Genomic DNA, 41,052 nt, shown 5'->3' with positions numbered 1-41,052 from the left:
AGGATGATGAGGGTCAGGTAGGCAAGCGAGAAGCCGAGCGTCAATCCGAAACCCGGAATGACGCTCGGCTGTCGAAACCGCCAACCCGCCCGAGCGGGTGCTGTGATGGCCACTGCTGTCATGGAGTTCCGGATCGCCCCACTCTTCAAGCCAGATTGCCCTTCGCTATGACTTCAAGAGCCTTGGGCGTGCAAGTTCGTTGAAAGATACGGCGCCTACTTCCATTCGCCCAAAGGCGTGTGGATTTTCTTCCTTCGCCGTCATTCGGGCTTTCTCCAGCTCTTCTGACTACTCCTTACTGCGCAGGTCTCCAGGTCTGGTTGGATGAGCACCATCACCGAAATGATAGGGTACGCGCATTCTTCAATCGTCGAAAAATTAAGCCAGAAGTTTGCATGTCGCGACCAGCGTTGGGTCCCGAGCATCCACCGCGCGCATACCGCCCGGCAGACGGCGTTCGGCGGATCGGACGGCAGAATTTGCAGACGTCGTCGTGTGGACCAGGCGACGCCGACAATGACGAAAGCGAAGCTATGGCAGCAAGTAGTAGCGAACACAATCGCGCGCGGATCAGCCGACAGTCGGAAGTGGGACCCTTGCTCAAAAGAATAGGTTGGCCACGCCACTAAGATATCTCACGCGTTCCCGTGATGGCCTTCTACGCAATACAAAACCAACGCATCATGGAGCGCATAAATCAGATTAGAAATCCGCCTGGGGAGGAGGATATGAAAAACATCTCAAATGACCTGATGGAAATTGCCGGCCGAATTCGCCCTGCGCGGGAAGCCTTCGCGGAGGCGGACAGGAGGAGGGTCGAATCCGCTTTGGAGGCAGGACGACTTCTTTGCCAGGCCAAGGACGACTGCCTGCACCAGCAATGGATGGCTTTCCTGAGATGGGCCGATATGGATGAACAAGAGGCTCGAAAGCTGATGCAGCTTGCCCGCGCGGGACTGACATCGTGCGTCGTTTCGGAAATCGGCGGCATCGATGCGGCACTGGCCTATCTTGTGGAGGCAAGATTGCCCGAGCCGGAAGAGTGCCTAACCGTGGGCCGCGTAGGCTGGCCGGAAAAGAACACGCCCTTCGCGATTATCAAACCCAATGCCGCGCATCCCGGCTATTACGATATCGCCATTGCCGACATGTGGGCCAATCCAGCAACGGTTTTCTCATCGAGAAAGCCGCTTCGGGGGGAAAGCATGAGGCAAGCCGACGGATCGTTCTTCAACAGCCTCTGGCATATTGTCGATCGTGAATTGGATGTCCCGCATTCGCAGCGCGAGTTCCAGATGATGCCGGCGGATCTGTTCTCGCGAGATGGTGCCTTCCTCTTCGCCAAGCCTGTCTCCGCGGCTGACAGTGCGACGGAAAGCGAGGCGCACAGCTACATTCTTTGAATGTTCGCCGGCAAATGCGACCGCGCGCAACCCGCAACAATTCCATTGCATGGACCGGAAAAACGCCCTGCCGGCCTCGGCGTGCTCTGCCTAGCGTTGTTCGTCACGGCAGAACACTCCAGCGCGCAGTCTCACCCGGACGAAGATCTATCATGCTCAGGCGAGGCTGTTCGAAGGCAATTTCCTGACTCGGCTCCCGGACGGCAAGTTGAAGCGAGAACCGAACTACCTCTAAGAGCATGGCAAAAAGACCAAACGGCCGCCGACCGGAATTTTGACGGAAAATGAACTCAAGCAATCGACGCGCCAATGAAGCGCCGTCAGCCGGCTTGCAGCCGAGCGTGGCTGCGCGCCAGATCATCTCGTCTCGTCCATTTGCAATGGCCATCAGCACTTAGCGTTGTCAAACCGCGCCAGACGACCGTCCGGGCCCATACCAGGTCTCGGAAGTGGTAATGTCTTATCCGATTGCGCACTCCATTTTCTTGGCTGCTGCTGGCTTAATCGCGTCAGTTGTCATCATCAGAGTGGCGGTTACATGCGCATCGCGATTGTTGGTTCGGGTTACGTGGGTCTTGTATCGGGCGCTTGCCTGGCTGATTTCGGCCATCAAGTCGTCTGCGTCGATAAGGCGGAGGCCAAGATTGCCGATCTCCAGGCCGGAAGAATGCCGATCTATGAGCCAGGTCTCGACGACCTCGTCGACAAGAATTCCGCGAGCGGCCAGCTCACCTTCACCAGCATGCTTACAGCGGCAGTCGCCGATGCGGACGTGGTGTTCATTGCCGTCGGGACGCCTTCGAGGCGAGGCGACGGCCATGCCGATCTGTCCTATGTCTACGAAGCGGCCCGGGAAATCGCGGCCGCTGTTCACGGGTTCACCGTGGTGGCAATCAAATCCACGGTGCCGGTGGGCACGGGGGATGAGGTCGAACGGATCATTCGCCAATGCAATCCCCTGGCCGATGTGGCCGTCGTCTCCAACCCGGAATTCCTGCGCGAAGGAGCCGCGATCGACGACTTCAAACGACCAGACCGGATCGTTATCGGCCTCCCGTCGGACGAGCGTGGCCGGGAGGTGATGGCGGAGGTGTATCGGCCGCTCTATCTCAACCAGGCACCCATCCTGTTTACCGGCCGCCGCACGTCCGAGCTGATCAAATATGCGGCCAACGCCTTCCTGGCGCTCAAGATCACGTTCATCAACGAGATCGCGGATCTCTGCGAGAGCGTGGGCGCGAACGTGCGCGAGGTAGCGCGGGGCATCGGGCTCGACAATCGCATCGGCTCAAAGTTCCTGCACGCCGGCCCGGGCTATGGAGGATCCTGTTTTCCAAAAGACACGCTGGCTTTGGTCAAGACGGCGCAGGACAGCGGCGCGCCATTGCGCCTGATCGAAACGACAGTTGCCGTGAACGACCAGCGAAAACGCACCATGGCGCGCAAGATCGTATTTGCCTGCGGCGGAGATGTCCGCGCAAAGACAGTGGCCTTGCTGGGTCTTACCTTCAAACCCAACACCGATGACATCCGTGAAGCGCCTTCCCTCTCGATCATCCAGGCCTTGATCGATTTTGGAGCACATGTCCGAGTGTATGACCCCGAAGGCATGGAACAGGCGAAAATCGTGCTCGGCACAAGCGTAAGCTATGCCGAAGGCGCCTATGAATGCGCCGAGGGCGCCGACGCGCTGGTCATCGTGACCGAGTGGAATCAGTTCCGCGCCCTGGATTTTGAACGACTGTCCCGCACGATGTCGAAACGGGTGGTGGTCGACCTGCGCAACATTTACCGGCGGGAAGACATCTCCAAGCACGGCTTCGAGTACGTGAATATCGGTGAGGGAGCGGTCGGAGACAAGGCAGTTTTCGCCGCGGCCGCGGAATGAGGTATCTGGTCACCGGCACCGCAGGATTCATCGGTTTTCACCTGGCGCGCCGGCTGCTCGACGACGGTCATCGCGTCACCGGCTTCGACGGCATGACGCCATACTATGACATCGTCCTGAAGCAGTCCCGACACGCCCTGCTTGAAAGATACGACGCCTTTCGCGCCCATATCGGCCAACTGGAAGACCTGGATGCCCTTCGCCGCGCCGCGGACTCCGCCCGGCCCGATGTGATCGTGCATCTGGCCGCGCAGGCCGGTGTCCGCTACTCAATCGACAATCCGCGAAGTTACACGGACAGCAATCTCGTCGGCTCGTTCAACGTCCTTGAGCTTGCGCGTGATCTCAAGCCCCGGCATTTGCTCCTTGCGTCCACGAGCTCGGCCTATGGAGCGAACGACAAGATGCCATTCGTCGAAACCGACAAGGCTGATTGGCCGTTAACCTTCTATGCGGCCACGAAGAAGGCGATGGAGGCGATGGCGCACTCCTATTCACATATCTTCGGAACGCCGACCACATGTTTCCGCTTCTTCACCGTATATGGCCCCTGGGGCCGGCCCGACATGGCGCTCTTCAAATTTGTCGACGCGATCGAGAACGGCCGTCCGATCGAAGTGTATGGCGAAGGCCTGATGAAGCGCGATTTCACTTATATCGATGATCTCGTCGAAGCCATCGTCCGACTCGTCGAATGCACGCCTGCGACAGGTCGCGCGGCGTCCGCTCCCGGCGTCGTCGACACGCTGTCACCCGTCGCGCCGTGGCGTGTCGTCAACATAGGCGGCGGCGAGCCTGTCGGGCTGCTGCCTTTCATCAAGACGATCGAGAACTGCCTGGGCAAACGCGCCATCCGCAAGATGTTGCCGATGCAGGCTGGCGACATGCGGGCAACCTATGCCGACCCCCGCCTGCTGGAGACCCTTACGGGCTTTCGCCCTTGCACCAGCGTCGAGGACGGGGTGACCGCCTTCGTACGCTGGTATCTGGAAGAACGGCCGTCGCGGCCGACAATCGCCGCCTGAAGCGCGCAGACCTGTGCTCCGTGCACGCGCCTAGGTCCTTGGCGCGACACAGGTTGGTCATGCCGAGGCCAGCTTGGCATGTATCCTGGGCCTTTCGCCATGCCAGGATGTCACCTCAATGGCGGCTCCGTCTCCACAAAGCACTGTAAAGCCGCTGTCGGTATGAGTTTGGACCTGGCCGGTCAGCCCGATATGGCGCCCAGGCGGGGCAAACATGCGCGCCTTGTCGATCACGATCTTGGCACCGGCAGTGAAAGTGAAGGCGCCCGGATAGGGATCGCCGATGGCGCGGACGAAACGAAGGACATTCTCGGCAGCATCGCTCCAGTCGATTATTCCGTCATCGGCCGTGCGCTTTGCGCAATAGCTGGCAAGGGATTCGTCCTGCGCGACGCCCACGGCCTTGTCACGACTTATCGCCGAAACGACAAGCGGCGTCATCTCGAACAGTGCCTGCTTGTGCTTGTCGTAAAGCGAGCGCGCGGTCTCGTCCGGTGCCACGGCAAAAAGCTTCTGGAGGACGATAGGGCCACTGTCGACACCCTCGTCGAGCCGGAAGAAAGTCGAGCCCGTCTCCTTTTCATTCGCAATGATCGTCCAGGGGATCACCGCCCTGCCCCGAAAACGCGGTAACGGCGCCGGGTGAAAGCCGATCGAGCCATATCGGGCGACCGAGCGAAATTCGCCGCGGCAGATTTGCGACCAGCCGACCACCATCGTCAAATCGGGCCGCTCGGCTTCGAGCCTGTCGATCGTGTCGGGCGCATTGATGTCCTTGGTCAGGTGGACCGCGGCCCCGGCCAGACGTGCCGGCCCCGCCAGATCGACGAAATCGGAATGGCGTTTGGAAGCTTCGCCCGCAAGGGTGACAAGCAGCGAAGGCGTCATGCCAGCTTCGACAAGGGCATCGAATGCGACCCGAGATCCCTCCACCGCACCGACAAAGGCTATGCGCATGAATTCAAGGCTCCAACTCACCGGCGTGAGCGATAGATGGACACAGATCTCTTCTATTGTCTGCTTCGTTTCTGCGCCCAAGTCCTCCTTTAGAGGTAAACGGCAGCCGGCGATGCATCCCTATGTGCAACTCGTCCCTTCAAAGAAAGCTGGGTATTTAGGGGTTGCGACAGCGGGATTGGAATACGCGATGGACAGCTTCGCCGGCTTGGCATTTCTGGATCGCAGCGCCACTACAGTCGGGAAGGGCGGATCTGATCTGCTACGCATGGCGATCCTGCTTTCTGGACGCCGACGCATTTGTGCTTTCGTCCCGCTACGAAGATTGCGCGGTACCACTCAAGGCCATGGCCGGCAGCCCGCCCATCGCGTCCTTCGACTGCGACGTCATACATGCTGCGCTACGATCCCCAAGGACTGAAGACCTGTCACCATGCTGACGACCACCCGTCTGACATTGCATAAGATCGACGCCCGGATCAGGATGACCTGGGCTGCGTCGGGCGCAGACGCGTTTCTTGTCTCCTATCCCGAATCCGGAGCAACCCAGCTTAGACATATCCTTTCGGAATACTTTCGTCGCCACGCCAACGGCGAAAATGTCCATCTTTCGCCAATGTTCGAGGTTCTTCCGGATTTCGATCTCGATCCGACGAGGGGCATCCCGGCTTTTCGTTACACAGATGAGCGCCATCGTGTGCCGCTCGTCCTGGTTTCGCACCTCACCTATAGACGCTCGCTTTTTCTCAACCGACCCATCATCTTCATGACTCGAGATCCGCGCGACGTAATCGTGTCAGCTTATTTCGATGCCACACGTCACAAACGCTGCTTCGAAGGCACCATGGACGCGTTCATTGCCGATCGCGAACAAGGCCTGCCGGCTCTGATAGTATATCTGAATGATTGGGGTAGAGGTCTAAAGCATCACGTAAGTGCAGTATTGGGCTATGGGGAACTGACGGAAGACCCTATGGGTGCCTGCACGCGTATCCTGAGATTTCTCGGCCACACACCGTCCGTGCGCGCGCTTCAGGATTCTATCGACGCCTCGCGTTTCGATGTAATGCGTGAGCATGAGATGGCGGGCGGCCTAGCGGCCCACGATGGCGAAAGCCAGCATGCGCGTCCCGGCAAGGTCGGCGGCTTTTCCGATCATCTTAGTAATGCGCAAGCCGAACTCATTGAGCAGACCTGCATCGACTGGCTAACTCCAGCCGCGATCGAACTGCTTGCCCGTGGCGGAACGCGGCTCGCATGCGGCTGGTATGAACTTCGCCGCCAATTCATGGATGAACACGGCCAAGGCGAGACGATCAAGAGAGATCTTCCTGTCGTCGAATCCCTTTCCACCAATCCATGCAGCAACTTGGCGGAGATCGCCGAGAAGTATGGAAATAATCCATCGACGTCCTGACGTTAAGAGGGGAGTAAATGCGACTTGCGATTGTGCAGGCGGGCCTGGGTGCAGGAGGGACGGAGCGCGTCGTCAGTCTGCTTGCCGCAGATCGATGCAGGCGCGGAGATGAAGTCCATCTATTTGCTTTCGTGGGAGAGCAAGACAAGAGCTATTTTGCCCTGCACCCGAAGGTCACCGTCCACAGACTTGTAGAGGATGGAGCTTCGCGGCTTTCGAAACTCGGATTTGTCCGCAGCTTGCGGCGCGTGGTCGTGTTGCGCGCGGAATTCAAGCAGCTTCAGCCCACTCTGATCGTTTCATTTCTAACAAAGATTAATATTCTTTGCCTGCTGGCGGCGAAAAATCTTGGCATCCGGGTTATTATCTCGGAAAGAAACAATCCCAAAGCGCAGAAAAAACACGCCGCTTGGCGGCTCGTTTCTGGCATCATACTTCGGCAGGCGGATCGGCTCGTCATGCAGACTGATGCGATTGTCAAGACGCTTCCGGATACGCTCAGAAAAAAAGCCCACGTTATCGGAAATCCTTGCGAGGTCATCGGAAATCCGTGCGAGGCGACCGATGCCTACAAAGACCATGGCAATGAGATGTTTCGCCTGGTCGCCGTCGGACGCCTGGTGGAACAGAAAGGCTTCGACACGCTGATAAAGGCGTTTGCTAAAGTCGCCAGCGAATTTCCGGCATGGGCGTTGACAATCTTCGGCGAGGGACCTGATCGGGTTCTTCTTCAACGTCAGATCGATGCGTTGGATTTGGAGGACAGGGTAAAGCTTGCCGGCATTACCGAGCGTCCGGGCGAATGGGCGCGCGACGCCTCCCTCTTTGTCCTGCCGTCACGCTACGAAGGCTTTCCCAACGTGCTGATCGAGGCGATGGCGGCAGGCCTGCCCGTCGTCGCAACGGACTGCGATTTCGGTCCATCCGAAATCATCGAACCAGGCGTTTCGGGTCTGCTGGTACCAGTCGACGATGTTGCCGAGTTGGCATCCGCGATGGCATGCCTGATGCGAAACAATGCTCTTCGCCACAAAATGGGTAGATCGGCCCGGAAAACGATCGATCGGTTCTCAATGCAGCAGATTGCGGAAAAATGGGACTCCGCTTTGACGAAATTCTGAAAATGAAGGCAATCGATCACGAACTCAGTTATTCAGGTTCGCGATCTACGAATGAAAAATATCCAATGCCGGACAAGAACACCTCGAGCGTTTTCAAATCTGGCGCACATATCCTGATGTTCATCCGGAGAATGATCTTTGATAGGCGCACTTTACAGCCAATGTAACTAAAAGCGGCGACCTGTCGCGCGAAGGCAATGCCCGCACATCGTCCCTGATTGGGATCGGTCTCAAGACACAAGGCTACATGTAGACTTTCGAGATTGTGTCCCGTGGCGTGGCTTGGCTTTTGACCACTACGAAGCCTTGCGGTTGGCCAGAGGACGTATCAGCGAGCCGCGGCAGGCATGCTGATGAAAGGAGCATCGCTCATGAAACGCACGTTCGACCTGCTCGGTGCCGCCTGCCTTCTGCTGCTGATGTCGCCCTTCATCGCGGTGCTTTCAATAGCAGTCGCGCTGCTTCTTGGGCGGCCTGTTTTTTTCCGCCAGGAACGTCCCGGCCTGCACGGGAAACCATTCAAGATAATCAAGTTCAGAACGATGACCGATCGTCGGGATCGTCATGGCCGGCTGCTTCCCGATGCTGACAGGCTGACTGGCTTTGGCAGCTTTCTGCGCGCAAGCAGCCTTGATGAGCTGCCCGAATTGATCAATGTATTGCGGGGTGAGATGAGCCTCGTCGGGCCTCGTCCCCTCTTGATGGAGTATCTCCCCCGCTATAGCCCTGAGCAGGCGCGTCGTCACCAAGTCATTCCCGGCATCACAGGTTTGGCGCAGGTGAACGGCCGCAACGCACTTGATTGGGAGAACCGCTTCGTCCTGGACGTCTGGTATGTCGATCACCGGACCTTCGCACTTGACCTGAAAATTCTCTGCCTGACCTTTTACAAGATCTTCACCCGAGAGGGGATCAGCGCCGCGGGACACGCCACCATGCCCGAGTTCATGGGCTCGCAGGTTTTGCAGTCGGGCGGGCCGTTGAGGACGTCTGGATCGCGCCTGCCACGGTTCGCTGCAAGGGTTGCAGCCATCGGTATTCTGCTAGAACTTGGGACTGCCGCTTTCGTTTTTGTTGTCGATCCATATGGGATCAACCATCATCTGGAGATTCCTGATTTCAATGCCGAAAAGACACATCGCCTTTCGATCGGTACGACAGCCGAGCGCTCACTACGTCTATGGCTCACCGACTACGACACTTTGATCCTCGGCGGCTCGCGGGCGCGCGTCGGGCTTGATCCCGCCGGACCGAGCCTAGCTAGGCTGAAGGCCTACAATGCCGCGGTTCCGCATGCGAGCATGGTGGAACTCTATGACATTGGCATGTTCGCCCTGGCTCACGGCGCACCCCGCCGGATGATCGTCAATCTCGATTTCTCCATGTTTGAGGCGGACCGAACGGAAACCCAAGATTTTCCGGAGTCCGGCTTTGCCGGAGTTCCAATGCCTATCGTTTATGCACGGTCCCTGTTCTCCCCCGAAAGCTTTATCGACGCTTTGCGGACGGTGCACGCCAACAGCATTGGATTTCGGGAGACCGACAAGGAGGACGGTTTTCACCAGATCATGTTGGCACATAATTACAGCTACAGACAGGTGTCCGACCAGAGGCTGAATCGGTTGATGGCGGAGTTTTCGTCTCCCGGCAGCTTCGATTATGACATCACCAGAATCGGCCTGTTGCATGACCTGCTGGATCGTCTCACCGCCGCTGGAGTAGACGTCACGCTCTTCATTTCGCCGATACATGCTCGTCAGATGGAAGCACTCAGGGCCATGGGGCTACTCCCGGTTTACGACCGCTGGCGTGTGGATCTGACGTATACCGTAAGTCAGGTCAACGCATCCAAGACAGCCACGTCTGAAGTGAAACTGTGGGATTTTAGCGGCTATAACTCCGTTACAATGGAAGACATTCCGGATCCGGGCGATCGTCATCAGACGATGCGGTGGTACTGGAGCTCTGCGCGTTACACTCCGGCCTTGGGAGAGTTGATGCTGGATCGCATGCTCGGCCAAGCCTATTCGGGCCCGTCGGATTTCGGCATATCTCTTACCGGATCCAACCTTAGATCAATCCTCGACCAACAGCGAAAGAGGCGCACCATATATGTCGTGCTTCATCCCGAGGAGATTAATAGGATATGGAGCCGTTTGCTTTTATTTAAATTTACAAAGCCAAATATCTAGGCAATTTTTCTCTTTATTAGTTCGGTATGTCTTATAGTTCTACTTTTTTGTTCCGCATATATTTAGCGATAAAACGGCCATGAGCTGCTACCGCTAATGGGGTAGGCCATCGGTCGTAGCGGCGATCAGGTCCTAGCTTATTGGGGTTGCGACAGGACCAAACTTGGTCGTGGCGGCTTTCTGGTTTCTGCCGATGATGGATGCATCGGCAGAAACAATCCCGGAGAACGACCAAGGGACGCGTACTGCCGATCAAGAATGAGCGGGGCGACTTTGGCTACGGTTGCGATGATCGGAAGACTGGCTCGACGGGTGCTGCAAGCTGCCAGGCGCAAGAGTGCGGGCCGCACGCGCCTGGCCAATATCGCACACCTTCTGACCGGCAATTTTCTTGGCTCATTGCTGGCGCTTGTAGCCTTTACGCTTTCAGCACGAGCGCTTGGGGTGACGAACTATGGTGAGCTTGCATTGATCATCGCGTTCACAAGGGTCGTCGAGCGCGTTGTCAGCTTCCAGTCGTGGCAGCCAATTATCAAATACGCAGCCGGCATGAACGCATCCGAGGGCCACGAGAATTTGCGCGTCCTCATGAAGTTCGGCCTGCTTATCGATGTCGGCGCCGCTGTCAGCGCCTGGGTCGTCGCCATTGGCGCGGCCCTTCTCATTGCGCCGGTTTTCGGTTGGTCGACGCAAATCGTGCATCTTCTTGTTCTCTACTCCAGCGTTCTGCTATTTCAGATTTCCGGCGTCCCCGTGGCTGTCCAACGCATGGCCGGCAACTTCCGCCTCCTCGCCTATGGGCAGTTGCTCAACGCCGTTCTGCGCGTATTGCTGTGTCTGCTCGGCGTGCTGCTCAATGGCGATCTCGCTTACTTCACGGCGGTTTGGGCCGGAACGCAGATCCTCGGCTCCCTGGCGCTCCTGACGCTGACCATGCGCGCGCTACACAGGCAGGGTGTCCACAATGTCCTGGGCGCGCCTTTGGCCGGCATCACACGCCGCTTCCCTGGCATCTGGAATTTCGCGTGGTCGTCGAACATCTCACTCACCTTGCGCGCGAGCGCGCAAGAGCTCGATACGCTGCTGGTCGGATGGCTAGCCGACCCGGCCTCGGCTGGCTTGTACCAGATCGCCAAGCGCATAGGCCGCGTCGGCCAGCAAGTAGGCCCGCAGGTGCAAAACGTTCTCTATCCCGATGTCGCCCGCCTTTGGGCAAAAGGCAGCATCGAGGAATTCAAGCGGGTGATCTTTCAGACCGAAGCCATGCTGCTCTGCTTTGGCGTCATTTGCGTCCTGGTCGTGGCGGTGCTCATCCGGCCGCTGCTCGCCTGGACCGCGGGACCGGAGTTCATAGGCGCAGCCAGCCTCGTCATCGTGCAGATGGTGGCGGTCACGTTCGTGCTTTCGGGCTCAGCCGCCCGCTCGGCGCTGCTTGCCATGGGCCGGCAACGTGAGGTGTTGCGCATTGTTGTCGTTGCCACAGCCGCCTTCCACGTGACGGCCCTCCTGCTCATCCCGCGGATCGGCGCGATGGGGGGCAATATTGCCCATATCGTCCTGGGCATTCTGTGGGCCTTCGGCCTGGCGCTTTCGTTGCGACAGGCGCTCAAGACCGCCCATCATCCCGACCGGCAAACCCCGCCGGCGGACGCTCTCAACCAAGCAAGTCTTGCCCCTTCAAAGGCGATCTAGATGTCTCTTGCACCTCAAGCTCTTGCGCCTCAAGCCCAGGCACCTCAAGCCCTGGTCACTTTGCCTGCAGCGCAGCGGCGCTCGCCTTCCTCTCCTTCGTGGCTCACACATCTGCAACGACTCGAGGCTGAATCAATCCATATCATTCGCGAGGTCGTCGCCGAACTGCGCAACCCGGTGATGTTGTATTCGGTGGGCAAGGACTCGGCCGTAATGCTCCATCTCGCGATGAAGGCCTTCTATCCGTCGCAACTGCCGTTCCCCCTTCTCCACATCGACACGACGTGGAAATTCAAAGAAATGATCCGTTTCCGCGACGAGACTGTCGCGCGGCTTGGCCTGAAGCTGCTGGTGCGTCGCAACGAGGCCGGCCTGGCCGAAGGGATCACGCCATTTACACATGGCTCGTCGACCTACACGCAGATCATGAAGACGGAGGCGCTGAAATCGGCACTGACCTCGCTCGGCTTCGACGCCGCTTTCGGCGGCGCGCGGCGCGACGAGGAAAAGAGCCGCGCGAAAGAACGGGTGTTTTCGCTGCGCAGCGATAGCCATGGCTGGGATCCAAAGAACCAGCGCCCGGAACTATGGAACCTCTACAACGGCCGGCTGAAACTAGGGGAGTCCGTCCGGGTCTTTCCTCTCTCGAACTGGACCGAAACCGACATATGGCAGTACATCATGAGGGAGAACATCCCCATCGTCTCGCTGTATTTCGCGGCCAAACGCCCCGTGGTGGAGCGCGACGGACAGTTGATCATGGTGGACGACGATCGTCTGCCGCTCCGCCCAGGCGAATCCCCCGAAATGCGCTCGGTACGCTTCCGCACGCTTGGCTGCTATCCCCTCACCGCGGCCACTGAAAGCACTGCCGCGTCTGTTCCCGAAGTGCTCCAGGAAATGCTTGTCGTGAGGACCTCCGAGCGATCAGGTCGGCTGATCGACCATGACGAGGCAACCTCGATGGAAAAGAAAAAGCGCGAGGGGTACTTCTGATGCTGGGTTTTGCTCAAACCGCGGAACTCGAATCTTCTTCGATAGACGAGATCACTTCGCAATATCTTGCTGTCCACGAGAAGAAGAGCCTGCTGCGATTTTTGACATGCGGCAGCGTGGACGACGGCAAGTCGACGCTGATCGGCAGGCTGCTCTACGACACGAAGCTGCTGATGGAAGACCAGCTTGCCACACTTACCCGCGATTCCCAACGCCACGGCACAACCGGCGGCGATCTCGACTTCGCCCTTCTGGTCGACGGTCTGGCCAGCGAGCGCGAACAGGGCATTACGATCGACGTGGCCTATCGTTTCTTCGCCACGGAACGGCGCAAATTCATAGTCGCCGACACGCCCGGCCATGAGCAATACACCCGCAACATGGCTACTGGCGCATCCAATGCCGACCTGGCGATCATTCTTGTCGATGCGCGGCAGGGCATTCTGACCCAGACACGCCGACATTCCTTCATCGTTTCGCTGCTCGGAATCCGGCATGTCGTCCTTGCGGTCAACAAAATCGACCTGGTCGATTATTCGCAAACGGTATTCGACGAGATCGAGGCGACCTATCGAAGCTTCGCGGAACCGCTTGGCTTCGCGTCTCTGGATGCCATCCCGCTGTCGGCGCGTTATGGCGACAATGTTCTTTCGAAAGGCGAGAACCTGCCCTGGTATCGGGGCCCGACGCTCATCGAGCATCTGGAAACCGTCGAGGTGGAACGAGACCGCCGTAGCGCGCCTTTCCGGATGCCGGTGCAATGGGTCAATCGCCCGAACCTCGACTTTCGCGGGTTTGCCGGCACCATCGCCGCCGGCGTGATCCGGCCGGGAGACCGTGTGGTCGTGGCACGATCCGGCGTGACGAGCCTGGTCAAGCGCATCGTCACTCAGGACGGAGACCTGTCGGAGGCAGCGGCCGGCGAGGCTGTCACGCTGACGCTCGAAGACGAGATCGACGTTTCTCGCGGCGACGTCCTGGCGGGGGCGGCGGAGCGCCCGGAAGTGTCAGACCAGTTTGCGGCCCATCTGCTCTGGATGCACGAGGATCCATTGATCCCCGGCCGCCCGTATCTGATAAAGCTCGCCACCAGCGTGGTGGGTGCGAGCATTACACAGATAAAACACCGGGTTGACATCAATAATTTTGCAAAACTGGCAGCAAAAACCCTCGAGAAGAACGACGTCGGCTTCGTCAACTTGACGACACAGGCACCGCTCGCCTTCGACCCGTTCTCCAACGTGCACGAAACCGGCGCGTTCATCGTCATCGACCGGATCAACAACCACACGGTCGGTGCCGGAATGATCGACTTCAGTCTGCGCAGGGCGAACAACGTCCATTGGCAAGCACTGGATGTCGACATGAATGCGCGGGCGATCGCCAAAGGTCAAAAGCCCGTGGTGCTGTGGTTCACAGGCCTGTCGGGCTCCGGAAAGTCGACGATCGCGAATCTCGTGGAGAAGCGCCTCCATGCGATCGGCAGGCACACCTACCTTCTGGACGGCGACAATGTTCGCCATGGCTTGAATCGAGATCTCGGCTTTACCGACGCGGATCGCGTGGAGAACATTCGTCGCGTCGCCGAGGCCGCCAAGCTGATGGTCGACGCGGGGCTGATAGCGCTCACTTCATTCATTTCGCCATTCCAGGCGGAGCGGCGGATGGCGCGCGACCTCTTCGGCCCAGGGCAGTTTATCGAGATCTTCATCGACACACCACTGGAGGTCGCCGAAAGCCGCGACCCGAAGGGCCTTTATCGACGCGCCCGAAATGGGTTGATCCAGAATTTCACGGGCATCGGCAGTCCCTATGAGCGCCCGGAAGCGCCACAGATCACGGTTACGCCGGATCTGAGCGCCGAGGAGGCCGCGGAAGTGATCGTCAGCTACCTCGAACGAGGCAGCTACCTCGGAACCGCGACCGGGTAACAGGCGATGGTTGGAGGAGCTAGCCAAGGGCCGATACGGGTTTGCTTTCCATTTATCGGTGATGATGTCGGTGGAAGCCACATCTCGGCGCTCAAGCTCATCCAGAACCTCGATACATCGAAGGTCGTTCCGATTCTGGTGCTTCAGGAAACGGCCGGGCCTCTGGCGGCCTTTCTGCAAATGGAGGGCCAGCCCTTCACGGGTTTTCCGCTGCCGACGACTTCGCCTGGAAAGGGAATAATCCCCGGCGATGTCATGACCTATCTGACCAGTACGCTTCCGCGCATGCGGCGTTTCATCAAGGAGCAGAAGTTCGATATCGTTCACACCAATGACGGCAGGACGCATGTGAATTGGGGCATTGCGGCGAGGCTGGCAGGTGCTCGGCTGGTTTGGCATCATCGCGGCGACCCCGACGCCAAGGGCGCTAACGTGCTTGCGCCGCTCATCGCGCATCGCATGGTGACGGTGTCGCGATTTTCGCGACCGCGGCATCCGATCAGATCCCTCAAGGGACGGCTCAGCGTCATCCATAGTCCCTTCGACCATCCGTCGACTGTGCCTGACAGGATCGCGGCCAAGGCCGCACTTCTGGACGAGCTAGGCCTTGCACCAGGAACACGCGTCCTGAGCTTCATCGGCGGGCTGATCGAACGAAAGCGGCCGCTCCTCTTCATCGATATCCTTGATCGTTTCGTGCGGGAGCATCCGCAAATCCCGGTCGTCGGCTGCGTGTTCGGGAATTCACCCGCGGGCTCGCAAGATCTTGAAGCGGCCGCCCGCGTGCGCTGCGCCGAGCGCGGGCTCGGCCAAACGGTGCGCTTCATGGGTTTTCGCAACCCGATCGAACCTTTCCTCGCGGCAACGGATGTTCTGGTGGTTCCCGCCATGGGAGAGCCCTTCGGCCGAACCCTTATCGAGGCGATGTTTCTTGGGACGCCGGTGGTTGCAACCGATCATGGCGGCAATCCGGAAGCTATCGAGAACGGGCGGACCGGATTTCTGGTCACACCGGAAGACGCCGGGGCCTTCATGGAGCCGCTATCGCGGTTGCTGTCCAATCCGCCGCTCTGGGCCCGGATCAGCGATGCAGCCCGCGACCACGCCTTCTTCTCCTACAGCACGCACCGCCATGTCGAAAATGTCATGAAGATCTATGACAGGGCGCTTTGCTCCCGCAAAGCCGGCTTGGCGACCGACCTAACCAGCGAAATCGGCGGTTAAAGGATTTTCGCAATGCGGGTAGAGCACATCGATTTCCTTGTCATCGGAGCCGCAAAAAGCACAACGACCTGGCTGCAGCAGCAGCTTCAGGCCGATCCGAGCGTCAGCACGCCGGCATCCTGATAGACGCATCCAAGGGAAGGGCCTCCTTTGACATGAGTGAGTTTCACGAAAAGTCAGCTGCGCCATTGACATATGGTTCCCCCGGCATTGATCGAGGTCTGCCGTACGAAGCCCATCATCCTGCTCGCAATGCGAACCAAGACACGGGAGCTGCCCAGAGTGGGATCGTGGCCACGACCCCGGCCGGTCAAGTTGGATATCGCCGCGAAATTGACGGCCTGAGGGCGATCGCAGTCGTTCTGGTGATCCTCTACCATTCAGGGCTTCGCGTCGCGGGCCTTGACCCCTTTGCGGGCGGTTTTATTGGCGTTGATGTCTTTTTTGTTATTAGCGGCTATCTGATTGGCTCGATTGTACAGCGGGAAGTCATGGATGGGACTTTCTCGTTCGCCAATTTTTACGAGCGTCGCGCGAGACGGATCCTACCTGCGCTGTATACCGTCTTAGCAGTAACGATCCCCTTCGCTTGGCTATATATGCTGCCGAGTGCCTTTAGAGACTATTCGGCGAGCCTTTTGGCAACCGTGTTTTCAGCCTCCAATCTATATTTCTGGCATGTTGCGAGCTATGACGCAGCCGACAATCTTTTTCGTCCATTAATTCACACCTGGAGCTTGGGAGTCGAAGAACAGTTCTACGTGATCTTCCCTTGCTTTCTTCTACTGGTGTGGAAATTTTCTCGGAAATTTTTAACAGCCATCCTGTGCATTGGGCTCGTCGTTTCGTTCATTCTTGCGGAGTGGATGACGCGGCATTTCCCGGACGCATCTTTTTTTCTACTGCCAACCCGAATCTGGGAACTAGGGTTGGGGGTGTTTCTGGCAAGACGTGAATTGACTGGCGGCCGGCTTGTGTCGATGCGCTCTTCGCGAGTCGCGCCTGCGGTCGGTTTGGCGCTCCTGATCTGCTCGGTGCCGCTGATGCGGCCGCAGTGGCACCACCCGGGACTTGTGACGCTGATCCCGGTTGCAGGAACGGCATTGCTTATCTGGTATACAGGGCACGGCGATCCCATTACACGAGCGCTTTCCTCCCAACCGTTTGTATTTGTCGGCCTGATATCATATTCCCTTTATCTTTGGCATCAGCCGATATTTGCTTTCGGCAGAATGAGCGCAACCGATTCTGTCGGTGGCGTGATGGTACTTTGTTGGATTTTGATGTCAGTTATACTTGCCATTGCGACTTACCGCTTCGTCGAGATTCCGACCCGTAGCAGAAAGCGAACCAGCAGGCACGTTATATGGCTGATTGCCTCACTTGGGGCCGTGCTACTCAGCGGGGGCGGATACTACTGGTATGTCCAAAATGGCCTGCCAAGCCGTTTTGCAGACGGCCTGGCCCCGATTGCCGCTGCATCCGATATTCGCGAGGCTCAGATCTTTCAGAACGGGAAGAGCTGTCTCAACTTTGCGCCTGAACAGGGTCCTTGTACCTTTCATGGCTCGAATCCCGAGGGCTATGCTCTTGTTAGTTTGGGTGACTCTCACGCTCGCACTCTGCTTGGTCCGATGCGAGACAGCCTTGATGACTACCGAGATATCGCCTCGTTCACACCGCTCAATCGAGGCGGCTGCGTATTTCTCCTCGGTCTGCAAAGGGTTGACGTGGACCAACCGGGTTGTCCAGGCGACTACAATGACAAGAGGCTCGACTACATAGGCAGGCTGAAGCGACCGATAGCCGTGCTCTTGTGGCGTCTCCCCATTCTCGTGGAGCAGAGCCGTTACAACAATGGCGAGGGGGGAATCGAGCCGGGCGACGATCACCCGCATTTGGCCAAGCTGGGTGAAACCGGGCCCGCCGATCCGGCTGCAGTCGCCACGGCCATTTCCCGCACCATAAACACACTTCTGGAGCGCGGGGTGAAAGTTGTCTTAGTCTATCCTGTCCCGGAGATGGGTTGGAACGTCCCGCAGGTGCTTCTCATGCGGGCCAGACGCCAGAACGATCCTGCAGCTTATATGCAGGCGGACCCGATTTCGGTTTCCTACGGGGATTTCCGCCGGCGAACGCAACGGACATACGCATTATACGATAATGTCGGATCCGATCCAAATCTCGTGCGTGTGTATCCGGAGAAGGCCTTCTGCGATCAACAGCGCTGTTTCGCCAATCGAGGCTCTCAGATTTTTTATCGGGACGATAACCATCTCAGCGAGACCGGCGCGTCCAAGCTCAACGTTTTGATCATGGACGCCATCAAAGCACGGTGGGGAAATGACCGATGACAGGCGAAGGAAGAGCCGTGGACTTTTTCGACCGGGAAGTCTTATGCGACGTCCCAGCACAGAAGCGACAAGGCTGCGCCTTGCAGTAGAGCTCGACGCTATGCCTTGCGGTGGTATATTTCGAAATACGGGTCCAAAGAGCTGGCAATTCTCTCATCCATGTAAGCGATCTCGTCTCTGTTGAAATAGTCGACATAACCGCCAATTTTGCCCCGGCGCACCTTAAAACTGTCGGGATTCGACTGGTCCGTCGGGCGCATTCTTTCGTGACCGAAAGCGTCTGCCATTTCGATCTTTCGCAAATTCTCGAAAGAGCCAAAGGTTGTCGCCTCATCGAGGATCATCTCCGGCACGCCCTGAATGCCCAGAAAATCTAGCGCCGTGCGAAGCGCCGATTTTGGAGCTTGGCGCATATGTTCGTAGGACAGCATTTGAAATGCCTTCACCTTATCGCGGTTGTGCGCCCAAGCGTTGTAGAACGCTATGATGGAATCAATGCTGCCGACATCCTGGGCAAGAAACTCACTGATCGTTCCGTCAAACACCTTCATTCGGTGCGTTGCGTCGAAATAATATGAAACAAGCACGTCTCTCGGATCCCGAACCAGAAATAGGATCTTTTTTCCTGAATATTTTGACTTATCGGCCTGGATTTCGCTGGGACGCTTAAGGTTTGGGCTGTCGTCGTGAGAAAAGCCAATGCAGGGGATGTTCGACGAGATCTTCCAGAAATGCTGGATTTCCATCGGATTCTGCAGGTTAAGGCCGTAGTGTTTGTCGATGACGCGGCCAACCATGGTGCGCAGCCACGTTCTACCGCATTTCGGGTATGAAAGCACAAAGGAGTCACGCGACCAAAAGATCATCTGGCGGCGCAACGCTCCCAGGGGACCCGAGTAGCGTATTTTCTTTGGAACGACGGCTTCGCCAAGGAAAAAGGTAGCGTCGCGAAGATTGTTCTTCAACTGTCCGAGCATAGAAAGCTTCCTCTGCTAGCGTGAGTTTGGCGCATTGGCGGCGTCAACAATGAAGTGCCCGAAGAACGGGACCGCCGGACCGAAACTCAAGCGACCATTTTAATCTCCGCCATTGTAAGCCATTGCGTCGGTGCAGCGAGACCTAGCTAGCTGGCTGGCCCGGACTGATGGGAGTACCTCTTTGGATTAACGCGGCAAAGTCCGCTTGCAGTTCCGATAGCCCCACATGCACAAAAGCATGTGTTGCTTAGAAAGCGGGTAAAGCGCCCCATAGCAGCGATAAGATCGTAGCCTCGAATCCGAACGATTGCAGGCCAACCTGTTCTTGATTGAGCAAGGGACTGGCAGGCACGGATTTGTGCCTGCGAGTTCAAACAGCCGCATCTCTTGACGCGCTCTCTTGGGGCGCAGCGGGTAAGCTTTGTCGAGGTCTAGAATGAGCCAGTCAGATCAGCCGTTTGAGGCAATCAGTCCACTGGGAGGCCAATCCCTTTTGCTGGCCACTGCGATCGCTCTCGGCCGTCTCGTCAGCAAACCGCGGACGATTGTTCATGTGCTGTCTTACTTGCGCCGGCGGGTGACCGGGCGCGCCAAGGCCGTTGGCAAGAACCTTCATCTCTACATCATCGATCTGGCCCTGGCGCTGGCGGCACTGTCGTTTGCTTCATTCATGCGATTGGGCCTTGATGGAGAATTCACCGGTCCGGAAAGCCACGCTTCGTTGCTCTTCGCACTCCCTTGCTTCCTGCTTACATGCGCCGTGGTCTTCCCGGTGACTTGCCTCTACACCCGCAACTGGCGATATGCTTCTGTCGGCGACATGCTCGGTATCGTTCGCGCGGCATTCGTCACATCGCTGGCCTTCGTGTTCCTGATGTTTGTGGCTACACGGCTCGATTCGATCCCGCGCTCGGTGATAGTGATCCAGTTTCTGTTGCTCGTGCCGCTGCTTATTTCAGTTCGCATCCGCTCCAAGCTCGTTGAGCTAAGCCGCTTTGGTCCGACTGCGAACAGAGCGAGAAACGGACGCGACGTGGTCCCTGTGCTGCTGATCGGTGCAGGCGATGCGGCCGATCTTTATATTCGCGCGCTGCAGCGGGATCCGAATGCACGCCATTGGCCGGTCGGCGTGCTCGATAATGGCGCAACGACAGAGGGCTATTTCCTGCGTGGCGTGCCGGTTCTGGGCAGCATCGAAGACTTCGACATGGTCATCGGCGATCTGGAAGGTCGCGGCATCAAGCCCCGCCACGTGATTTTCACCGAAAGGGTGCCTGGCCTCGTCGACCCGATGCTTGAAGCGCTGATCGACCGGGCCGACCGTCTGGGCATCGCTGTCTCTCGCCCCGCCCCGGTCCTGGAACTGCGCAATCCTAAATATCAGAGTCGCTTCGACTTGCGCCCCATCGAACTTACCGACCTTCTGGAGAGGCCCCAGGCGGTTCTTGATAAAGATGCGTTGTCCCGAATGATCGAAAACAGGCGCATCGTCGTAACCGGCGCCGGAGGCTCGATCGGCGGAGAGCTCACGCAGCAGATTGCCGCGCTCGGCCCCACCGAAGTGGTCCTGATCGATAACAGCGAGTACAATCTGTACGCCATCGATCTGGAATTGGCGGAGAAATTCCCGAATGTGCGCCGGAAGCCATATATCTGCGACGTACGCGACCCTGTTCGCCTGGGCGAGATTTTCCGACGCCATCGCGTCGACCTGGTCTTCCACGCGGCGGCGCTCAAACATGTGCCGATGGTCGAGTTGAATCCCTGTGAGGGCATTCTTACCAACGTCATCGGTACTATGAACGTGGCAGAAGCGACCCGCCTTTGCGGCGCCAAGGCAATGGTCCAGATATCCACCGACAAGGTTGTGAACACGACCAGTGTCATGGGCGCTACCAAGCGCCTAGCGGAACTCTACTGCCAGTCCCTGGACCTCGCCTTTACCGCCGGCGATACCCCCGTCCGCTTCATGACCGTTCGTTTCGGCAATGTTCTGGGTTCGAGCGGGTCGCTGATCCCGCTATTCAAGCGCCAACTCGCCCACGGCGGTCCACTGACCGTGACCGACATGGAGATGAAGCGCTTCTTCATGACAATACGCGAGGCGGTTGAACTGACCTTGCAGGCATCGGCCCATGGTCTGGAGAAAAAACTCGGACAGGGCGAAATCTTCGTTCTCGACATGGGTGCGCCAATCAAGATCATCGACATGGCGCGCCGCATGATCAAGCTCGCGGGATTTCGGCCGGATGAGGACATCAAGATCAAGATTGTCGGCTGCCGGCCGGGGGAAAAGCTGTTCGAGGAACTCTTCGACGAAAGCGAAAGACGTGTCGACGTTCCGATTTCCGGAGTCTTGGGCGCCGTGCCCAACGCGATGCCGCTTGACACGCTTCGCAAGGGATTTTCGCAATTGCGTCGCTTGGCGAGGGCCGGCGACACTGAGGGAGTGTTAAATCTTGTTGCGGATATGCTTCCCAGTTACCGCAGAGACGAAGCCAAGCCTGCGGCGGCGGTGACGGCGCCCTTCGTGCCTCATGTGATCCTCGGTTCAGCCAAGGCAAGCACGCGTCCACACGAGGCGGCCGCTTGAGGCCCAGCGGGAGCGCTGCCGTGCTAAGGCATATTGCCTCGGCTCTGTTTGTCGCGCTGTCGTGCGGCACTGCACTGGCCGGGGCGCCTCAATCTCAGCCGACAGTGGCCGAGGCACGGGAGGCGATCGAGGCTGCCGGGGCCTATTTCCGCGATCATCTCGGTGTAGCGGGAACTTATGTATGGAAATATTCCCTCGACGGCCAAAAGAGGGTGGGCGAAGGCGGTACCGTGCCCGCGAGCGTTGGCTGGGTGCAGCCGCCTGGTACGCCGGCTGTCGGCGCTGCGTTCCTGCGCATTTTCGAGGTTACCGGCGACAAGCAATGGCTTCAGTCTGCCCAGGTCGTGGCAACCGCTCTGGTCAAGACTCAGCTGGAATCCGGCGGATGGTTTTACAAGATCGAGACCGACCCGCAAAAGGCGGCGACATGGTGCTACCGCGCACTGAAGGTAGGCGGGAATATCTGTCGCGATATCAAGGACAATCCGCAACGCAACGAGACTGTCCTCGATGACAACAACACACAGAGCGTGCTGAATTTTCTGATGTGGTTCGACCTGGCGAGCGGCGGTTCGGATCCGGACGTCCGTTCCTGCATCGACAGGGCGCTTCATCGATTGATGCGGGTGCAATACCCGAATGGGGCCTTCCCGGTCTTCTTCAAGGGAGCCGCGCCTGGGGCGGATGTAAAGGCTGCGGCCAAGGCGAGTATTCCGGCCAGTTGGTCTCACGAGTGGCAGAAGCCTGATCGTCCGCCCTATTTCATCGTCAATGACAATCTTCCCCGCGATATGGGTCGTCTCTTTCTCAACGCCTACCGCACATATCACGATCCCGCATATCTCAAGACGGCGGAGAAGGTCGGTGATTTTCTCCTTGCAGCCCAGTTGCCCGCGCCACAACAGGGCTGGGCTCAGGGTTACGATCGTTCCATGCAGCCGGTTTGGGGACGCAGGTTTGAGCCGCCAGCGGTCGTCTCGCGCGAAACCGCCGGCAATATCGATTACCTGATCGAGTTGAACGAGCAAAACAGGGATGCGCGGTTGCTGCACGCGGCGACGACTGCAGCCACCTGGCTACAGGCGGCGCGCCTGTCCGACGGCAGTTGGGCACGTTTCTACGAACTCAACACCAACCGGCCGCTTTACATCGATGAGGGCGGCCAAGTGACGTTCGACGACATGGACCTCCTGAAACACTACGGCATGAAAACCGGTGCAGAGATCGAGCCGGTGTTCGCTCGGCTCGAGAGTGCAACGCGGGGGCAGAGAGTTTCACGTCAACGACTGTGGATCAGTGCCGCGGATGAGTTGAGTACTGGCGAACTGAATTCAAAGGTGCGTCAGCTCGTCGACAGTCAGGATACCCAGGGACGCTGGGTTGAGGGCCGGTTTATCGAGGGAGAAGACTTCGTCGAGGGCGTGTTCGCCCTCGCTCGTTTCATCTCCGCGCAAGCATCAGAGCCGGCGAAATAGCTTCTATATATCGCTCGCTCTTGCCATGGGGAGACTCTGACCAGATCTTCCGGGTGCGCCGATTTTAGCCTTTGTAGAAGCTGGAAAGCTCGGCTGGTGGGCCCCTTAGATCGGCCTGCGTAGGAAAGGCCGCGAACGACCGTACTTGGAGCGAGTACCGCGAAGAAAGCGCGTGACCGTTCTTGAAGCTGGGCCGTCGCGCAAAATCGCAACACTGGGCGCCATTCCAAGCAGCAGAGGCACGAGAAAGAAACGACTGTAAAGATGCGGTAGCGCATTGGCCAGCGCCGCGAAGAGGAGAACTGTCGTCGCCGTGCAAATGGCGGATACCTTGCCTTCACGACTCCGAGCGGCAAGGATGGCGATGGTGATGCCTGCCACGAGCAGGAGCAGAAAACCGATGAATCCGGGCAGCCCTGCCTCGACCCATATGAGGAGGTAGGTGTTGTGGACCGGGGCGTGCAATTCGCTGACCTGCCGATACTGGTCGGCACCGATACCAAGCAGTGAATTATTGTCCGCTTTGCCAATGGCCTCATGGATGAGCCGCATACGGTCTGCAAACGTGCCAGCCTCATCGAGGTCACCATTCTGCAGCGCATTCAGCACGCGGTGTTGGAAGACCTCGGGCAAGAAGTCGCGGCCCCAGGTAACGGCAATGAAGAATGCGGCGAGCGAGGTCACCGCTAAAGAAATGATGCGGCGCCACGAGCCCGTCGCGACTACGAAGATGGTGACCGCAAAGACAAGGCCGATCAGGCCGGTATTGGATCCTGTCAAAATAATGCCATAGCCAAAAAGCGGCAGTCCGACCCAAAGCCAGCGAGGCCTTATGCAGCCTGACGCCACCAGCCACAACATTAGCGGGACAGAGAGCGCTATCAGCGTTGCGCATTCATTCTCGCGTTCCACCCAACCCTGAAAACGACCATTGCCGCTGACAAAGACGGTGCCGCGTTGCTTGAGGATGTCGATTATCACTATCCCCTGCAGACACATCACGGCGATCGAGCAAAGAAATGATTTCATCAAGAGAACGATTTCGGCCCAGGGCCTCGACACGATCATGAAGGCCAGGAGAAAGTAGGCGTACAGATATTGCGCCGAGATGATGAAGCCTCGCTGCGGATCTCCGTGGATCAGACTGCTTAGCAGCAGCATCCCGCATAGTAGGGCGATGCCGATGTTCCATAGAAACGTCCCCGCGCCCAAGGGAGAGATCGAAAAGGATTTCCCGAGTATGGCTGCGAATACGGCCGCGAGAGCGAAGCCGTCGCTGATGGTAAAATAGAATGCATCAAACCGAAGAATATTGAAGGGCGTGAGAAAGACGGACGCCACGGCGAACCAGAGCCCGAGTCTCCCGGCTACCTCTGGCAACGATGTGGCGGCCGGTTTGGGGCCGGGCCTTGTCCAATAATGGCGAGGAGCCCTGGCGTAGTTCATCCTCACTCCTGAATCTGCTTGAGAGTCCTTTTCGCCAGCCCTCATTGGGCCTGCAGTTCAGCCTATCTGCCAAGATAGGGCCCGGGCCGGTTACGCTATCCTTTTGGATGATGTCGCCTTTGCGGCTAAGCCTCTTGAGCGCGATTGCGGCCGCGCAACCATGTTAAAACTGTCGTCGCGGTAAGTCGCGAATTCGATGTTGGGTAGCCTCCAGGTCCGATGTGGCAGGGCCGGCTTGGACCAGTCGAAGACAAACAAAAAGGGGCGGGATCTGTGAGCTTGATAGACGACAACAGCGTGTGGAGCCGTCTGGAACCATTTCTTCAAGAGCCGATCGAGCCGTCGAAGGAACGCACTTTCGGCCCGCGCGAGCTCTACACGCTTTTCCGAAGGCGCCTCCCCTTGATCCTTGCGGTCGTGACTACCGGCACCGCTCTCGCGCTCATCACGGCCGTGGAACTTCCCAAGACGTACACCGCTCGCTCGATGATCGTTGTCGAATCCGACGATCCCAATCCTCTCGACACCGCACAAGCGCAGCCTAATCAACAGCCCGACAAGTCGCGAATGGACACCGAGGCGGATCTGATCACCTCTCGTGTCTTTGCCAGCCTGGTCGTCGACAGACTGGACCTCATCAAGGACCCGGACTTCAACACCTATCTGAAACCAGCCGCGAGCCGAGCTTCCCCTTCGGATTCGGGCCCTGGACTGCTGTCACAGGCCGTCGGCTTGATCGTCTCGATACCGCGAGCGCTATGGAGCCTTGTCGCCGGCGCCGACCCGCAGGATCCCGCGTCGCTGCCATCGAAGGGGGTTCAGCAAGATCGGGCGATTTCATCGTATCTGTCGAGCGTTTCGGTTGATCGGTCCGGAGAGAGCTCGGCGATGACGATCTCCTTTTTCAATGACGACGCGTCGAGGGCGGCCCTGATAGCCAATGCGACGGCCAAACTGTTCGTGGAATGGTCCCGGGACAACAAACGGCAGGACATCAAGGACGCCGTTAGCTTTCTGAGGCAGCAATCGACGGAGCTTGCGTCACGGATAGCCGCCATAGAAGGCCAGATCGCCCAGTATGCGCGAGAACACGGCGTATCCAGCGATCCACGCGATGATCTGCTGCGCGCCTCGATCCAGCAAAGCAACGAGCAGCTCAGCACCGCCAGAGGTGAATACACGCAAGCGCAGGCGCGCCTCGCCCAGGTCAGGCTGGCGGCCAAGACCGGCGACGCGGGCGCGAACGTCGATCCCCTGCTCTCATCGGACTTCCTGACATCCCTGCGCAACGACGAAGCGACGGCGATGAGGGATCGCGCGCAACTGGCCAGCAACTACGGGCGCAATCATCCCTTGGTCCAGGAGGCGGATGCAAAAGTAGCGGCCGTCCGCGCGATGATCTCTCAGGAGATGCTGCGTACGATCGCAATCTTGGAAAACGACGTCCGCGTCAACGAAGGCAGGGTCAACCAACTCGCGAAGACTTTGGAGGAGTCCAACGAGCAACTGCGGCAAAGGAGCCTGGCGGAAGCGAAGCTTCGGGAACTGAACAACCAATTGTCGACCGAGCAGAAGCTCTACGACCTCGTATCAGGCAGGCTTGGCAGCCTCGATCCGTTTTCCGAGGCGGTCGAGCCCGGCGTGCGGACGGTTTCCGCTGCCGAGATTCCGACGAGCCCTTCCTTTCCCAAACTTCGTTTGATGACGGCAGGCGGTTTCGCCGCGTCGCTGATCCTAGCCCTGATCCTTGTGCTGACGCTTGAAAGCATGGATGTGAGAATACGCGAGTCACAACGGGTATCGAAGCTTATCCGTGCGCCACTGCTGGCGTCGATTCCGCAACTGCCCAAGAAATTCCTGCAACGCGCCACGCCTCCTCTTGAAACCTTGTTGTCGCAACCACGTTCGGCCTTCTCCGATGCCTTCCGGTCGCTGTACATGGCCTGCACCCGGATGAACGGTGGCCGGAGCAAACAGGTGATCCTGGTCAGCTCAGGACTACCACAGGAAGGCAAGACAACGACGGCCATGGGCCTCGCCGTGGCAGCTGGAATGGACGGCGCCCTGACAGCGCTGATTGATCTGGATTTGCGAACCCGCAGCATCCATAGCGCCATGCAGTTTGGGCCCGCCGACAAGACACTCAACGACTACCTACATGGTGGTTGCACCCTGGCAGAGATCGTTCAGACGCTTCCTGAAGTTCCGCGACTGGATGTGCTGGCGCCATCTGCCGACGACCAGACCTTGCCTGAATTCCTCAATTCCAGCCAATTCGCGAAATTGCTGGAGGCGTTCCGGCTCGAATACGACGTGGTGATCATCGACGCGCCGCCTGTGCTCGTCGTCGAAGACGCAATCAGGATTGCCGCCTCGGTGGATACCGTCGTGGTCGTGGCCGCGTGCGACAACACCACGCAAGAGGCTCTCTCCCAGGTTGTCGAGCGCCTGCGGTTCGCCGGCGGTCCATCGATCGGCTGGGTGTTCAACCGTGTCGACCCCTTCCGACAGGCCCGTGGTGCCCTGCGGAAAGCCTATTTGAAACGGCAGCAGATTCGTCGTTATTTTCCCGCTTGACCGCCATCGGCCGCGCGGCCGATCAGGCGCGGCCGACTATATCCCCATCGCCTCGAGCAGGGTTTGGTTCACCTTGTGAACATCGAACCGGTCTTCCGCGAGCTTTCTTGAGTTGGCGCCCATCTTTGCGGCGAGTTCCTCATCCTCGAGAAAAGCCCGCTGCGCCGAGGCGAGAGCTTCCACGTCTCGCGGCTCGACCCGGAAACCGTTCTCGCCCTCGATCACCGTTTCTTGACAGCCAGGGGCGTTGGTCGTGATTATCGGCCGACCGGTCGACAAGGCTTCCAGCGCGCTGCGGGGAATGCCCTCCCTGTAATAGGACGGCAACACGAACACGGTGGACGCGGTCAAATAGGGACCGACGTCGTGTGTTTCGCCGAGATATTCAACGGCGCCTTCCTTGGTCCACTGGTCCATTTCGGCTTTCGAGATGGAGAGGGGACTGGGATCGAAGGGCCCGAGAATCTGAAAGCGTGCAGCGCGGTACTTGGTCTTCAGGATACGCGCGGCGGCAGCAAACTCGGCAATTCCCTTTTCGCGAAGCAAGCGAGCGATCAGAAGGAAGACGGGAGGCCCTGAAGGTGGGGGGCTTGCGGCAAACAGTGTCAGGTCCACTCCTGAACCCGGGATCATGATCACCGGCGTCGTCGCAGAAACCATCCCATGGCGCCGGATGTCGGAAGCGTCGGCGTCATTGTAAGCGAAAACTGCTTCGCAGCCGACCAGAGCCGAGCGGTAGAGACCAATACTCAACCGGCGCAAAATGGTTGCGCGCAGTCCCGTCATGCTGCCGCTGAATATGAAGCCGAAGCCTGTAAAGAGCGCAAACCGGCGCGGTACACGGGCAAGGCGGGCAGCCAATCCACCATAGATGATCGGCTTCATCGTATACGCCAGGACGATTTCGGGCGCCAAGCCGCGAATGAGCTTGTAAAGCGCCTTGAGCGTTCGCAAATCGGCCAGCGGACTGGTACCCGTCCTGGCCATCGGAATCTGTCGAAAGGTCACGCCAATTGCCTTGAGACCGGCGATCGCCCGCTCATCTTCATCGGGGGCGAGCGCAATGACATCATGCCCCGCAGCGACCATGGCCTTCAACAATTCGAGACGAAAGTTGACAAGCGAACGCGTCAGGCTCGCAATGACGACGATGCGCTTGCGGCGCATCGCATAGTCCACAGGGGCGCGAGGAGAATCTCGACCATTCATGTGCACAGCAACCACCAGCCGCTCCTATCGGATATGGCGACGACGCCCTAGAGCTGCTTCGTAGAGTTCCAGGTGCCTGCCGACGTAAAGGGAAAGCGAGAAGTTCTCCATGACGCGACGACGCGCTTGTTGACCCAAGGCGCGGCGCTCGGCGGGTTCAAGGCTGACAAGCCTGATCAATCCGGCGGCCAGAGCTTCACTATCTCCCGGTGGAACGACCACGCCGCTGTCGCCGACCAGCCAGCCGGAGTCGCCGACCGCGGTAACCACCGCCGGCACGCCGCTGGCCATCGCCTCGCCTACGGCAAGGGAAAATGCCTCGCCCCAAGCCGAGCAAAGCGCGTAGACGTCGAAGCCCGGCATGAGGTCGGCGATGTCAGCGCGGATGCCCGGCGTGGTAATGCGGTCGTCTATGCCGAGCTCACGGGCGGTGCGCCGCACCGGGCCGTCGGCATGTCCCTCCCCGATAAATATGCCCTGAACGTCGTATCCCTGTTCCAGGAGCCGGCTGATGGCGCGGACCAGGCTAACCTGGTCCTTCATGGGATGGAAGCGTGCCACATGGCCGATCATCAGCCGTCCGGGCGGCAAGCCGAACAGGCGGCGCAGCTTCGCACCGGCGTCGGCCGAGGGGGAAAATTGATCGCAATCCGTCCCGTTCGGGATAACCACCCTTCGGCGCGGATCAAAGCCCAGGCGCTCGTGATCATCGGCGGCGACGCGCGAGCAATATGAGATCGCGCTGGTGCGCCTCGACAGGCGGGCCGAGAGCCGTATCAATTGACGCGTCAACGGTTTCTCGTCGGCGAGATCTCGAACCGTGTGATGGATGCTCCAGATGACCGGCGAGAAATTGAGCCCTAGCATCGAGCCGAGCGTTGCCGCGACGTTGCCGTGATACATCCATCCGTGAAGAAGATCGGGGGCCGCCCGTCTTATCGACCGCGTCAGCCGAACGACATCGCGCGGTCGCGGCCGTTCCGTCATGCCGAGCGAAACGAGCCCCGATCTTGTATATTCTACGTTTGCAGCCACCGGACCGGGTGAAAGCAGGGACAGAACTGAAGTCGAGAAGCGATTTTGGTCGACCTGGCCAAGAAAACGGGCAAGCATGACCTGAGCGCCGCCGACGTCGAGACTGGTAATGGTGTGAAGAACACTTGTGTGCACGCAAGCTTCCCAGCTGTCTGCAACGCTCCGCCCTGAGGAAGCATTCAATCGTCCGACAGTATCCAGCCGCACCATACGTTGGTTGCAGTAGACATCCAGTTAGCCAAATTAGGTGGGAACCAGACCGAAGGTTGTCACCGCTCCACCAAAGGTATGACTCATTGTCCTCGCGCAGGTGTCGCTAGGGTCTTTGCAGGAAAATTCTATGGTGGGCTTCCATGGCATCTTATTGCAATGCGGCGCGGAGCAGGCGATCGACAGGCGCGTGGACCAGTACATTCCTTGCGAAAACGCTGGGATCCGCCAGTATTGCGATCCTTGCGGTTGCAGCGATTCTGATTTCCCAGCTTGATGCCTGGGCCGCGGCGGACGATGACTACAAGGTTTCGGTCGGCGATGTGGTGTCGTTTGACTTCATCGACGACGCGCTTCCCGCCGAACAACTCACGGTCGCCAGCGATGGCGCGATCAACATTCCGCTGATCGGCAGCTTTGAAGTCGGCGGCCTGACGGTGCCCGACGCCTTGGGTCGTATCCGTAAGGCATTCATCGAGCGTGAACTCTTCAATGACCCGCATATAGCTCTTGCGGTGGTGAGCTTCCGCCCGATCTTCGTCCTTGGGGATGTAAAGGCGCCGGGCTCGTTTCCTTACCAGCCGGCACTGAATGTGGAGCAGGCGGTGGCGCTTGCGGGCGGCCAGTCGACCGGGGGAGCCACGGCGGAGGATCGCGTCGTAACACGCGCCCGGTTGCGCGGAGCTCTTGATGAAAGCGTGGTGGAGATCGCCAAGGAGGCGGTCGCCGCTGCGCGCATCAAGGCCCAATTGGCAAACAGCGACAAGATCTCGGAACTGGATCTGCCTGCCAAGATCAAGGGCCTCATGAACGCCAACCTGCTCGCGACGCTGCTTCCTACCGAGCAGCGCATCCTTGAAGCAGATCAACATGCGCTGACGACACGTCGCAAGCAGCTCTCGGCGGGGATCGAAGAAGTAAATGTTGCCCTCGCCAATGTTCAACAGCTTTCGGACATACAAAAGACAGTGATCGCTTCGGCACAGGCGGATCTCGATCGCATCAGGGGCCTCAACAAGAAAGGTCTCGTCACAATCACAGACCTCTCGAACGCCGAGCGCGAAGCGACCACGCAGCAATCCCATCTGCTTGAAATCTACAATCAGGCATCAACGGTGCGCCGCGAATTGAGCCAGTTGCAGCGCGACCTGGATGACGCCACCCAGACCTGGACACACACGGCGTTGACGGATCTCCAGGCCCACAACTCTGAAATCGAGCGCCTGATCGCGGTTCGAGAATCGACCGAGGAACAGATCCTGCTGTTGAGCTCGCTGGCCGCGGAGCAGACACGCAGCAACAACTCCATCACGTTCACCTACCAGATCCGCCGCAAGGTAAATGGCCAGACCGCCACAAAGGTGGCGACCCTCGACGATCCGGTTGCGGCCGGAGATACGATCCTTGTGTCAATAAACCGCCTGGATAGCGCCCAGGACACGACAAGCCGTTCAGCCACTGCCTTGGCGACGACCTCTTCCGTCCAGGTCGGACCGTCGCAATGATCGGCCTCAGCACCCCAACAGCACGTTCCGGCGGCTGGACTGCGCGCGTTCCGCTTGGCCGGGCCATGCCAAGCCGTATCGCAGCGGTGATCCTTTTGGTTCTCAGCCTGCCGCTATGGCTCGTGGCTGCTGCCATTGTCTGGGTTAGTGTCGGCCGTCCATTGTTTTTCCGCCAGTCTCGCAGCGGGCTGGAAGGTCGCCCGTTCGTGATCTGCAAGTTTCGTACGATGCACGAAGGGCGAGACGGAAATGGCATGCTGCTCCCCGACGCCTTGCGTGAGACGCCGGCCACGCGGCTGATGCGCTCCGTCCGCATCGATGAGCTGCCGCAGCTTCTCTCGATCGCCAGGGGGGACATGGCCTTCATGGGGCCCCGTCCGTTGCTCCCGGCCACCATCGCCGAATTCGGCGAGCTGGGGCGTATTCGTGGCACGGTCCGCCCCGGCCTGTCCGGATGGGCACAGGTGAACGGCAATACCCGCCTCACCAACAGCGAAAAGCTGGCGCTCGACCTCTGGTATGTGCGCAACCGCAGCCTGTGGCTCGATCTGCACATACTGGTTCTGACTGTCCAAGTGGCACTGTTGGGCGAACGCGTCGACCGCCGCCATGTCGACCATGCTTTGAAGGCTATGCCCGCCGGGACGGTCCGGCCATGAACCCAGCACTCGGTCGACTTCTGGTGATCGCACCGCATCCCGATGATGAGGTCCTGGGGTGTGGCGGCACGATAGCCCGGATGGCTGCGCAAGGCGCAGAAGTTCATGTCGCAGTGGTTACGCGAGGCAGCCCGCCCGCCTTCACAGAGGAGATGACGGAACGGGTTCGCAGCGAGGCCAAGGCGGCGCATGCCTGTTTGGGCGTGCAGCAGACGCATTGGCTTGATCTGCCGGCAGCGCAGATCGCCGAGACGCCGCACGCGACGCTCAACAGGGCGCTGCTGACCCTGTTGCGGGATGTCGTGCCGGATACGTTGCTCATTCCCTTCGTCGGTGATGTGCACATGGACCACCAGCTGATCTTCCTGTCATCGCTGGTAGCGGCTCGCCCGACCCAATCTCAATATCCGCGGACGATCATGGCTTACGAGACCGTCTCCGAAACGAACTGGAATGCCCCCTATGTGACGCCGAGTTTCGTGCCGAACGTCTTCATAGACATCGCATCGACGCTGGACCGCAAGCTCGAAGCTGCGTCGATGTTCGCCTCACAGATCAGAGATTTCCCGCATGAGCGTTCGATCGAAACCTTGCGGGCGCTTGCGATCGTCAGGGGCACCGCCGCCCATCTGAGGGCGGCCGAGGCCTTTGTCCTTCTGCGAAACGTCATTTGAATCCTAGCTGGAGTATTCTGCGATGAAACGCTGGCCAATCTACGACGAAGAACAAATAACCGATGTGGTAGAGGTTTTGCGATCCGGCCAGGTGAACGCCTGGACCGGCGACCATGTGAAGACCTTCGAACGCGCCTATGCGCGCAGCCTCGGCCGACGTCACGCGGTGGCGCTGGCCAACGGCTCGCTCGCGCTGGATCTTGCGATGAAGATCCTCCACATCGGCGCCGGCGACGAGGTGATCGTCACGCCCCGCAGTTTCGTCGCCTCCGCCGCCTGCGTCATGTTTGCCGGCGCCACGCCCGTTTTCGCGGATGTCGACCCGAGTTCGGGCAACCTTTCCGCCGAGACGATTGCGCCGAAGCTAACGGCTCGAACAAAGGCAGTGATCGTCGTGCATATTGCCGGCTGGCCGTGCGACATGGCGCCGATCATGGAACTCGCAAAGCGCAGCGGCATAAAAGTCATCGAAGATTGCGCCCAGGCGCATGGAGCCGAATACAACGGACGACCGATTGGCTCCTTCGGCGACATAGCGGCGTTCTCGTTCTGCCAGGACAAGATCATCACGACGGGCGGCGAAGGTGGGCTTGTCGCAATGGACGACAAAAAATTGTGGCTCGCTGCCTGGAGCCTCAAGGACCACGGCAAGAACTACAATCTGGTCTTTGCCCCCCATAGGGCGACAGGGTTTCGCTGGCTGCATGACAGCATCGGCACCAACTGGCGCATGACATCAATCCAGGCAGTGCTTGGCTTGCGGCAGCTCGAACGCCTACCCGACTGGACTCGCCAACGCGAGCGAAATGCCAGCATCTGGATGAGGACGCTTGCTGAATTGCCGATGCTGCACGCGCCCCAGCTCGGTTCGGAGCATAAGCATGCCTGGTACCGATGCTATTTCTATATCAAGCCCGAGATGCTGTCCCCCGGATGGTCGCGCGACGAGTTGATTGCGGCTATCAATGCGGCCGGCGTCCCATGCTTCTCGGGAAGCTGCTCTGAGATCTATCTTGAACATGCCTTCGCGGACGCCGGGGTAGCGCCGCCCGAACGTCTGCCGATCGCACGGCAGCTCGGTGAAACGAGTATGGCTTTTCTGGTCGACCCGTCCTGGACGACCGAGGAGACCATGGCTGCCGCGTCGACGGCGCGGTCAATCCTTGTTACGGCTTCGCGCCAGCTCGAGGCAGCATGACAAAGGAACGCGCGATCAGGAAGGATGAAACCGTTCTAGCGTCTTCTCTGGCAGAGCTGCAGATAGTGACGTCGTCAGCAGCGCGGAACCTCACCCTTGCCCCTACAGAGCGTGGTTTGCTCGGATTCGAACTGCCAGCCGCGGTTCGATTTTATCAGCAGATGATGCTCATCCGGCTCGTGGAGGAGCGCTTGCTCGATCTTTTTTCCCAAGGTCTCCTGTTCGGCACGACGCACACGTCCATTGGACAGGAAGCCAATGCGGTTGGCGTGATAAACGCTCTTGACCGGGACCGCGACATTGTCTGGAGCAACCACCGCTGCCATGGTCATTTCATTGCCTATTCGGGCGAAGTCGAAGGCCTGATAGCCGAGATCATGGGGCGTGTAACCGGCATTTGCGGCGGACGCGGCGGCAGCCAGCACCTGTGCTTCCGCAACTTCCACTCCAATGGCATCCAAGGAGGCATCGCACCCGTCGCGGTTGGTAGTGCGCTGGCGCGAAAGGACGAGGGCGCCGTCGCAGTGGTGTTCCTCGGCGACGGCACGATGGGCGAGGGAGCCGTATACGAGAGCCTTAACCTTGCGTCTGTTTTCGCCGCACCGGTGGTCTTTGTGATCGAGGACAACGAGATCGCCCAGACGACCCCCAAGCATCTGACCGTCTCCGGTTCGATCGTCGCCAGGGCCGAGCCGTTCGGCGTCCGCACATTCGCCTATGACGGCAACGATCCGGTCGCGATATATGAGCTCGCCCAAGAAGCCGTAGGCTATGTACGCGCCGAATCCCGCCCCTGCTGGCTCTACTTGCGAACCGAGCGGATCGGCCCACACAGCAAGGGAGATGATACGAGGCCGGCGGAGCGTCTTGAGCAAGCTCGAGCCAGAGATCCCATACCCCCGATGCGCCGGCGCGTTGCCAACGCCGACGAGATCGACGCCTACTGCCTGAATGTCGTGGACCGCGCGGTCGAATCCGCCGCCGCGGCCGCCTTGGCGCGGGGTTGATCCATGCGTGTCGTCGAATCTATCAATCGCGCGCTACACGATCTCATGGGAGCCGATCTCCGTCTGGTGATTTTGGGTGAGGATGTTCTTGACCCCTACGGTGGCGCCTTCAAAGTCACCAAGGGTCTTTCGTCAGCCTATAAGGACCGTGTCTGGACCACGCCGATCAGCGAAGGCGGCATTGTTGGCATGGCGGCAGGCATGGCCATCAAAGGCCGGCCTGTGATCGTCGAACTCATGTTCGGAGACTTCATAGCCCTTGCTGCCGACCAGATCATCAATCACGTCGCCAAGTTCCGCTGGATGTACAACGATCAGGTTGAGGTCCCCGTCATCATCCGCGCTCCCATGGGCGGACGGCGCGGCTATGGGCCGACGCACTCGCAAAGTCTGGAAAAGCATTTTTGCGGCGTGCCCGGGCTGACGGTGCTTGCCACTCACGAGTATGCCGATCCTGGCACGCTTCTGCATCGGGCCTTCGCGTCGCGATCCCCTCACCTGATCATCGAAAACAAGGTGATGTATTCCAGGCCCGTGCTCGGACCCGACGCGCTTCCACGCCCGGCGGATGCAGATGTCGTGATCCTGACATATGGGGGTTGCGTCGAGCACGCTGTCGCGGCCGCAAAGAAACTCGCGCAAGAGGAGGAAATCGCGACCACCGTGGTGGCCGTCGAACAGCTGTCGCCCTTCCCTGGCGATGAGGTCCGAAGCCAGGTCGGCAACTGCACGCGTGTCGTCGCGGTGGAGGAAGGCTCTCCCGGCTGGGGCTTCGCGTCGGAGTGTGCGCGCGCGCTGATCGGCCGGGTCAGGCACTTCAGCGCATTGACCGGGCCCGATCACCCCATTCCCTCAAGCCGCGACTGGGAGGACGATCTGCTGCCGGGTGTGAACGCCATCCAGGCGGCCTGCATCGAGCTGTTCCAGAAAGGCTAAGCGTACATGACCGTGCTTGTCGAAGCCCCGCGGGTTAACGCCAACGAGGACAATCTCCAGCTCATCGAGATTCGGGTCGCACAAGGTGAAAGGGTCGAACAAGGCACCATTCTTTTCGTGCTTGAGACCACCAAGGCCGCAGTCGAGGTAGATGCTCCGGAGGCAGGAACTGTCGGCCTGCTGGACATCAAGGTCGGTGACTTCGTTCCTGTCGGCGCAACGCTTTGCAAAATCATCGACGAAAATTCGAATGTCGTTGTCGGGGAGACCAGCGCGGCCGATGTCGGGGCCAGCGAAGTCGCGATAACGGCTAAAGCCCGCAAGGCCGCATCCGAGCTCGGGGTCAACCTTGCGGACGTCATTCCGTCCAATGGCCGCATTGGCGAAGCCGAGGTGCGCGCTGCTGCCGGTCGCCGATCCGCCGCCAAGAGAGCCGAACCGGGCGAGCCGAGTTCCGTCGCTTTCTCCAGGCGGGCCGTCATCATCGGCGGCGGCGGCCACGCCGCCTGTTTGATCGATGCTCTCGATGGTGCCGGATACGATATCCTGGGCTGCACCGATCAAGCGTTGCCCGCCGGCCACCACGTCTGCGGCGGTATTTCGGTGATCGGCACGGAAGACTGCCTGGAGCGTTTGCTTGCGGAGGGCACGCGCTATGCTTTCATCGGCATCGGAGGCGCCCAGTCAAGCCAGGTGAGGCGGGCAATGTATGAACGCGCCACCGCAATGGGCTTCGTTCTGCCGCCTGTGATCCATCCTTCCGCGATCGTCTCCAAGGCGACCAGGATTGGACATGGCTGCCATATTTTGGCCGGCGCGAGCATCGGTCCGCGCTGTACGATCGGTAACAACGTCATCGTCAATCAGGGGACTATAGTCTGCCACGACAGCGTCGTTCAGGACAATGCGCACCTGACACCAGGCGCTATCATAGCCGGCGGAGTGGGCATCGGAGCCTTGACCGTCGTGGGAATGGGCGCAACGGTGCTCCTGGGCGTCCAGATCGGCGCCGACTGCCTGATCCACAACGGCGCGCACATCAGCGCCAATGTCGCAGACAACACCATCGTCGACGCGCAGGGCCGCCGCCATCTCCGCTAATGCATGTCGCCCAAGGCGATCTCCGGCTCGAGAAAGCGACATGGCGGGGCGGTTCGACGGGGCGGCTCTCGTGGCTGCGGCCGAGGGTTCGCCAATTCCGATCGGTGTCAGTCAAGCCGTACTTCGGTTGCGGTCCAGCGATCGCCCGCAATCAGCATCGGGCCTGGGTTAAATCAGTCCCGCAATGCGGCTGTTAGTCATCCGGTGGAGTTTTTCTGCGGCAGCCCACTACTTTTGGGCGGGGGTGTCCTTCGAATTCCCGAGCATTGCGAGACCTGGGATGGTGTACGGTGAAATGGTCTGCGGGATCCAACTTGAAGGCTCAGATGACCGTTGCACATCTCCATCCTCAGAACTCATCGGGTCCGCAGCATTTTCCCGTCGAAGCGTCAGCGAAGCCGGCTGGCGACAATTCGTTCAATGTAGCCGCGCATGGGTTGCGCGGCATTGCTTCTCTTATGGTCTTCTTCGCTCACCTCCTGGGCGGCACGGCGGAGCACGTCTACGCCTCCAATTCGGCCTATGTCGACCGCATTACGCCCTTCTGGAATTTCGGCACCTTCGGAGTCTGCCTTTTCTTCGTAATCAGTGGCTTCGTCATCCTGCCCAGTGCGATACGCTATAGTCCCGCTCAGTTTGCTGCCCGACGGTTCCTGCGCCTCTACCCTCTGTTTTTCGCGCTAAGCCTGCTTTTCATCTTGCTGAACGCAACCACCAACTTTTATCCCGAAACCAACAATCTCACAGCGGTTCTGGCAGGACTGACATTCCTGAACCTTGCAACCCATACCGAGCAATTGACGCCGAACGCGTGGAGCCTGACCTTCGAGGTCTGGTTCTATGTGTTTACGGCAGCGTTCGTTTTCCTGACGGTTCGTCGCCCAACCAGACTCGGCACAATTGCGCTCGGTCTTCTCGCGGCGCTCTTTATCGCCCGGTACCCGATCGCCTTGTATTTTCTTGCCGGCGGGCTGATCCGCCTTGCCTACGACCGATTTGAATGGGTAAACCGGGGCCGCCATCGGCTTGCCGAGAGCGGGGCGCTGGCAGCTTGCGTCTTTCTCGCCAGCCGCGGCCATTACGACTATCACTGGTCCGATTTCCAAAATGCCGAGCTTCCCTTGCTCATGGTCGCGACGGGGCTCTACTTCTGCCTTGCAGTGTCGCGGAACAGCTTGACGGCACTACTCCTTGGCAATCGGCTGCTTCGATACTTCGGAACGGTGAGCTACAGCCTGTATCTGGTGCATCCCTACACGTATCTTCTGACACGCTCGCTGTTTTCCCGCGCCCATCTTTTTTCCGGCAATGTTGTCCTATCGATGAGCGCCTTCATTTTGGCGGCGGCGGCGATCACCTGGGTGCTGACGCATTTCGCGAACCGAACGCTTGAGCTGTGGCCCTATGAGTTTGTCTATCATCAGAAGATCTATCGCTCGGCTTCGCAGCCAAGCGCGATGCGGCTTTGGCTGGCGTCAAATGCCAAACGTGCGGCATGGCTAAGGGGGTAGGATCGCCGTTGCGCGGCGGCCTGCGGCTTTTGAGGCGGATAGATAGCAGACTGGTCGTAACCACTGTTGTTAGGCTGCAAGCAGGGATGAGGACGAAATGCATCCATTTGTCATCGACGCCAAGCCTCAACCTATTTCAATTGATCCCGCTGACGCTGCCGTACTCGTCGTGGACATGCAGAATGACTTCGGCTCCAACGGTGGAATGTTCGACAGAGCCGGAATCGATATCTCCGGGATTCAACGGGCTGTAGGCCCTACTGCCAGCGTAATAGCTGCCGCTCGCGAATTGAGCATGCCCATCGTCTACCTGAAGATGGGATATCATCGCGACCTCTCGGACCTTGGAACGTCGGACGCCCCCAACCGTATTCGACATCTCCAGATCTTCGGGGTGGGCGCGAACATGACAGCCCCGGATGGCAGCGAGAGCCGGATTCTGATCCGCGACACCTGGGGAACAGAGGTCGTCAACGGCCTCAAGCCACAGGCAGGGGATGTCGTCCTCTATAAAACGCGATTCAGCGGTTTCTACGAAACCGAACTCGATTCTGTTCTGAAATCCGCAGGCGTCAAACACCTCATCGTGACAGGATGCACGACCAGCGTGTGTGTGGAATCGACAATTCGGGATGCCTTCTTCAGGGACTATCGCTGCATACTGCTGACGGATTGCACCAGCGAGCCCATCGCTTGGGACGCCCCAAGGAGCAATCATGATGCCTCGATCACGCTCGTTCAGATACTCTTTGGATGGACATCGACGTCCGACCAATTCCTGAAGTCGGTCGCAGAGCGAGTTCACGGTCGTCTTGAACTAGCCGAATGAGCAGGCAAAGCTGCCTATCAGTCGCCTTGGAGCACCGCGGCTGCCGCTCAGGGCCAGCGTAGATCAAGCCCAAACACAACCGACGTCCCGACCACTCTCGAAAGGTGCCCCGACGCATCGCCTACGATTTAGTCGTCCGACTTTGCCACAAGATCGGCGATACGGGATACATCAGGCACGTAAAGCTCTTTGGCGTGGCGCAGCACGAGTCCGATGTTTTGCAGGTAGCTCAACTCGCGTGCCACCGCCTCGCGGTGGGTGCCAATGCGGTGGGCCAGATCCGTATGGGTCGGGATAGGAGAAATCCTCGCCGAACCGTCGGCTCCGATGTCTTCAGCGCATAAGCGCAGCAACTCCTTATGCACCCGGGACCGAACGTTGAGCGTCGAAAGCTCAACGATGTGCTCGACAAGCACCTGCTGACGTTCCACCAACAATTGTACAACCGCATGCAGGGCTTCAGGATCCTGCTTGACTATGTCCAGAAAGGCACGACTGCCGATCGAAGCGATAGTGCATGGTCCCGCCGCTTCGACCGAATATGGCATCTGGATGTCGCCGCTCAAGGCAATTCCGTTAACAAGCGAGCCACGATGCGCAGGGGGGAGCGACACAATCTTGCCATTGCGGGTATAAACGAGCGCTCGAAGCTCGCCCTCGAGCAGAAAAAAAAGCCGGTCGACACTTTCGCCGGCCGGGACCAGGACGTCCCCTTCATTGAGATGCAACCAACGACAGCGGCGGTCTATCTCGATCAGCGTGGACGACTTAACATTGCTGAAATGCTCGATATTTTTCAAATCCGGCCCGTGCATATGGTTGGCATCAGCTACGGAGGTGATCTCCCCGTCAGTCTGCGGGCCTGGATATCGAACGGGCGGTTGTTTCATCCTGGGTAGCGCCCCCTTGCAAAGGTTCGCAGCCGCTTCCGTTGCGGCTGCTCCCCAAACTCAAGCAAATCACATCTACTAAAACGGTCCGTCAAGAACCATTACTCGTTGAGTGAGGCGGCACCCATATTTCAATTCCGTATGGCAATCCCTTCATACGGCGTTGTGTTGAGTATGTAGGCGACTTCGGTACGGTTTCTCGCACGAAGTTTTTTCATGACATTCCGAATGTGTACCTTGACCGTACTTTCACACATGTTGAGCTCGTACGCGATGACCTTGTTCGCCTTTCCTCGACGCAATGCCTCGATGACAGACATCTGACGCGAGGTAAAAGTGTTGTCTCCGTGCGGCTGCTGCTTGGTCGCGGACTGACCGTCGGTGACGGCGCGTCCTGAATGAAAGAGAACACTGGGCGGGACGAAAGTTCCGCCCGCCGCGACAAGCTGGATGGCCTTGGCGGCCACCTGCAACCTGACGCTGGTAGGAATATAGCCACGCGCGCCGTTTTCGACCACTTTGAGAATGTCCTCAAAGTTCTCGATATCCGATAGGATGACCACCCCTACCTCGGGCCTGGTCGCTTTCAGATGGCCTATCTGGGAAAGGTGATAGTCCGCCTGGGAGTTCGACCACATCACACACATCAGGACCGTCGAAACTCTCTGCGTTTCTTCGGGATCCGCCATGTCGAACGCTTCGACCGACGCGTAATGCTGGATATGAAATGATGGCTCGATGATTTCGAGGCTTCTGCTGAAGCAGTCACACATCAAAGGCCGGCCATCGATGATTGCAATCTCGATTCCCTCTCCCGAGGACGGTGAGAGACGATTGACGTCGAGAATAGATGGATATTGATCAAGATCAGTTTTGTCCGTCCGATCATTCGCAGGCAAAAAACTTGTCATGACTCACCCCCGCGCAAATCTCGCCCCAACGGAGATTTCGCTTTTAAACCCATACCTTAACACTTTAGTAATAGCTTGTGGACCGGAGGTGGTGGTGTGACAAAACGCA

At 58.8% G+C, this 41,052-nt stretch carries 31 protein-coding genes and 2 pseudogenes; 24 read left to right on the top strand and 9 right to left on the bottom strand.

What is annotated here, in order from left to right; all coding sequences use genetic code 11:
• Positions 1 to 122: pseudogene (locus tag FJ428_RS20155) on the bottom strand (molybdate ABC transporter permease subunit); the annotation flags it as partial.
• Positions 123 to 728: 606 nt separating this feature from the next.
• Between FJ428_RS20155 and FJ428_RS20150 the strand changes: the two are divergent.
• Entirely contained in the window at positions 729 to 1,403 is a 675-nt protein-coding gene (locus tag FJ428_RS20150) for a hypothetical protein (RefSeq protein ID WP_140498426.1), read from the top strand.
• A gap of 103 nt (positions 1,404 to 1,506) precedes the next feature.
• Here the strand turns inward: FJ428_RS20150 and FJ428_RS20145 are convergent, their stop codons facing one another.
• Entirely contained in the window at positions 1,507 to 1,764 is a 258-nt protein-coding gene (locus tag FJ428_RS20145) for a hypothetical protein (RefSeq protein ID WP_140880003.1), read from the bottom strand.
• Positions 1,765 to 1,941: 177 nt separating this feature from the next.
• Between FJ428_RS20145 and FJ428_RS20140 the strand changes: the two genes are divergently transcribed.
• Both FJ428_RS20140 and FJ428_RS20135 read left to right on the top strand, forming a co-directional pair.
• On the top strand, positions 1,942 to 3,291 hold the full coding sequence (locus FJ428_RS20140) for a UDP-glucose/GDP-mannose dehydrogenase family protein (RefSeq protein WP_140513535.1): 1,350 nt from the start codon (positions 1,942 to 1,944) through the stop codon (positions 3,289 to 3,291).
• Positions 3,288 to 4,316, top strand: coding sequence for an NAD-dependent epimerase/dehydratase family protein (locus FJ428_RS20135; protein ID WP_140581285.1), 1,029 nt, complete (start codon positions 3,288 to 3,290; stop codon positions 4,314 to 4,316). The genes FJ428_RS20140 and FJ428_RS20135 overlap by 4 nt, the downstream gene beginning before the upstream one ends.
• Positions 4,317 to 4,373: 57 nt before the next feature.
• On the opposite strand, the gene FJ428_RS20130 is transcribed toward FJ428_RS20135, so the two are convergent.
• Positions 4,374 to 5,273, bottom strand: a complete 900-nt coding sequence (locus FJ428_RS20130) for a formyltransferase family protein (protein ID WP_140498428.1) — start codon at positions 5,271 to 5,273, stop codon at positions 4,374 to 4,376.
• 433 nt (positions 5,274 to 5,706) lie between these two features.
• On the opposite strand from FJ428_RS20130, the gene FJ428_RS20125 reads away from it, so the two are divergent.
• From FJ428_RS20125 to FJ428_RS20085, 9 genes and pseudogenes are all read left to right on the top strand, one after another.
• Positions 5,707 to 6,690, top strand: coding sequence for a sulfotransferase domain-containing protein (locus FJ428_RS20125; RefSeq protein WP_140880002.1), 984 nt, complete (start codon positions 5,707 to 5,709; stop codon positions 6,688 to 6,690).
• Positions 6,691 to 6,707: 17 nt separating this feature from the next.
• Positions 6,708 to 7,811: a glycosyltransferase family 4 protein gene (locus FJ428_RS20120; protein ID WP_140525323.1), complete on the top strand. Its 1,104-nt coding sequence runs from the start codon at positions 6,708 to 6,710 to the stop codon at positions 7,809 to 7,811.
• 371 nt (positions 7,812 to 8,182) lie between these two features.
• Complete coding sequence (locus FJ428_RS30960) at positions 8,183 to 10,003, top strand: sugar transferase (RefSeq protein WP_140880001.1); 1,821 nt, start codon at positions 8,183 to 8,185, stop codon at positions 10,001 to 10,003.
• 288 nt (positions 10,004 to 10,291) lie between these two features.
• On the top strand, positions 10,292 to 11,695 hold the full coding sequence (locus FJ428_RS20110; protein ID WP_224519136.1) for a lipopolysaccharide biosynthesis protein: 1,404 nt from the start codon (positions 10,292 to 10,294) through the stop codon (positions 11,693 to 11,695).
• A complete protein-coding gene (gene cysD / locus FJ428_RS20105) occupies positions 11,696 to 12,691 on the top strand; it encodes a sulfate adenylyltransferase subunit CysD (protein ID WP_224519137.1) in 996 nt (331 codons plus the stop codon).
• Entirely contained in the window at positions 12,691 to 14,622 is a 1,932-nt protein-coding gene (gene cysN, locus FJ428_RS20100; RefSeq protein WP_140880000.1) for a sulfate adenylyltransferase subunit CysN, read from the top strand. The genes cysD and cysN overlap by 1 nt, the downstream gene beginning before the upstream one ends.
• A gap of 6 nt (positions 14,623 to 14,628) precedes the next feature.
• Positions 14,629 to 15,846, top strand: a complete 1,218-nt coding sequence (locus FJ428_RS20095) for a glycosyltransferase family 4 protein (RefSeq protein WP_140498434.1) — start codon at positions 14,629 to 14,631, stop codon at positions 15,844 to 15,846.
• 12 nt (positions 15,847 to 15,858) lie between these two features.
• Positions 15,859 to 15,951, top strand: a pseudogene (locus FJ428_RS30710) (sulfotransferase); the annotation flags it as partial.
• A 50-nt stretch (positions 15,952 to 16,001) separates the two neighbouring features.
• A complete protein-coding gene (locus tag FJ428_RS20085) occupies positions 16,002 to 18,200 on the top strand; it encodes an acyltransferase family protein (protein WP_140498435.1) in 2,199 nt (732 codons plus the stop codon).
• Positions 18,201 to 18,298: 98 nt separating this feature from the next.
• On the opposite strand, the gene FJ428_RS20080 is transcribed toward FJ428_RS20085, so the two are convergent.
• Positions 18,299 to 19,177: a sulfotransferase domain-containing protein gene (locus FJ428_RS20080; RefSeq protein ID WP_140498436.1), complete on the bottom strand. Its 879-nt coding sequence runs from the start codon at positions 19,175 to 19,177 to the stop codon at positions 18,299 to 18,301.
• Between the two features lie 436 nt (positions 19,178 to 19,613).
• On the opposite strand from FJ428_RS20080, the gene FJ428_RS20075 reads away from it, so the two are divergent.
• Both FJ428_RS20075 and FJ428_RS20070 read left to right on the top strand, forming a co-directional pair.
• The gene (locus FJ428_RS20075) at positions 19,614 to 21,770 is read left to right on the top strand and encodes a nucleoside-diphosphate sugar epimerase/dehydratase (RefSeq protein ID WP_140498437.1); all 2,157 of its coding nucleotides are present in this window, start codon (positions 19,614 to 19,616) and stop codon (positions 21,768 to 21,770) included.
• A gap of 20 nt (positions 21,771 to 21,790) precedes the next feature.
• Positions 21,791 to 23,245 (top strand): hypothetical protein, encoded by a 1,455-nt coding sequence (locus tag FJ428_RS20070; RefSeq protein WP_140498438.1) that lies wholly within the window; start codon positions 21,791 to 21,793, stop codon positions 23,243 to 23,245.
• Between the two features lie 105 nt (positions 23,246 to 23,350).
• On the opposite strand, the gene FJ428_RS20065 is transcribed toward FJ428_RS20070, so the two are convergent.
• Positions 23,351 to 24,691, bottom strand: a complete 1,341-nt coding sequence (locus FJ428_RS20065; protein ID WP_181167351.1) for an O-antigen ligase family protein — start codon at positions 24,689 to 24,691, stop codon at positions 23,351 to 23,353.
• Between the two features lie 279 nt (positions 24,692 to 24,970).
• Here FJ428_RS20065 and FJ428_RS20060 point away from each other — a divergent pair, with 279 nt between their 5' ends.
• On the top strand, positions 24,971 to 27,268 hold the full coding sequence (locus FJ428_RS20060) for a polysaccharide biosynthesis tyrosine autokinase (protein ID WP_140581298.1): 2,298 nt from the start codon (positions 24,971 to 24,973) through the stop codon (positions 27,266 to 27,268).
• A 36-nt stretch (positions 27,269 to 27,304) separates the two neighbouring features.
• Here the strand turns inward: FJ428_RS20060 and FJ428_RS20055 are convergent, their stop codons facing one another.
• Positions 27,305 to 28,435 carry a glycosyltransferase family 4 protein gene (locus tag FJ428_RS20055; protein WP_140498441.1) on the bottom strand — a complete coding sequence of 377 codons (1,131 nt, stop codon included), beginning with the start codon at positions 28,433 to 28,435 and terminating at the stop codon, positions 27,305 to 27,307.
• Between the two features lie 66 nt (positions 28,436 to 28,501).
• A complete protein-coding gene (locus FJ428_RS20050) occupies positions 28,502 to 29,722 on the bottom strand; it encodes a glycosyltransferase (RefSeq protein ID WP_140633022.1) in 1,221 nt (406 codons plus the stop codon).
• Between the two features lie 143 nt (positions 29,723 to 29,865).
• Here FJ428_RS20050 and FJ428_RS20045 point away from each other — a divergent pair, with 143 nt between their 5' ends.
• The 9 genes from FJ428_RS20045 (at position 29,866) to FJ428_RS20005 (ending at position 39,142) form a co-directional block, all read left to right on the top strand.
• A complete protein-coding gene (locus FJ428_RS20045) occupies positions 29,866 to 31,227 on the top strand; it encodes a polysaccharide biosynthesis/export family protein (protein WP_140879999.1) in 1,362 nt (453 codons plus the stop codon).
• The gene (locus tag FJ428_RS20040; protein WP_140879998.1) at positions 31,224 to 31,886 is read left to right on the top strand and encodes a sugar transferase; all 663 of its coding nucleotides are present in this window, start codon (positions 31,224 to 31,226) and stop codon (positions 31,884 to 31,886) included. Before FJ428_RS20045 ends, FJ428_RS20040 begins: the two co-directional genes overlap by 4 nt.
• Entirely contained in the window at positions 31,883 to 32,560 is a 678-nt protein-coding gene (locus FJ428_RS20035) for a PIG-L deacetylase family protein (RefSeq protein ID WP_140498445.1), read from the top strand. Before FJ428_RS20040 ends, FJ428_RS20035 begins: the two co-directional genes overlap by 4 nt.
• Positions 32,561 to 32,582: 22 nt before the next feature.
• Positions 32,583 to 33,758: a DegT/DnrJ/EryC1/StrS aminotransferase family protein gene (locus FJ428_RS20030; protein ID WP_140879997.1), complete on the top strand. Its 1,176-nt coding sequence runs from the start codon at positions 32,583 to 32,585 to the stop codon at positions 33,756 to 33,758.
• Positions 33,755 to 34,765: a thiamine pyrophosphate-dependent dehydrogenase E1 component subunit alpha gene (locus tag FJ428_RS20025; protein ID WP_140879996.1), complete on the top strand. Its 1,011-nt coding sequence runs from the start codon at positions 33,755 to 33,757 to the stop codon at positions 34,763 to 34,765. The genes FJ428_RS20030 and FJ428_RS20025 overlap by 4 nt, the downstream gene beginning before the upstream one ends.
• 3 nt (positions 34,766 to 34,768) lie before the next feature.
• Positions 34,769 to 35,701, top strand: a complete 933-nt coding sequence (locus FJ428_RS20020; RefSeq protein WP_140498448.1) for a transketolase C-terminal domain-containing protein — start codon at positions 34,769 to 34,771, stop codon at positions 35,699 to 35,701.
• 6 nt (positions 35,702 to 35,707) lie between these two features.
• Positions 35,708 to 36,802 carry a NeuD/PglB/VioB family sugar acetyltransferase gene (locus FJ428_RS20015; RefSeq protein ID WP_140498449.1) on the top strand — a complete coding sequence of 365 codons (1,095 nt, stop codon included), beginning with the start codon at positions 35,708 to 35,710 and terminating at the stop codon, positions 36,800 to 36,802.
• Positions 36,803 to 37,128: 326 nt separating this feature from the next.
• Complete coding sequence (locus FJ428_RS20010; protein WP_140498450.1) at positions 37,129 to 38,313, top strand: acyltransferase; 1,185 nt, start codon at positions 37,129 to 37,131, stop codon at positions 38,311 to 38,313.
• A gap of 97 nt (positions 38,314 to 38,410) precedes the next feature.
• Complete coding sequence (locus FJ428_RS20005; protein WP_140498451.1) at positions 38,411 to 39,142, top strand: cysteine hydrolase; 732 nt, start codon at positions 38,411 to 38,413, stop codon at positions 39,140 to 39,142.
• Between the two features lie 128 nt (positions 39,143 to 39,270).
• On the opposite strand, the gene FJ428_RS20000 is transcribed toward FJ428_RS20005, so the two are convergent.
• Positions 39,271 to 40,032 (bottom strand): Crp/Fnr family transcriptional regulator, encoded by a 762-nt coding sequence (locus FJ428_RS20000; protein WP_140498452.1) that lies wholly within the window; start codon positions 40,030 to 40,032, stop codon positions 39,271 to 39,273.
• Positions 40,033 to 40,163: 131 nt separating this feature from the next.
• A complete protein-coding gene (locus FJ428_RS19995; RefSeq protein WP_140498453.1) occupies positions 40,164 to 40,943 on the bottom strand; it encodes a response regulator transcription factor in 780 nt (259 codons plus the stop codon).
• Positions 40,944 to 41,052 lie beyond the last annotated feature (109 nt).

Origin of the sequence: Mesorhizobium sp. B2-8-1, from assembly GCF_006440955.1 — a bacterium.
Lineage (GTDB): Bacteria > Pseudomonadota > Alphaproteobacteria > Rhizobiales > Rhizobiaceae > Mesorhizobium.
The sequence above is the reverse complement of the archived record's forward strand: the minus strand, read 5'-3'. Positions and strand labels throughout refer to the sequence as shown.

Bases quoted from the DNA above. Each gene is read 5' to 3' on its own strand.
- FJ428_RS20150 (WP_140498426.1), top strand. From the start codon at position 729: ATGAAAAACATCTCAAATGACCTGATGGAAATTGCCGGCCGAATTCGC.
- FJ428_RS20145 (WP_140880003.1), bottom strand. From the start codon at position 1,764: ATGATCTGGCGCGCAGCCACGCTCGGCTGCAAGCCGGCTGACGGCGCT.
- FJ428_RS20140 (WP_140513535.1), top strand. From the start codon at position 1,942: ATGCGCATCGCGATTGTTGGTTCGGGTTACGTGGGTCTTGTATCGGGC.
- FJ428_RS20135 (WP_140581285.1), top strand. From the start codon at position 3,288: ATGAGGTATCTGGTCACCGGCACCGCAGGATTCATCGGTTTTCACCTG.
- FJ428_RS20130 (WP_140498428.1), bottom strand. From the start codon at position 5,273: ATGCGCATAGCCTTTGTCGGTGCGGTGGAGGGATCTCGGGTCGCATTC.
- FJ428_RS20125 (WP_140880002.1), top strand. From the start codon at position 5,707: ATGCTGACGACCACCCGTCTGACATTGCATAAGATCGACGCCCGGATC.
- FJ428_RS20120 (WP_140525323.1), top strand. From the start codon at position 6,708: ATGCGACTTGCGATTGTGCAGGCGGGCCTGGGTGCAGGAGGGACGGAG.
- FJ428_RS30960 (WP_140880001.1), top strand. From the start codon at position 8,183: ATGAAACGCACGTTCGACCTGCTCGGTGCCGCCTGCCTTCTGCTGCTG.
- FJ428_RS20110 (WP_224519136.1), top strand. From the start codon at position 10,292: ATGATCGGAAGACTGGCTCGACGGGTGCTGCAAGCTGCCAGGCGCAAG.
- cysD (WP_224519137.1), top strand. From the start codon at position 11,696: ATGTCTCTTGCACCTCAAGCTCTTGCGCCTCAAGCCCAGGCACCTCAA.
- cysN (WP_140880000.1), top strand. From the start codon at position 12,691: ATGCTGGGTTTTGCTCAAACCGCGGAACTCGAATCTTCTTCGATAGAC.
- FJ428_RS20095 (WP_140498434.1), top strand. From the start codon at position 14,629: ATGGTTGGAGGAGCTAGCCAAGGGCCGATACGGGTTTGCTTTCCATTT.
- FJ428_RS20085 (WP_140498435.1), top strand. From the start codon at position 16,002: ATGAGTGAGTTTCACGAAAAGTCAGCTGCGCCATTGACATATGGTTCC.
- FJ428_RS20080 (WP_140498436.1), bottom strand. From the start codon at position 19,177: ATGCTCGGACAGTTGAAGAACAATCTTCGCGACGCTACCTTTTTCCTT.
- FJ428_RS20075 (WP_140498437.1), top strand. From the start codon at position 19,614: ATGAGCCAGTCAGATCAGCCGTTTGAGGCAATCAGTCCACTGGGAGGC.
- FJ428_RS20065 (WP_181167351.1), bottom strand. From the start codon at position 24,691: ATGAACTACGCCAGGGCTCCTCGCCATTATTGGACAAGGCCCGGCCCC.
- FJ428_RS20055 (WP_140498441.1), bottom strand. From the start codon at position 28,435: ATGCGCCGCAAGCGCATCGTCGTCATTGCGAGCCTGACGCGTTCGCTT.
- FJ428_RS20050 (WP_140633022.1), bottom strand. From the start codon at position 29,722: ATGGTGCGGCTGGATACTGTCGGACGATTGAATGCTTCCTCAGGGCGG.
- FJ428_RS20045 (WP_140879999.1), top strand. From the start codon at position 29,866: ATGGCATCTTATTGCAATGCGGCGCGGAGCAGGCGATCGACAGGCGCG.
- FJ428_RS20040 (WP_140879998.1), top strand. From the start codon at position 31,224: ATGATCGGCCTCAGCACCCCAACAGCACGTTCCGGCGGCTGGACTGCG.
- FJ428_RS20035 (WP_140498445.1), top strand. From the start codon at position 31,883: ATGAACCCAGCACTCGGTCGACTTCTGGTGATCGCACCGCATCCCGAT.
- FJ428_RS20030 (WP_140879997.1), top strand. From the start codon at position 32,583: ATGAAACGCTGGCCAATCTACGACGAAGAACAAATAACCGATGTGGTA.
- FJ428_RS20025 (WP_140879996.1), top strand. From the start codon at position 33,755: ATGACAAAGGAACGCGCGATCAGGAAGGATGAAACCGTTCTAGCGTCT.
- FJ428_RS20020 (WP_140498448.1), top strand. From the start codon at position 34,769: ATGCGTGTCGTCGAATCTATCAATCGCGCGCTACACGATCTCATGGGA.
- FJ428_RS20015 (WP_140498449.1), top strand. From the start codon at position 35,708: ATGACCGTGCTTGTCGAAGCCCCGCGGGTTAACGCCAACGAGGACAAT.
- FJ428_RS20010 (WP_140498450.1), top strand. From the start codon at position 37,129: ATGACCGTTGCACATCTCCATCCTCAGAACTCATCGGGTCCGCAGCAT.
- FJ428_RS20005 (WP_140498451.1), top strand. From the start codon at position 38,411: ATGCATCCATTTGTCATCGACGCCAAGCCTCAACCTATTTCAATTGAT.
- FJ428_RS20000 (WP_140498452.1), bottom strand. From the start codon at position 40,032: ATGAAACAACCGCCCGTTCGATATCCAGGCCCGCAGACTGACGGGGAG.
- FJ428_RS19995 (WP_140498453.1), bottom strand. From the start codon at position 40,943: ATGACAAGTTTTTTGCCTGCGAATGATCGGACGGACAAAACTGATCTT.